This window comes from Polaribacter litoreus (assembly GCF_054584775.1).
In genome coordinates this window covers 115,344-173,014 of sequence record NZ_JBTLRD010000011.1, presented here as the reverse complement: position 1 = coordinate 173,014, position 57,671 = coordinate 115,344, and the positions used below count along the sequence as shown (strand labels likewise).

Annotated in this window: 40 protein-coding genes (2 of these 40 cut by a window edge); 23 read left to right on the top strand and 17 right to left on the bottom strand. The window is 29.8% G+C overall.

Annotation, left to right across the window (positions count from 1 at the left end; genetic code table 11):
• Positions 1-1,663 carry the 5' portion of a T9SS type A sorting domain-containing protein gene (locus ACW9UN_RS11535; protein ID WP_459486435.1) on the bottom strand. 818 nt of this gene lie to the left of the window's left edge, so only the first 1,663 of its 2,481 coding nucleotides appear in the window; the start codon lies at positions 1,661-1,663; the stop codon falls past the left edge of the window.
• Positions 1,664-2,271: 608 nt separating this feature from the next.
• Between ACW9UN_RS11535 and ACW9UN_RS11530 the strand changes: the two genes are divergently transcribed.
• Entirely contained in the window at positions 2,272-3,471 is a 1,200-nt protein-coding gene (locus tag ACW9UN_RS11530) for an IS256 family transposase (RefSeq protein ID WP_459486434.1), read from the top strand.
• A gap of 20 nt (positions 3,472-3,491) precedes the next feature.
• On the opposite strand, the gene ACW9UN_RS11525 is transcribed toward ACW9UN_RS11530, so the two are convergent.
• The gene (locus ACW9UN_RS11525) at positions 3,492-5,309 is read right to left on the bottom strand and encodes a sulfatase-like hydrolase/transferase (RefSeq protein ID WP_459486433.1); all 1,818 of its coding nucleotides are present in this window, start codon (positions 5,307-5,309) and stop codon (positions 3,492-3,494) included.
• Between the two features lie 199 nt (positions 5,310-5,508).
• Here ACW9UN_RS11525 and ACW9UN_RS11520 point away from each other — a divergent pair, with 199 nt between their 5' ends.
• Positions 5,509-5,850 (top strand): cupin domain-containing protein, encoded by a 342-nt coding sequence (locus ACW9UN_RS11520; RefSeq protein WP_459486432.1) that lies wholly within the window; start codon positions 5,509-5,511, stop codon positions 5,848-5,850.
• Positions 5,851-5,858: 8 nt separating this feature from the next.
• Here the strand turns inward: ACW9UN_RS11520 and ACW9UN_RS11515 are convergent, their stop codons facing one another.
• From ACW9UN_RS11515 to ACW9UN_RS11505, 3 genes are all read right to left on the bottom strand, one after another.
• Entirely contained in the window at positions 5,859-6,830 is a 972-nt protein-coding gene (locus tag ACW9UN_RS11515; RefSeq protein ID WP_459486431.1) for a Gfo/Idh/MocA family protein, read from the bottom strand.
• Positions 6,831-6,832: 2 nt separating this feature from the next.
• Entirely contained in the window at positions 6,833-8,545 is a 1,713-nt protein-coding gene (locus tag ACW9UN_RS11510) for a sodium:solute symporter family protein (RefSeq protein ID WP_459486430.1), read from the bottom strand.
• A 371-nt stretch (positions 8,546-8,916) separates the two neighbouring features.
• Entirely contained in the window at positions 8,917-11,409 is a 2,493-nt protein-coding gene (locus ACW9UN_RS11505; RefSeq protein WP_459486429.1) for a PIG-L family deacetylase, read from the bottom strand.
• A gap of 334 nt (positions 11,410-11,743) precedes the next feature.
• Here ACW9UN_RS11505 and dnaN point away from each other — a divergent pair, with 334 nt between their 5' ends.
• Both dnaN and ACW9UN_RS11495 read left to right on the top strand, forming a co-directional pair.
• On the top strand, positions 11,744-12,862 hold the full coding sequence (dnaN, locus tag ACW9UN_RS11500; RefSeq protein WP_459486428.1) for a DNA polymerase III subunit beta: 1,119 nt from the start codon (positions 11,744-11,746) through the stop codon (positions 12,860-12,862).
• A gap of 119 nt (positions 12,863-12,981) precedes the next feature.
• The gene (locus ACW9UN_RS11495) at positions 12,982-13,581 is read left to right on the top strand and encodes an acyl carrier protein phosphodiesterase (protein WP_459486427.1); all 600 of its coding nucleotides are present in this window, start codon (positions 12,982-12,984) and stop codon (positions 13,579-13,581) included.
• Positions 13,582-14,486: 905 nt separating this feature from the next.
• Here ACW9UN_RS11495 and ACW9UN_RS11490 read toward each other — a convergent pair.
• A complete protein-coding gene (locus ACW9UN_RS11490; RefSeq protein WP_459486426.1) occupies positions 14,487-14,660 on the bottom strand; it encodes a hypothetical protein in 174 nt (57 codons plus the stop codon).
• 7 nt (positions 14,661-14,667) lie between these two features.
• Positions 14,668-23,748, bottom strand: coding sequence for a BspA family leucine-rich repeat surface protein (locus tag ACW9UN_RS11485; RefSeq protein ID WP_459486425.1), 9,081 nt, complete (start codon positions 23,746-23,748; stop codon positions 14,668-14,670).
• 294 nt (positions 23,749-24,042) lie between these two features.
• Here ACW9UN_RS11485 and lipA point away from each other — a divergent pair, with 294 nt between their 5' ends.
• The gene (gene lipA, locus ACW9UN_RS11480; RefSeq protein WP_459486424.1) at positions 24,043-24,912 is read left to right on the top strand and encodes a lipoyl synthase; all 870 of its coding nucleotides are present in this window, start codon (positions 24,043-24,045) and stop codon (positions 24,910-24,912) included.
• Between the two features lie 406 nt (positions 24,913-25,318).
• Here lipA and ACW9UN_RS11475 read toward each other — a convergent pair whose 3' ends face one another.
• The gene (locus ACW9UN_RS11475; RefSeq protein ID WP_459486423.1) at positions 25,319-26,689 is read right to left on the bottom strand and encodes a pyridoxal-phosphate dependent enzyme; all 1,371 of its coding nucleotides are present in this window, start codon (positions 26,687-26,689) and stop codon (positions 25,319-25,321) included.
• Between the two features lie 256 nt (positions 26,690-26,945).
• Here ACW9UN_RS11475 and ACW9UN_RS11470 point away from each other — a divergent pair, with 256 nt between their 5' ends.
• On the top strand, positions 26,946-27,872 hold the full coding sequence (locus ACW9UN_RS11470) for a LysR family transcriptional regulator (RefSeq protein ID WP_459486422.1): 927 nt from the start codon (positions 26,946-26,948) through the stop codon (positions 27,870-27,872).
• A 30-nt stretch (positions 27,873-27,902) separates the two neighbouring features.
• A complete protein-coding gene (locus ACW9UN_RS11465) occupies positions 27,903-28,073 on the top strand; it encodes a glycine zipper domain-containing protein (protein WP_459486420.1) in 171 nt (56 codons plus the stop codon).
• A gap of 34 nt (positions 28,074-28,107) precedes the next feature.
• On the opposite strand, the gene ACW9UN_RS11460 is transcribed toward ACW9UN_RS11465, so the two are convergent.
• Positions 28,108-29,343, bottom strand: a complete 1,236-nt coding sequence (locus tag ACW9UN_RS11460; protein ID WP_459486419.1) for an ABC transporter permease — start codon at positions 29,341-29,343, stop codon at positions 28,108-28,110.
• Positions 29,344-29,347: 4 nt separating this feature from the next.
• Between ACW9UN_RS11460 and ACW9UN_RS11455 the strand changes: the two genes are divergently transcribed.
• Positions 29,348-30,586, top strand: a complete 1,239-nt coding sequence (locus ACW9UN_RS11455) for an exo-beta-N-acetylmuramidase NamZ family protein (RefSeq protein WP_459486418.1) — start codon at positions 29,348-29,350, stop codon at positions 30,584-30,586.
• 17 nt (positions 30,587-30,603) lie between these two features.
• On the opposite strand, the gene ACW9UN_RS11450 is transcribed toward ACW9UN_RS11455, so the two are convergent.
• The 3 genes from ACW9UN_RS11450 to ACW9UN_RS11440 form a co-directional block, all read right to left on the bottom strand.
• Positions 30,604-31,443: a thioredoxin family protein gene (locus tag ACW9UN_RS11450; protein ID WP_459486417.1), complete on the bottom strand. Its 840-nt coding sequence runs from the start codon at positions 31,441-31,443 to the stop codon at positions 30,604-30,606.
• Positions 31,444-31,565: 122 nt separating this feature from the next.
• On the bottom strand, positions 31,566-32,612 hold the full coding sequence (locus ACW9UN_RS11445; RefSeq protein WP_459486416.1) for a pentapeptide repeat-containing protein: 1,047 nt from the start codon (positions 32,610-32,612) through the stop codon (positions 31,566-31,568).
• A 24-nt stretch (positions 32,613-32,636) separates the two neighbouring features.
• On the bottom strand, positions 32,637-33,161 hold the full coding sequence (locus ACW9UN_RS11440; protein WP_459486415.1) for a YkgJ family cysteine cluster protein: 525 nt from the start codon (positions 33,159-33,161) through the stop codon (positions 32,637-32,639).
• Between the two features lie 76 nt (positions 33,162-33,237).
• On the opposite strand from ACW9UN_RS11440, the gene argS reads away from it, so the two are divergent.
• From argS to ACW9UN_RS11395, 9 genes are all read left to right on the top strand, one after another.
• Positions 33,238-35,013: an arginine--tRNA ligase gene (gene argS, locus ACW9UN_RS11435; protein ID WP_459486414.1), complete on the top strand. Its 1,776-nt coding sequence runs from the start codon at positions 33,238-33,240 to the stop codon at positions 35,011-35,013.
• Between the two features lie 155 nt (positions 35,014-35,168).
• Positions 35,169-36,557, top strand: a complete 1,389-nt coding sequence (gene lpdA / locus ACW9UN_RS11430) for a dihydrolipoyl dehydrogenase (RefSeq protein ID WP_459486413.1) — start codon at positions 35,169-35,171, stop codon at positions 36,555-36,557.
• A gap of 230 nt (positions 36,558-36,787) precedes the next feature.
• Positions 36,788-37,801 carry a HEAT repeat domain-containing protein gene (locus ACW9UN_RS11425; RefSeq protein ID WP_459486412.1) on the top strand — a complete coding sequence of 338 codons (1,014 nt, stop codon included), beginning with the start codon at positions 36,788-36,790 and terminating at the stop codon, positions 37,799-37,801.
• Positions 37,802-39,367: a glycosyltransferase family 2 protein gene (locus ACW9UN_RS11420; protein WP_459486411.1), complete on the top strand. Its 1,566-nt coding sequence runs from the start codon at positions 37,802-37,804 to the stop codon at positions 39,365-39,367. It begins immediately after the preceding gene.
• 10 nt (positions 39,368-39,377) lie between these two features.
• Entirely contained in the window at positions 39,378-42,266 is a 2,889-nt protein-coding gene (locus tag ACW9UN_RS11415) for a YaiO family outer membrane beta-barrel protein (protein WP_459486410.1), read from the top strand.
• 96 nt (positions 42,267-42,362) lie between these two features.
• Positions 42,363-44,462, top strand: a complete 2,100-nt coding sequence (locus ACW9UN_RS11410; protein WP_459486409.1) for a glycoside hydrolase family 20 protein — start codon at positions 42,363-42,365, stop codon at positions 44,460-44,462.
• A gap of 21 nt (positions 44,463-44,483) precedes the next feature.
• Positions 44,484-45,008: a DUF1573 domain-containing protein gene (locus tag ACW9UN_RS11405; RefSeq protein ID WP_459486408.1), complete on the top strand. Its 525-nt coding sequence runs from the start codon at positions 44,484-44,486 to the stop codon at positions 45,006-45,008.
• A gap of 39 nt (positions 45,009-45,047) precedes the next feature.
• Positions 45,048-45,422 (top strand): LysM peptidoglycan-binding domain-containing protein, encoded by a 375-nt coding sequence (locus tag ACW9UN_RS11400; protein ID WP_459486407.1) that lies wholly within the window; start codon positions 45,048-45,050, stop codon positions 45,420-45,422.
• A 75-nt stretch (positions 45,423-45,497) separates the two neighbouring features.
• On the top strand, positions 45,498-46,100 hold the full coding sequence (locus ACW9UN_RS11395; protein ID WP_459486406.1) for a hypothetical protein: 603 nt from the start codon (positions 45,498-45,500) through the stop codon (positions 46,098-46,100).
• Between the two features lie 67 nt (positions 46,101-46,167).
• On the opposite strand, the gene rlmF is transcribed toward ACW9UN_RS11395, so the two are convergent.
• Together rlmF and bshC are read right to left on the bottom strand one after the other, a co-directional pair.
• Positions 46,168-47,025: a 23S rRNA (adenine(1618)-N(6))-methyltransferase RlmF gene (gene rlmF, locus ACW9UN_RS11390; RefSeq protein WP_459486405.1), complete on the bottom strand. Its 858-nt coding sequence runs from the start codon at positions 47,023-47,025 to the stop codon at positions 46,168-46,170.
• Positions 47,025-48,617, bottom strand: coding sequence for a bacillithiol biosynthesis cysteine-adding enzyme BshC (bshC, locus tag ACW9UN_RS11385; protein WP_459486404.1), 1,593 nt, complete (start codon positions 48,615-48,617; stop codon positions 47,025-47,027). The genes rlmF and bshC overlap by 1 nt, the downstream gene beginning before the upstream one ends.
• Before the next feature lie 203 nt (positions 48,618-48,820).
• Here bshC and ACW9UN_RS11380 point away from each other — a divergent pair, with 203 nt between their 5' ends.
• From ACW9UN_RS11380 to ACW9UN_RS11365, 4 genes are read left to right on the top strand one after another with little or no spacing between them, the layout of a single operon-like run.
• Entirely contained in the window at positions 48,821-51,298 is a 2,478-nt protein-coding gene (locus ACW9UN_RS11380) for a M14 family metallopeptidase (RefSeq protein WP_459486403.1), read from the top strand.
• 28 nt (positions 51,299-51,326) lie between these two features.
• A complete protein-coding gene (murQ, locus tag ACW9UN_RS11375) occupies positions 51,327-52,136 on the top strand; it encodes an N-acetylmuramic acid 6-phosphate etherase (RefSeq protein WP_459486402.1) in 810 nt (269 codons plus the stop codon).
• Positions 52,136-52,381 carry a DUF6095 family protein gene (locus ACW9UN_RS11370; protein ID WP_459486401.1) on the top strand — a complete coding sequence of 82 codons (246 nt, stop codon included), beginning with the start codon at positions 52,136-52,138 and terminating at the stop codon, positions 52,379-52,381. Before murQ ends, ACW9UN_RS11370 begins: the two co-directional genes overlap by 1 nt.
• Positions 52,382-52,387: 6 nt before the next feature.
• The gene (locus ACW9UN_RS11365) at positions 52,388-53,392 is read left to right on the top strand and encodes a DUF6695 family protein (protein ID WP_459486400.1); all 1,005 of its coding nucleotides are present in this window, start codon (positions 52,388-52,390) and stop codon (positions 53,390-53,392) included.
• Between the two features lie 42 nt (positions 53,393-53,434).
• Here the strand turns inward: ACW9UN_RS11365 and ACW9UN_RS11360 are convergent, their stop codons facing one another.
• Positions 53,435-53,932 (bottom strand): DinB family protein, encoded by a 498-nt coding sequence (locus tag ACW9UN_RS11360; RefSeq protein ID WP_459486399.1) that lies wholly within the window; start codon positions 53,930-53,932, stop codon positions 53,435-53,437.
• 234 nt (positions 53,933-54,166) lie between these two features.
• On the opposite strand from ACW9UN_RS11360, the gene ACW9UN_RS11355 reads away from it, so the two are divergent.
• Positions 54,167-55,003, top strand: a complete 837-nt coding sequence (locus tag ACW9UN_RS11355) for a hypothetical protein (RefSeq protein WP_459486398.1) — start codon at positions 54,167-54,169, stop codon at positions 55,001-55,003.
• Positions 55,004-55,081: 78 nt separating this feature from the next.
• Here ACW9UN_RS11355 and ACW9UN_RS11350 read toward each other — a convergent pair whose 3' ends face one another.
• Positions 55,082-55,753: a DUF2461 domain-containing protein gene (locus tag ACW9UN_RS11350; protein WP_459486397.1), complete on the bottom strand. Its 672-nt coding sequence runs from the start codon at positions 55,751-55,753 to the stop codon at positions 55,082-55,084.
• 56 nt (positions 55,754-55,809) lie between these two features.
• On the opposite strand from ACW9UN_RS11350, the gene ACW9UN_RS11345 reads away from it, so the two are divergent.
• Entirely contained in the window at positions 55,810-56,625 is an 816-nt protein-coding gene (locus ACW9UN_RS11345; protein WP_459486396.1) for a DUF1853 family protein, read from the top strand.
• A 74-nt stretch (positions 56,626-56,699) separates the two neighbouring features.
• On the opposite strand, the gene ACW9UN_RS11340 is transcribed toward ACW9UN_RS11345, so the two are convergent.
• On the bottom strand, positions 56,700-57,671 hold the 3' portion of the coding sequence (locus ACW9UN_RS11340; RefSeq protein ID WP_459486395.1) for an efflux RND transporter periplasmic adaptor subunit. The gene runs 144 nt beyond the window's last position; the window shows 972 of its 1,116 coding nt (coding positions 145-1,116); its start codon lies beyond the right edge, outside the window; it ends in the stop codon at positions 56,700-56,702.

The window sequence follows — 57,671 nt, the reverse complement described above, 5'->3', positions numbered from 1 at the left end:
CGAAATCATTAGTAGTTTTACTAAACCAACTACCTGTATTTGCATAATTATTATAAATTTTATTATCCAATTGCGGCCCATTAATATCCCATGAATCCATAGCACCCCAAGCATTCCAAATCGTATTATGGTAAAAATTAAGGCGTTCATTGTTCCAATTTACTTGATAGCCAGTCCAAGAGACATTCCAAACTACATTATGGTGTACTACATACCCTTTACTATCATTATCTAAATAAATACCAGCTGCTTTACCAGGATCTGATGGATGATGAGAATAAGTAGGTGCAGTTGCATCGTGAAACCAATTATGATGTATTTCTGTATTTTTATCGCTGTTATTGCCAACCGTATAAAAAACACCAGAATCGCTATTGATTTTTTGCGATTGAGAAATATCATTATAAGCCACTTCACAATTATTACCAGCTACGTACATTCCATCTCTACCCGTATTAAAAATAGTATTTTTTAAAATCTTCATTCCATCACCACTTGTTCTAATTGGTGAAGCGTGTATACCAACATAATCCGTATTGCTAATTGTATTCTCTTCGATAGTACAATTATCTGCAGCCCAACCAGAAATAACTATTCCGTTTACAGCACTATGATTAATTGTACAACCCTTAATAAGTGTAAAATCTCCTAAAACTTCTATTGATGCCTCGCCAACCTGAGCACCAGTATTGGTAAGAGAATCGTGCCCTTCACTACCATGTATTACCTTACAATTAATTATTTGGTTATAATCGGCTCTATTTTCAATTTTTATAGCACCCCCAAAAAAAGTAATTCCTTCTACTTTAATGTAATCTCCCGTTAGTTGAGCAGCATATTTTCTTGTTGCATATTCCACACTATTATTAGCTGGCATATTACCATCTGCAGTTTGTAAATAAAGGGTTTTAGAGGTATCATCATAATACCATTCTCTGGCATAATCTAAGGCTTCTAATTTGTTGAAAAGAAATAGCTGCCCTCTATTGTTTCCAGGATAATTTCTCCAAATTGTTGGATTGTGAACACTAAAAGGCCAATCTGTAATATCAACAGGAGTAAAATTAATTCTATTGGATGTATTTGAAGTGATTGGTCTTGTCCAACTTGCCCCTGAATGAGCTCCTAAATAATAAACTAAGCCTCCTGACCAATTGATATTTGGAACATTATTTACTAAAAAATGTGTACCATCACCTCCTGTTACAGATGCACAATTTACGGTCCATCTATTATTATCGGTATTATTTGGCCATCTTGCCAAATCCATGTAAGCTCTATTATGGTAAATTGTTCGAAACCTACTTTGTATGCCCATATTTACAGAAGCTTTGTAAATATTATTTTTGTACAATTGCCACCCGTTAACGGTAGTTGTTGCTTTAATTTCTACATTTTCGCCATCAGCAGCTTTAAAAGTTATATAATTATTGGCATTACCACTTCTATTAATCATCAATTGTTGTTCGTATACCCCCTCTCTGATGATACAAATATCTCCTGCAACCATTACTGAAACTGCTTTATTAAAAGTTTTATAAGGGCTGTTTATTGAACCATTATTAGCGTCATTACCATTAATAGCTACGTAAATTGTTTTTGCTAAAGAACTTGAAGATGCCAATATAATTGAACCAAAAATTAAAAATTTGATAAACCTCATAAATTCTATTTTTTTACAAAGCTACAACTGGACCGTCTGTAATTAAAAAAAATAGAAGTAAGGTTTATCTTAAATGATACAACAAATGGTTTAAAACTATTTTTATACGTGTAAAAAAGAAAAATTGATTTATTTTTCAGAAGTCAATCTTCATAAATTTAAACAGAAGATGTAAACTCATTGCATGAAAAAATTGACAACGCTTTTTAATTGAAATGTGTAAGCAAACAACTCTCGGATGAAATTATAAATTGCAAACACTAAAACCTTGATTTTTTATTTAAATACTGATAGAAAGTAATTCTAAAAAAAATTATAATGATAAAGGCTATTTTTCAAACGTATCTCTATATATGACAAAAATTTAGAGAACAAATTGAAACAATAAACAAGTGAAAACAATACTTTAATAATTGCTAAGGAATAAGTTGTATAGGAATCTGTAGCTTACCATCATGTGCTCCTTAGCGGGTACTAAACCAGAAAGTGTGTAAGTAAAGTTATTCTGAAATTTTTCCAGAGCAATATTTGAATTGCTCCATGAGGAAGAATTTCGGAAATAACTTTACGATTCAATAATCATTAACTTTATAAACACACTTTTATTTATGAAACCAGAAGATTTATTAAACGACAAAGACTTTTTAAAACAATTTAAGACAGGTTCAGAACTGACCAGTTTTATAGAACAGCTTCACAAACGAGGAGTTGAGAAAATTTTAGAAGGCGAGTTAGATGCCCATTTAGATTATGATAAGCATCAAAAAAGCAATAATTCCAACTCACGAAATGGATATGGAAGTAAAACCATCAAGACTCATTTAGGAGAAACACAAATTCAAGTTCCTAGAGATAGAGATGCCTCTTTTAATCCAATGCTTATTAAGAAACGAGAAAGCACAGCTGATGGTGTTGAAAACTTGATTATTTCTTTGTATGCCAAAGGAATGAGCACCACAGATATAGAAGAACAAATACGAGAAATCTATGATTTTAATATCTCAAGTTCTGCTATTTCAAGAATTACAGATAAAATTACAGCAGACATTATCGCTTGGAAAAACAGACCTCTAGAAGCTCTATATTTGATAGTTTGGATGGATGGTATCGTTTTTAAGGTTCGAGAAAACTCCAAAGTGATTAACAAAACCATTTATATAGCTGTTGGATTACGAGTTGATGGAAAGAAAGAAGTCTTAGGACTTTGGTTAGGAAAAAATGAATCCTCTTCTTTTTGGATGACTGTTTTAACCGATATAAAAGCAAGAGGAACACAAGATATATTAATTACTGCAACTGATAATTTAAACGGATTTACAGACACCATTAAAACCGTATTTCCTAATTCAGTTACACAAATTTGTGTGGTACATCAAATTAGGAACTCCTGTAGATATGTGGTTTGGAAGGACAAAAAAGCTTTTACCAAAGATATGAAGCAAATCTATACTGCTCCTACTAAAGAAGCAGCTAAAGCTGCTTTAGAAGACTTTAAAACTAAATGGAACTCTAAGTATTCTTACGCAATTAAATCTTGGGAAAACAACTGGGATGAACTCACTGTTTTCTTTGATTTTCCTCTAGAAATTAGAACTATTATTTACACCACTAATTTAATTGAAAACTTAAATGGGAAAATTAGAAAATACACAAAAAACAAACTCTCTTACCCTACTGATGATGCTGTGATTAAATCTGTATTTTTAGCTTTAAGAGAATCCACAAAAAAATGGAAAATGCCAATTAGAAATTGGGGAATCATCCTAAACCAATTTTTGGCTATATTTGAAAACAGGATTAAACTATGAAAAATCTAATCCTGTAATTTTTAACTTACACACTTGATGGGAAAGTGTCCTTTAGCGAAAATACTGATATTGTATGAATTCTCTTTTGTCCAATCGCACTCCACTCTTCCATCACCTAAAACAATATTACCTAATTTTTTTCTAAACCATTCTGCTAGTTTTTTATAATTCTTGTTTCCTGCAACATTATTTCTTTCTAAAGGATCATTTCTTAAATCATATAAAGCCAATTCAGCTTCTTCTACAGGACAATTTAAAGCCCATTTCACATTTTTATTTGGTATTAATTTCTTCCAATTATTAGGGCGTGTTTTCATTGAAAAAGCAAAATCTTTTGATCTTAAATACGCTCTGTGGCCAACAATTACATTAGTTTCTCCAACAATATAATCGCGTTTTTGAACTTGTCCTTGAATCAATCTTTTTAAACTAATACCATCTAAATATTCGTATTTTTTGTCATCAATAGGGATATTTGCAGCTTCTAAAATTGTAGGTGCAGCATCTACATACTCAACAAAATTAGTATTTACAATGCCTTCTGGAATCTCTTTTTTATTAGAAGATACCATTATCATTGCACCTTGAGTAGATTGGCGCCAAGGACTAAATTTTGCCTCAATACCTTGTTCTCCTAAATGCAAACCATGATCTCCTACTACAAAAACTATTAGATATTCTTGTTTGTTTTTTTTACTATATTCTTTAAACGCAGCTACAGCATCTCCAATCAAAGCATCTCCATAAGCACAAAACGCATAATAATCTTGAATTGCCTGTTGCTTTTCTTTATCTGTCATATTTGTCATATTCAAATTTTTGAAAAGCTTGAGCAATTGAGGTGTAAATGTTGCTTTTTCTTTTTCATCAAAAGCTGGGAGTTTGTATTTCTTCTTTTTAAATTTATCTCTAAATGATTTTGGCGGCAATACAGGAGTGTGTGGTAAATGAAAACCTAAATGTGTCATTAAAGGTTTGCTAGGGTCTGCTCCTTTTTTTGTTTTACCATAAGTATTAATGAACGTTTTATTCTGATTTTCTAAATACAATTTAAATTCTTCAACAATTTTACCATCTATAGTTTGTCCTGCTGGCATTGGGTTTTCTCCACCAATAATTAAATCTTTATTTCCAGTACGTGTGTAAGATCGTAAGATTTCATATTTCTTTTCCATCTCTTTTCTTAACTTACGATCTTCTATACTAATCTCTCCTTGTCCTTTCTTCTTTTTAAACAAATATTTTACAATTTTTCCATCAGGAGTTTTTATTCGTTCTTCTTTACCTATTGTTTTCCATGTACCTTTGGCATATGCAGGTTGCCCCCAAAAATCTCCAACATTGTTCTTTTGTAAATCGTGCTTAAAACTTACTTTGTAGTTATAATGTCCAGGATCTTTAAAGGTTTGCTTGCCTTCCCATTTAAAAATATACGCTCCGTCTTTTCCAAAAGATGTTGTTATGTATCCATTTTTTCTTAGGGTTTGCGGAATTGAAGGTTTTACAAAATCTGGCTGTTGATGTGTTTGCTCAAACTGATAATGACCATTTCTAAATGGGTATCGCCCACTTAACATTGAACCTCTAGAGGGCCCACAAACAGGTGAATTTGTATATGCTTTTACAAATAAGGTACCTTCTTTAGCCAACTTATCTATATTTGGAGAAGAAACGTAACCTAAAGCACTTTCGTTTTTACCAGTTGTTGCTTTATTATAACATTCTAAGGCGTCTGCTCTTTGATCATCTGTAATAATCCAAAGAATATTTGGTTTTTCTTGAGCAGCACCGCTTATAGAATTAAAAAAAAACAAGAATAAGAAGGTAGCTTTTTTCATCATCAATTGGTTTAAAATATAAAAAACAAAATTAAAGTTATAGCTAAAAAAGAGCCTAGTTTAGTAGCGTTCAATTAGAATACAATAGAACAAATTTGTACCACAAATTAACATTAAGAACTAATACGTTTATTGATAATAAGGAATAATCGGCTATTCAATATTTTTTAGTTACTTTGTATTTCATTAAAAAAAAGCATTGAAAATTACTAACGTTAAAAAAATTGGTGCCATAAAGGCGAATCATCAAGGTGATGTTCTAAAAAAAGTCTTTATAAAAAAAGGTGAAATTCCGAATTTAATGATGTTTAGTACAGCTACTTTTAAGCCCAATCAAAAAGTAGAAACACACAAACACGATACCATGTTTGAAGTTTTTTATATACAATGTGGTAAAGCCGAGTTTATCATCAACAATACAAAACATATTGTTAAGGCTGGTGATTGTATTACTGTTGAACCAGGAGAATTACACTCGCAATCCAATCCTTTTAAAGAAGATGTTACTTGGTTGTATTTTGGTATTGCTGTTGATGAATAGACGTTATATTAATATTCTAAACCAATTATTTTACGAATTTCATCTAATGTTTCTATCAATTTTTTAGAAAAATCGAAAGTCATTACATTGCTTTCTTTTTTGTTTTCTCTTAACAATTGATTAAAATGTTCTGTCTCATAATTATAACCTATAGTTTTGTATCCAAAATCGACTACTTCTTCTTTATCATCTTTAAAAATAGTTATGGTTGATGGTTGATGAAACATCGTATTTAATTTTACAACTGCATCTTCAAAACTAAAAATAGCCTCTGTAGATGTGTCTTCGATAAGGGTACTCTTTAAAATTGCTTTGGCGTTACTGTAGTTAAAAATCACCTCACAAGTTGAATCTGCTCCTGTTTTAAAAAAAGTGGCATTTGCATTTATAGTATTTGGTATTCCTAGACTTGATAGGGCTACGAAAATAGGGTAAATTCCAATATCTAAAAGAGAACCTCCACCTACTTCTTTTTTTAATAACCTACTTTCTAAGTTGTAAGTGGCTTTAAAACCAAAATCAGCTTTAATTTCTTTAAGGTTTCCAAACTTTTTTGTTTTAAAAATATCTAAAGCATATTGATAATGAGGTAAAAAGTATGTCCATAAAGCTTCCATTAAGAGCACGTCATTTTCTTTGGCAACAGCAATCATTTCTGCCACTTCTGTAGCATTCATTGCAAACGGTTTCTCGCATAATACTGCCTTTTTTTGTTGCAAACACAATATGGAATGCGCTGCATGAAATGAGTGAGGTGTTGCAATATAAACTGCATCCACGTTTTTATCTTTTGCCAAATCTTCGTAAGAATTATAGGCTTTTTTTGCTCGGTACTTTGCTGCAAATGAATCTGCATTCTCTTGACTCCTTGATGCTACAGCTACCAATTCAGCATCTTGAATAGTAAGTAAATCTGTTGCAAATTTATTGGCTATTTTACCAAGACCTATAATTCCCCATTTAATTGTTTTCTTTTCCATAATTATACTTCACTTAATTTTAAATTCGGTTTTTGTGGTAATAAAGTCTGAATTATAATTGCAATTGCCATTACTAAAACACAGCCTAATAAATTGAGCCATAAATAAGGCAACCAATCTAAAAAGTAAACTCCGATAATAATCATTTGTGTGATTAAGGCTGCTACAAAAACAGCATTTCCTTTTACAAACTTTATAAAAAATGCTAATAAGAAAATCCCTAGAACGTTACCATAAAAAATAGAGCCAATAATATTTACCAACTGTATTAAGTTATCGAATAAATTGGCAATACAAGCTACTGAAATGGCTATAATTCCCCAAGCTAAAGTAAACCATTTAGAAGCTTTTACAAAATGTTCTTCGCTTTTGTTTCCTTTTACATTTCGTTTGTATAAATCCATTGCTGTTGTGCTAGCAAGGGCATTTAATTCTGATGCTGTAGAAGACATTGCTGCCGATAAAATTACAGCCAATAACAAACCAATTAATCCTCTTGGTAAATTGTTTAGAATAAAATGAATAAACACATAATCTTTATCATTAGACTCTATTTTATCTAAAGTATTTTCTTCATCAACTTTATCGATAATTGCTTTCGATTTTTCTTTTAACGCTAAATCAGCCTTGTTTAATTCTTGAATTTTTTCTTTTTCACTCACCTGAAAACCATCAGCAAAAATGGCTTTCTTGGTGTTTTCTATCTCAATATGTTTGGCTTCTAAAGCTTTGTATTCTTGTGCATATTTTGTTTTTACAACCTCTTCATTTGCTGTTGGATTAAAATTTAAAGGAGCAGGATTGAATTGGTAAAACACAAAAACCATCACACCAATTAACAAAATAAAAAATTGCATGGGCACTTTTAACAAACCATTAAAAATTAAACCCAGTTGACTTTCACGCACCGATTTTCCTGACAAATAACGTTGCACTTGACTTTGATCTGTGCCAAAATAAGATAGCATTAAAAATGTTCCTCCTAAAATACCTGTCCAAACTGTGTATCTATTGCTTAAATCAAAAGAAAAATCGAGCACTTCCATTTTATTACTAGCACCAGCAATTTCTAAAGCATTAGTAAACGAGATGTTTGCTGGCAGTTGACTCATTATCATAAAAAATGCAATTAACATTCCTATAAAAATGATAATCATTTGTTGTTTTTGTGTAACGTTAACCGCTTTTGTACCTCCAGAAACTGTATAAATAATTACTAAAAAACCGATGATAATATTAAGCGTTAGCAAATCCCAACCTAATACTGCACTTAAAATTATAGCAGGTGCAAAAATGGTAATTCCGGCTGCCAAACCTCTTTGTACTAAAAATAAAATTGCGGCTAAACTTCGAGTTTTTAAATCGAATCTACCTTCTAAAAATTCGTAAGCTGTATAGACTTTTAACTTATGATAAATAGGGATAAAAACCACACAAATAATAACCATTGCAATTGGCAAACCAAAGTAAAATTGCACAAAACCCATCCCACTATGAAACGCTTGACCTGGTGTAGATAAAAACGTAATAGCACTGGCTTGTGTAGCCATAACAGACAAACCAATGGTCCACCATTTGGTGTCATTTCCTCCTTTAATATAGTCAGTTACATTGGCATTTTTTCGAGTCACATACGTACCGTAAGCAACTATAAATATAAGTGTTATAGATAAAACTATCCAATCGATTGTATGTAATTTGCTAGCAATTTCCATAACTTAAACCGAAAAATGATTGGTAATAAAATAAAACGCAATCAAATACACCACGTTAGCTACTAAAACCAATGTGTATTCTTTTTTCCATGGATATTTTTGTTTGTTCATATTTGTTTATTTGAAGCTATTTCCTGCTTTCCACTATATCTTTTTTATTTGCATTCAGAGAGTCAATGCGAGTTTACGGGGCAATCTTATTACTTCAAACAGATTACTTCATTCGTTCCTCATTCGTAATCACGTCATTTTAAAACTATAAAAAAGGATGCCGTTCCAATCAGGGCTAAACTTGTTTGCCAACAAATTACAATATGCAATTTTAAGTAAAAACTTTAAAAAACTTATACCTTTTAAACTTTTACTATCAATTACTTCTCTCCTTTTCCAGCAGCCAGCAAGTTTGCAAACAACTTATAGGCACCAGAAACTCCAGCAGGTAATTCTCTAAAGAAACTCAATCCTGTATAAATATAATTTCCTTTACCATATTTTGCGATTAATAAACTACCTAATTTTGATGTTTCATTTTTATCGTTCATTGCCAATAAAGGCGTGTATTGCTCACTCCACATATTTGGAAAATACAAACCTCGTTCTTGCACCCAACCTTTAAAATCTTCTTGAGTAATTTTATTAGGATAATTCAACAACGGATGTTCTTCATCTAAAATAATTACCTCAGCTTGCTCATCTGTAACTCTATCTCTAGATAGCTTTAAAGTATATGGAGCCCCCACATTAACTCCTCTGTTTGTATTGTATTGTACTATTAAATTCCCACCTTTATCAACATAATCTAACAAGAATTTTTGTTTAAATTTTAATTCTTTAACCACATTATAAGCTCTAATTCCTAAAACAATAGCATCGTATTTATGCAGATTTTCCTCATTAATTTCTGCAGGATTAATTATGTTTACTGCATATCCTATTTGTCTTAGACTTTCAGGAATAGCATCTCCAGCACCTTTTATGTAACCAATTAAATTTCCTTCTTTTTTAATATCTAATCGCACCACTTTTGCTTTAGAGCTTTGCAATACAGTTTGTTTTGGAATATGATTGTAATCAATTTCAATCATTTCTTTGGTGTACTTTTGTCCGTCAACAGTGGCCATCACATTTAATACTCCTTCAGACTGTTTTTTTGGTGCTGTTACTGTAAACTCAACAATTTGTTTATCTCCTTTCTGTGCAATATTAAAAGGTACTTTATTTGGCGATACTAACCAATCTTCAGGAAGTTGAAGACTTAAAAACCCGTTGATAAAATTAGCACCTGCTTTAACTTCTACAGCTACCTTTTTAGCAGTACTATCAGAAAAAATAAGTACCTTATTTTTTAATTTCGTGGTTATTTTAGGTACTATTTCAAAAGGTTCGTAAATTTCGCCTTTATCGCGTTCTGCGTATCTTCGAATCACATTTTTGGTAAACGTTATTGGCATATAATTAATTAGCAAATTAAAATTTACAGTAACCTCTCTTGGTGTTTCTGGTTTTCCAATTAACTGTTGATTGTTTACAGCATACATTCCTAAGGTTGGTTCGTCGTTTAACCAATAAGGGGCAGAATAATTGGCAGATTTTAAAGAAATATTTTGCTTAAAGTTTATTTTTTTGTTGTTTACTAAATCAATTTTTTTAAAATAATCTTTGTTATCAATTGTAGAAGTTATTGAGGTTAACTCAACAGAAACGTTACTTCTATTTATCACTTCAAAATCAACCCCAATTTTGGTATTGGGAATGGCTGTTGCACTTTCTGCAGAAGCCTCTAAATACAAACCTAAGCAGGCTTCAATAATTTCTTTAATTTGTTTTTCTTTAATGTTTTTCCAATGTTTATCTTCTAATTTTTGAATTAAAGAATAGGCTTCCATTAATTGATTGATATGTTTAGACGGATTTACAAAATCGAAATTTTGTTCCACTTCATACAAAATATCTCCTATTTCACCACCATTTTTCAAACGATTCCAAGTTGTATTTATTCCAGAAAAAATATCATTTTTATCTTTTAAAGCCTCACCTTTTAAGAACTCTAAATATTCAGTCTGAGTCCCTCTTGTGGTTAACCTTCCAAAACCTTGACACAAATGCTGACTACTTGCCATTGACGCCAACTCGTTGTTAGACATGCCCTTTATTGGGTAATAGACACCAATATCAAATTTTGTAAAGTCTTTGGCTTCTTGCTCAAACTGTGTTTTATCCCTATAAAACCAAGACGATGTATTGAAAAATAAACGTTTGGGTTGCCAAACTTCAGTAAATTTTAATTGACTACTGAACGCTGTTGAATCTACAACTTTATCAAAAGCCTCAACACTTAACATTGCAGAACTGGTGTGATGTCCATGTGTTGATCCAGGTGTTCTATGGTTAAATCTGTTGATGATCACATCTGGCTTAAAGGTTCTTATTGCCCAAACTACATCACTCAACACCTTTTCTTTATCCCAAATTTTAAGCGTTTCTTCTGGGTGTTTAGAGTAGCCAAAATCATTGGCTCTTGTAAAAAGCTGTTCACCGCCATCAATTCTTCTTGCTGCCAATAACTCTTGCGTTCTTATAACCCCTAATAATTCTCTGATTTCTGGTCCAATTAAATTCTGACCTCCATCTCCTCTCGTTAAAGACAAATAACCCGTTCTTGCTTTTACCTTATTTGACAAATAGGCAATTAACCGTGTATTTTCATCATCTGGATGCGCAGCTATGTACAAAGCAGTTCCTAAAAAATTAAGTTTTTGTACTTTCTCAAAAATTTGATTAGAATTTAATTTTTGAGGTTTCTGGGCAAAATTTGATATAGAAAACAGTATAATTACTGATATTGAAAGTAAATTTTTTTTCATTTTTTATAGTTGACAACGAACAAATGTACTTTTTTAATCAGTAAAAAAGAACGTATTAACATTTTTATAACGTTTTCTAAAATTTGATTTTGGTTTTAAAAATTGATTTTTAGTATTGCTTTGCACCCATTGAAAAAAAATCTATTTTTAAGATAAATAACGAATACATTTCTAGTTCTATCTGACATATTTTTAGGTGAATTACTCATCTTTGGATGTAAAAAAAATTAAACTTTTCACCTCTTAGCATAATGCTCATAACCTGTTGATAAATTAATTTTCAAAACCACATTTTAAAGTTATATTTGTATGCATAATTTAGAAATAAAAATCAATGAAATTTATTGTATCGAGTTCGCAGTTATTAAAACAATTACAGGTTTTAGGCGGCGTTATAAATAGCAACAACACCTTACCAATTTTAGACAACTTTTTGTTTGAATTGTCCGAAAATCAATTGAAAGTTTCTGCATCAGATTTAGAAACTACAATGAGTGCTGTAGTTGATGTAGAAAGTGATAGCAATGCTGCTATTGCTGTTTCTGCACGTTTGTTGTTAGATACTTTAAAAACATTTCCTGATCAACCTTTAACCTTTAAAACAGAAGGAGAAAACACCATTGAAATTAGTTCTGATCAAGGAAAATATGACATGGCATATTTTAGTGGAGACGAGTTTCCAAAAGCAGTTTCTCTACCAAGCCCAAGCAAAACTGTTGTACCTGCACATGTTTTAGGTACAGCAATTTCTAAAACTATTTTTGCTGCTGGTAATGACGATTTACGACCTGTAATGAGTGGTGTGTTTTTTCAATTTAGCTCGCAAAGTTTAACTTTTGTTGCTACTGATGCTCATAAATTGGTTAAATATTCTAGAACAGATGTTACTGCAGATCAAACAGCTGAGTTTATTATGCCAAAAAAACCTTTAAACTTATTAAAAGGTATTTTAGGTGGTTCTGAAAGCGAAGTTACCATAGAATATAATGATGCAAATGCAAAATTTACGTTTGATAATGTGGTTTTAGTATGTCGTTTAATTGATGGAAAATATCCAAATTATGAAGCGGTTATACCTAAAGAAAATCCGAATAAATTAACAGTAGATAGAGCGTCTTTCTTAAATTCTGTAAGACGTGTTTCTATTTTCTCTAGTAAAACTACGCATCAAATTCGTTTAAAAATGGCAGGTACAGAATTGAATATTTCTGCAGAAGATTTGGATTTTGCCAACAAAGCAGATGAGCGTTTGAGTTGCGATTATCAAGGTGATGATATGCAAATTGGATTCAACTCTCGTTTTTTAAGTGAAATGCTTAATAACTTAAACTCTAATGATGTTTTAATTGAAATGAGCCTACCTAACAGAGCTGGGATTTTAACTCCTATTGATGGAACTGATGAAGGTGAAAAAGTAACAATGCTGGTAATGCCTGTAATGTTAAACAGCTAATAGCATAGATCAATAATCATTTCTTTTAGTAGAGTTTTCCATAGATAATTCTTAAAAACCACAATTTATTCTGAAACACCTTCAGAATTAATTGTGGTTTTTTGATTACATTTACGCTAATGAACTTTTTAGCTCACCTCTATTTATCTGAAAACAACACCAATATTATGATTGGCAATTTTATTGCAGATCATATTAGAGGCAATAACTACGAAGAATTTTCTGAAGAAATTCAACAAGGTATTTTCTTACATAGAGAAATTGACACTTTTACTGATGTACATCCTATTGTTAGAAAAAGTAAAAGACGCTTACACAAACGTTACAGACATTATGATGGTGTAATTATCGATATTTTTTACGATTATTTTTTGGCCAAAAATTGGGCTAATTATTCTGAGATTCCTTTAGATCTTTATACACAATCTGTTTATGATTTATTTGATAAAAAAGCAGCTGAGTTACCAAAAAAATCACAACAATTCATTTCTTATATGATTGAGTATAACATTTTATACAATTATCAATATAAAGAAGGCATTGCTAAAGTTTTAAACGGAATGAATCATAGAACCAAAGGAAAATCACAAATGCATTTGGCTATTAACGACTTAAATGAATTACAAACAGAACTCGAAGAGGATTTTATCATCTTTTTTAAAGATTTAGTGGCATTTACAAATCAAAGATTAAATAGAATTATAAAGGTAAGTAGTTAGTTGTATACACATAATTTTCTGCTGCTCTATTTTATCTTTTTCAACCATTTTTTGTTATTAAATTATTGAATATTGTTACTTTAATTTGTGATTATTGATTCTAAAATAAAATTCATAAAATATCGATTTAGGCAATGTCACTTACACAAGTATAAGTCATTTTTACCCAGCATTTTACTTTATAAATAACTGTAATGCAAAATTTTAAGACTAGTTCTTCTAGAACTTTCTTTTTCTTGATAAGCATGAGATTGTAATAAGCATCTCTAACTATAGGAACTTGAATTTGTGTTTATCCTAAATTGGTTTAAATGGTTTTAATTCCAAATCAATTGCGTAAATCTAGATTGTTGCTTTTTAATGCTTACTATCATCTAAATGGGCATCTAACTCGCCTTTTGTATTGAACTAGTTTTACTATCTATTTCTAAACTCTTCGTTTGTTTAGCTGTTTTATAGAACTCTGGTGAGTTTTGAACCTGTTTTAAATTGTTATAAAAAGTCTTTGTCGTTTTATAAATCGTGTGATTCCGTAATTTAATTGTTATTGAATTATAAAATTATTTTCTAAATTTTTCCTCAAGCAGCAATCTAAATATTGCTTTAGAAAAATTCCATAATAACATTACCTAAACACTTTTTGATTTAGTACCAACTTCTAAGAGTTTTATCAAAATAAACCTGTTTTGCAACCTATTACAAATTTAGATAATTTTGAGACTCTCTTTTGTGCTTTGCTCTTTATACAAGGTTAAATGAACTACAACAAAACTGATTTAAAATTTATTTGACCTTTTCTTTGTATTATATTGGCGTTTATGATAACATTAAAGCTCCTACAAATTTAGTTATAAAACAACCTTATAACAACGTTTTTGTGTTATAAGGTTGTTGCTATATTTTTATCAAAATCCTCTTCCATCTAGTGGTTCTGGCCCACTAGAAGCTTGTGCTTTTTTAGGAGACAAAATAATGTATGTACCAATAGCTGTCAACATTGCATATTTACTGCAATTTCCAATTTTTTTTATAGCTTCTTTACGTGTAATTTCTTTATTTTCGATATTTCGATTTTTCATATCAATATTATTTTATTATAATTTTTTTAGTCTTAAAACTGTTTTTAGATTTTAATCTTACCGCGTATACTCCAGTAGAACAAACTTTTAACAAATCGATTTTTTGATCTGATGATATTGTTTTACTATAAACTTCTTGCCCTAAAAGGTTTAGGATTTTTAGTGACGATTCTTCTTGTACACCGGTTAAAAATAAAGTTTTACTATTCGTATATATGTTAATCTGACTTAACAAATCATTTTCTAAACCAAGAGTTTTTAGATTTGTAATGTGTAAGAAAAATCTATCATTTGTATTTTCAGCATCTTCAAAAGCAATCTTAAAATCAGAATTTGTAATATTTATAAGGTTATTGTTTTTTTTATCCTCTAAAAACAACTGTGTATTATGCCCAATGTTTTGGTACTGGGTGGAAAAAATTACTTCCGATTTTCCTGTTTTTACACCAAGAGGCACAACTACATCTGTACCCGTTTCCATAGGTATTGACTGTATTGTATAATTATTGGTATTTGATTGATCTACTAGTTTTGTATAAATATCAAAAGCAGCATCGAAATTTCCAATATCTAAGCCCACATCAAAACCTAATGAAGCATTATTAAAGAACTTGATATCTGTGGCTACCTTATGAGTACCATTATCAGCAAAAAGTTGAATATATTTTTGTTCATTTTTTTGAAAAATCACTTCTCCAGAAATAGGTTTTAAACTTCGTTTTGCTTCTTTAAATTCAATTTTATTTTCGCCTGTTTTTACTTTTACAAAAAAGCCTTGACCAGGAGGAAAAGAACGATTTTGCAAATCTATTTCACTTACAATTACATATTTATTTTGAGTTGCATCCCAGATGTAAAGTCCTTTAAAATTATCATCTAAAATATCATAATTATCATTTAAAAAACTACTACTACCGTTTTTATTGGCAGGATAATACGTTGTGAAAGGATTACCTATTGCATTCCATTCGCCTGGTTTTATTGTTTTGTTAGTATTACTGGTTGTTAAAGTTCCTGTAAAGGTAACTGCGCCATCTGTTGCTCTTGATACCCCATAACTATTACCTGCAGTAAATGTTTCTTCTACATTTACACTTTCATTAAAATACTTCCATTTACTTCCTGATGCTTCTGTATCATCATAATAGGCAATTGCATAACGAATTGGGTTTACTGTTTCATTTTTTCGGATATCATTGGTTACTTCTGTAGCAAATTCTTTAATTTTTTGTCCTGAAACTGGTGGTGTAACTAAACTCCATTTATTAGCTTTTAAGCCACCTCTTTTGTAGACTACATTACCTGTTGAAGTACCTTCAATAAATAACACAGCACTATCATCATTATCAGAATCCATAACAATAGTACCGTTATTTACCATATTGCTGATGGATTTTAAAGAATAGGTTGGGTTTATAATTAAAGTACCTTCATTTTCTAATGATTTTATTTCTGAGATTTCATTACCTATTCGCAATATTGTTCCTGCTGGTATTGTAACATTATCGCTATTTGATGGTACTTCTCCACTTGCCCAATTGTTTGGATCGCTCCACATACCATCAACATTTGCTGGAGTGTCTATTTTTGAACAGTCTTTACCTGAGTCTGTAATAGTCCAACCAAAATCAAAAATTAGTTTATTTCTTTCGGTTTCTGAGGTACAGTAATTTATTCCAAACGCTTTTAAAATTACGCTTGATCTTAATGTGGATAATGCACTCCAACCTTTAAGTGTTTTATCATAACTAACTACAGATAAACCACAAAAACTAAACATACTATCCATGTTTGATACAGATTTTATATTCCAATTACTTAAATTTTGATTAAATTTTGTGGCCCCATAAAATGCCCCAAACATATCTGTTACATTACTTACATCCCAAGAACTAATGTCTTGATTAAAACTAATAGCCTTATTAAATGAATTACTCATTGCTGTTACTTTTGATACGTCCCAAGAACTAATATCTTGATTAAAACTACTTGCTCTTAAAAAAACGCCGGTCAAAGAGGTACTACTACTAACATCCCAAGAGTTTAAAGGTTGATTAAAAGCGGTTGCGCCAGTAAATAACTGCCACATATCTGTAACATTACTAACATCCCAAGAATTTAAAGGCTGATTAAAAGCAGTTGCGTTCATAAACATATTTGAAATATCCGTAACCTTGCTAACATCCCATGAACTAATATTTTGGTTGAAACTACTTGCGCCTTTAAACATATAAGACATATTAGTTACATTACTAACATCCCAAGAGCTAATATCTTGATTAAAACTACTTGCTCTTTCGAACATACTTGACATAGAAGTTACACTACTTAAATCGGGCGAATCTGTTGCTGTTATTATTAAGTTAGAAGCAGACCAAAAAGCGTACTCCATAGAAGTCCAACTATTTGAACCCCATTGAACAATTTCTATAATTTTATCTTTACTTATTTCACTATAATCTCTGGAAAAATCTATTCTAGGAAAATCTCCAATAATACTAACTTCATATTCCCCTGCATTTGAATATGTATGTAAAGCATTTCCTGTAATGTTATTTGTAGTACTGCCATCTCCCCAATCTACAGTGTAATTATAACCTGAACCGTTTGTAGGTATTGTAATAGATTCATTAACTGTTGTTGTTTTCCATTTGGTAATAAATGGTCTAGGTGTACAATCTGTTTTAAATCTTGCTGTTTCATCTTTAGTAAAATGTTCATTGGCATGAGTAATATCATCTACCTCAATACAGTTTAAATTTGGGTTGTTAGAAACATCAAACAAACGATTTACTTTTGTGCTACCAGACTCTTTAGTAATGGCTGTATTATTACCATTTTTGTAATTTAAATAGGTAAGTGCATTATTTTTTGCTTCAAAATGTAAAAGGTTTGCGTTTGCTGATACATTTAACGATTCTAAATTATTTTCTGATAACCAAAGTTCTTCTAACAAAACGTTATTTTCAGTATCTAAAGAAGTTAGGCTGTTTTGATATGCTTTTAAAATTCTTAAATTTGTTAAACCTGTAATATCTAATGCTGATACATCATTAGCATCAACATGTACCACTCTTAACATGGTATTTGTACCTAAATTGATGGTATTCAAATTATTCTCTGATGCATAAAGTGAGGTTAACTTTGTATTATTAGTCAAATCTAATTGAGTTAGATTATTTGATTGAATTGAGAGTTTTTCTAAATTACTATTAGCAGTTATATCAATCGCATTTAAACTATTGTCTGAGATTTTTACTTCTTTTAATTTGATATTATTACTAAAATCTACAGCTGTTAGTGAATTTCTATCAACATCTATCGTTTCTAAATCTACTGCATTGACTGAATTTAAGCTCGACAATTTGTTTTGTGTAGCACTTAAAGTTTTTAGTTTACTATTTAACGTTAATGAAGAAAGGTTACCAAAAGCACATTCTAAAGTTTGTAAATTAGTATTTGCAGAAACATCTAATGAGGTTAATAAATGTCCGTCAATATCCAAATGTCTTAATACTGTATTATCTCCTAAAATTAAGGTAGCTAGAGAACTTGTACTATTACAATCTAACCATTCTAACTTTAAATTGTTGGATACATCTAAAGTACTTAAAGAAGTATTAAGACCACAGTACAAAACATACAGATCAGATAAATCACTTACATCTAAAGATGTTAAATTGTTAACCTCTAAATCTAGACTATACATTTTAGAGTTTTCACTAAATGCGATGGTTTCTATATTATTTCTCTCTGCGTTTAATGCATCTAGTATTGGATTATTTGATACATCTAAAGAGGTTAAAGAATTGTTACTTACATTTAAAGTTATCAATGCAGTAAATGCCTCAATTCCTGTTAAATCTGCAATATTTTTATTAGACACATTCAGAGATTCTACTACTTCTGCTTCACTTTGTAAAATGTTTCCGTTTAAACCATTGGTATCTACACCTAAATCTATAAGTGCTTGCTCAAAATTGGCATCTGGAATAGCTATTATTTGAAAACCACAACCTCTACCAGCGTCAGTAATTGACCAGTTATAATCGTTTATCAATTCGTTTTTTATAGCTTCATTATCACAATAATAAACTCCTTCTGCGCCAAACTGCATATTTCTAGGCACAGTTGGCAATTGACTCCATCCTAATAATGTTTTATCGTAATTTTCTTCTGATAAACCTGTGTTATTCAGCATATCTGGCATACGAATTACGCTAGTAATTTTCCAAGTACCAAAATTGTAATCTAATGCAGTACACCCTTTAAACATATTGTTTAGATTTAGTGCTAAAGATAAATCTGGAGTGTCAGTAGCTGTAATTTGCATATTCTCACTATCTACAAAAGCAAATTGTAAATTTTTCCATCTATTTGTTCCCCATTGCACTACTTCTTTAAGGTTTGTTTTATTTCCCATTCTAATTTCGTAAACATTTCCTGAAAGTGAAATATTATATTCTCCTGGATTAGCATAAGCATGATTTGCTGTACCATTAGCACCTACTGTTGTTGTACCATCTCCCCAATCAATATCGAAATTATGGAATTCTGCATAGCCACTTTGTATGCTAATAACTTGATTTTCTGATGTAGTTTGCCACTTTGTAATGAAGTTTTTTGGTGTTTCTAAAGTACAACTATCACTAACAGTTACGTTATTGTCTACTCTAGACTCAAAAAACTGCACTCGTGAAGTTGTTGGATTATCTATTTGAACACATCTTAAATTAGGGTTTGATGTGGCGTTAAAATCAGCCACAAAATTTGAATTCCCAACTTTTATGTTAATCCACTCCATATAATTTCTATGGGCATACATTAATTGTAAACTAGAGTTATTGCTTAAGTCTAACGTTTTAATTCTATTATCATAACATGCAAAAGTTTCTAAGTCTGATAGATTTGTAACGTCTATTACTGTTAATTGATTATCACTAACATTTAGCCAAGTAAGTTTTGTATTTGTTGATACATCTATATAAGTGAATTCATTTCCTTGAGCTTCAATGATCTCTAAATTAACTGCACCTGTAACATTTATATATTTTAATTTATTATAATTACTACCTATACATCTAAAAGTTTTTAATTTAGTAAGCATGCTTACATCAATACTATCTAGTTTGGTACCACCTAAGGAAAGATCTTCTAGGTTGATATTTTTTGAAAAATCTGCCCTTTTCAATTGAAAGCTACTTGAGGTAAAACTTCTTAATTTTTTAAATGCTTCTATACCTTTTAAATCGACAGGTCTAATATCTTGTCCATTAAAATGCACATTTGTACTTATATCTGTTAGGTTTCTTGCATTTTTAGTAATTATTTTTCCATCAATCACATCGTCTATGTTATAATGTATTAATAATTTCTCAAAATCAGAGTCAGGAACAGTTGTATAATAGTTAGATATAGCATCATTTTGAGAACAATCTTCGCTAAAACCCATTTGTTCATCAATAAAAATCCAATTATCTACACTGTATTGTTGGTTATCTACTTGAATACAAGTTAAATTTGGATTATTTTCTATTCTAAATAATGTAAAATTTTCATTATTACCATTTGCAATATTTAAACTTTCTAAAACATTATTACTGGCATTTAAAGCACGTAAATTAGTATGTTTACTTACATCTAGATTTGTTATACTGTTAGAGTAACAATATAAATATTGTAAATTAATAAAAGTTTCAATTCCTGTAATATCGGTTATCTTATTGGTAACATTTGGTAAATTAGAATTGTCTGTAGGGTTTGAAATATTTAAGGTTGTAATAGCTTCAGCATCTTCTTTAGTAATGTATCCATTTAGTCCATTTGTATCATAACCCAAATCTATTAAAGCTTGTTCAAAATTAGTATCGTTTAGAACAATAAATCCATTACAATCTTTACCACTATCAGTAATTGACCAATTAAAATTGTTAATTAATTTATTTCTTGCTTCCTCACCAATACAAAATTTAGACGAATCTGCTCCGAAACTAACATTTTGTTTCAAATTAGGTAGACTTGCCCAACCTTGCAAAATCAAGTCATAGTTTTTTATTGATAAACCATCACTTAAAGTAAAAAACATGATCTGCATTGTTGTTACATTACTAACATTCCATACACCAACATTTTGATTAAAATTATTAGCAAAAGAAAACATAAAATCCATATTAGTAACATTGCTAACATTCCAAGAACTAATATCTTGATTAAAGCTGGATGCAGATTGAAACATTGATGACATATTTATAACATTACCAACATCCCAAGAACTTAAATCTTGGTTAAAAACACTATTAGCAAACATATGATGCATGTTGATAACTTTACTAACATCCCAAGAATCTATTTCTTTATTAAAGTTACTTGATCCAAACATGTTGCTCATATCAGTAACATTACTAACATTCCAAGCATTTAATTCTTGATTAAAGCTACTTGATCCAAACATAGCACTCATATTATTTACCTTACCAACATTCCAAGAACTGATATCTTGATTAAAACTAGTACCTCCAAACATACCACTCATATTGGTTACTTTAGCAACATTCCAAGAAGATATATTGCTATCAAAATTATCGGCTCCCGAAAACATCTCCTCCATTGTTTCAACATTACTAGTTAACCAACTATTTAAGTTTTGATTAAAATTGTCTGCTTCTTTAAACATCGTTTTCATGGTTTCTACACTGCTCACATCCCAAGTATTTATGTTGCTATTAAATATTTTAGAATTTTCGAAAGTTGATTCTAAGTTTGTAATATTGCTAATATCCCATTCGCTTAAAGATGAATTTCCTTCTAATTTCAAACAATTTTTAAACATTGATTTTAATGATGTTACATTAGATAAATCTGGCGAATCTGTTGCAGTAATGTTTAACTCTACACAATCTTCAAAGGCTCCTTCCATAGTAGTCCAAGGATTACTACCCCATTGTACTATTTCTACAAGTGTGGTGTTTAGTATATTACCTACTTTTTGAAATCGTATTCTTGGAAAATCTCCTGTTATCTTTACTATATATTCTCCAACATTACTATATGTATGAGTTGCGTTTCCTGTAAAATTACTTTCAATAGTTCCATCACCCCAATCTACAGTATAATTGTAACCAGAACCTTCAGTTGGTATTGTAATTGTATTTAATGCAGGGTTTAAAGTTTTCCATTTGGTAATAAAAGGGGTTGGGTTACAATTAAGACTAAAATTAGCTTGAGAATCTTTACTTGTAAAGTTATTAGTTGCATATTCTATATTATCTACATTTATACAATACAACTTCGGGTTTTTGTCTGCTAAAAATAACGTGAAATTTGTATTGTTCCCATTTTTTAAATTTAATGAAGTCATTTCAGGATTTTCAAAAGACGCAAAACTAGTTACTTTTTTGTTTTTAGAAATATCAAACGATTTTATGTTAGATTTATAACAATAAACTTTTTCCAATTCCTTGTTGTTAGAAACATCTAAATTTTCAAGAGGGTTATTACCACATTCTAATTCTGTCAATTTTAAATTTGTGCTTACGTCTAATTCTGTAAGTTGATTGTTATATATTTGAATTGTATTTAATTCAAAAAGATCTGTAAAGTTGACAGAGGTAAGTAAATTATCTCTAGCATATACATATTGAATATTATCATTAAGAAGAAGAGATGTTAATTGATTATGAGAACAAACTAAACTTCTTAAGTTTGTTAATTTTGATACATCTAGTGATGTTAAATTGTTTTTTTCAACATCTAAATTTTGAAGAGAAGTAAAGCTTTCAATTCCAGTTAAGTCAGATATTTCTAATTCACTAACAGTTAAGTTAACAAATGAATCTAAATTACTCGTCTCTACATAGTTATCCAAAATATCGTCATAACCTCTATCTACAAAGTATTTTTCAAAATTATCATCTGGCATATAGGTAATTCCTACACTAAATAATCTTGCAACATATTTATAGTTCTCTTGATTAAAACTTGTAAAACTTCCACCAATTAATATCTTACCATCAGGCTGAATGGAAACATCATAAATAAAATCATTAGCTCCTGTTCCAGGGTCAAATGAAGAATCTAAACTACCATCAGAATTTATCCTAGCTATTCTATTAATCGATTGTTCTGCAACATTTGTAAATCCGCCAACAATAATAATTTTTCCATCATTTTGAATAGCTATACTTCTTATATTGTTATTTATTAAGAGAGAAGCAAAACTTGTATCAATAGTTCCATTTGAATTTAACCTATAAAATTTAGTGTCTTGTATTAAAATTTTACCATCATCTTGAGGCATTATTGATCGTACAAATGTATCTGGTGCATTTGTATTAAAACTGTTATCAATAGAACCATCACTATTTAAACGCACTAGACCTCTAGTTTCTGTACTAGAATTTATATAAGTTCTACCACCTACTAAAACTTTTCCATTAGATTGAATTTTTACACTATTAACTGTAGAAAAGAAAATAGTCGAATTTGGATATTCAAAAGAAGTTAATAAAGCTCCACTTGAACTAAAAGAAGCTAAATTTGATTGATTTGTACCATTAATTTTAGCAAAACTACCTCCAATTATTATATTATTATTAGGTAAGGTTTCAATAAATTTAATATCACAAACATTAGTATAAGTTCCTCCTTTAAACGTTATGGTACTAAATGAGGCATCTATGGATCCATTAGTATTTAATCTATAAACATAACTTGTCGCTTCTATACTCGTTGAATTTGTTTGTACTTTAAAACCAATAAGTATTTTACCATTAGAAAGTATTTTTAAAGCACCTAAATACACTTGAACAATTCCTTCTCCTGTAATTTCTGTATCATATTGAAACGTGCTATCTAAACTACCATCAGTATTTAATCGTGTGATTTTATAATTAGAACTACCGTTGTAAGAACTAAAAGTTCCACCCACTAATATTTTACCATCAGTCTGAGTCGCCAAGGTTTTAACACCAGCACTGAAACCTGTACCTGATATATTGAATGATTCATCAACACTTCCTGCTGATATTGATTGCCCCAAAGACAATAAAACATAGAAAGTAAAAATGAGTGTAAGTAATCTCTTTTTCATAAGCGTTTAATTTTAAAGTTTATACTGTAAAGTTGAGCTATAATAGCTAGTCATACAATACCTATAAATAGGTATTTAAAAAACTGTTAAATTCAATTAAACGGAACTAAAATAAGTTAGTGTTTAAGCTATTGGTAAAGCCTATAAACTACTTATATCCTAATCACAAACAAATAAGCAAACAAAGCCCAACAAGTATTCTCCATAGAAAAACCTTATTACAAAAAATACTTCCTGTTTTAACAAATTAATTTTATCATTTTCTTCGTAAATTTGCATTATAAAGTTATAAAGATGGCAATAGAAGCAGCAGTATTACCAGAAAGACCAAAAAAACCAAAATGGCTACGTGTTAAATTACCTGTGGGTAAAAAATATACAGAACTAAGAGGTTTAGTAGATAAGTACAAATTAAACACAATTTGTACCAGCGGGAGCTGCCCAAATATGGGCGAATGCTGGGGAGAAGGTACAGCTACTTTTATGATTTTAGGAAACATTTGTACACGTTCTTGTGGTTTTTGTGGTGTAAAAACAGGAAGACCAGAAACCGTAGAATGGGATGAACCTGAAAAAGTAGCACGTTCTATAAAAATTATGGGTATAAAACACGCCGTAATTACCTCTGTTGATAGAGATGATTTAAAGGATGGAGGATCGATAATTTGGGCAGAAACCGTAGAAGCAATTCGTAGATCAAATCCAAAGACAACCTTAGAAACATTAATTCCAGATTTTCAAGGAAACACCAAGCAAATAGACAGAATAATTGAAGTACACCCTGAAGTGGTTTCTCATAATATGGAAACTGTAAGAAGGCTAACTAGAGAGGTTCGTATTCAAGCTAAATACGATAGAAGTTTAGGTGTTTTAAAATACTTAAAAGAAAATGGAATGCGTACCAAAACAGGTTTAATGTTAGGTTTAGGTGAAAAAGAAGACGAAGTTATACAAACTATGAAAGATTTACGTGCCGTAAATTGTGATATCATTACTATCGGCCAATACCTACAACCCACTAAAAAGCACCTTCCTGTAAAAGAATTTATTACTCCAGAACAATTTAAGAAATATGAAACGATTGGATTAGAAATGGGCTTTATGTATGTAGAAAGTGGCGCTTTAGTAAGATCTTCTTATAAAGCACACAAACACGCAATTTAAATGTTAAAATATTATAAAAACCAAAATTTAAATGATTTTATGGCACAGATATTGTTGCTATAATAAATGAGAGCAATTTAGTAAACTGTTTTCATTGTGTAAATTATTTGAATTATTTGAATTAAGACCATCTCTATACGAGATGGTTTTTTTATCCTAAAGATATTTATTGAATACTAGTTACTAGTATTTATTTAAAAATAATGGTTTAATAATAAGCACATAAAAAAATCGTTCAACAAGATTGCCAAACGATTTTTAAATCTTTAATTACATCTCTTAACTTGTAATTAACTAACTATTATTAAATCTACTTCAAAGAAATAAAATATTCTAATTCTAAAGATGTTTTTTCGTTCATCTAGAACAAATGTTCGCTTAAATGCACCCTTAACTCTTTAAAATTTTAGATAGCACTAATAATATCATATTTAGTTATAATATGATGATTTCCATTTTCTAAATCAACTAAAACAGCATCATTTTCTTTAGAAATTAGTTTTGAAACTTCATCTAATTTCGTTTGCATTTTTACAATTGGATATGGTTTTCCCATAATTTCTTTTATCGTTTTATTCGCTATATTTTTATCATTTATAAAATGATGCAATAAATCAGATTCATCTAAAGAACCAACAATTCCGTTTGCATCTTTTATGGGCATTTGTGAAATTTTATGGGTTTTCATACGTTCAATAGCATGAGAAACTAACTCTTCAGTTTGTGCTGTAATTAATGGTTTATGATCATAATTTTTAATTAAATCGGAAGCTTTGGTTATTTCTTCTTCTAAAAATCCACGATCTTTCATCCAATCATTATTAAACATTTTACCTACATACCTGCTTCCATGATCATGAAACAAAACAACTACAACATCATCCTTAGAAAAATGTTCTTTTAGTTGTAGTAATCCTTTTACAGCTGCACCAGCAGAATTTCCTAAAAACATACCTTCTTCTTTTGCCAAACGCTGTGTGTAAATGGCTGCATCTTTATCGGTTACTTTTGTAAAACCATCAATAACACTAAAATTCACATTTTTAGGTAAAATATCTTCACCAATTCCTTCTGTAATGTATGGATAAATTTCATTTTCATCAAAAATGCCAGTTTCATGATACTTTTTAAACACAGAACCATAGGTATCAATTCCCCAAACTTTTACTGTTTTTCCCTCCTGTTTTGCTTTCATTTTTAAGTAACTTCCTACTCCAGAAATAGTACCACCAGTGCCAACACCAACCACAAAATGAGTTACCTTACCTTCTGTTTGTTCCCAAATTTCAGGGCCAGTACTTAAAAAATGCGCTTTACAATTACTAGGGTTATCATATTGATTTACATACCAAGAGTTAGGTATTTCTTCTCCTAAACGCTTAGAAACTGAGTAATAAGAGCGTGGGTCATCTGGCTCTACATTTGTTGGGCAAACCACAACCTCTGCTCCTACCGCTCTTAAAATATCTATCTTTTCTTTAGATTGTTTATCAGCCATCACAAAAACACATTTATAGCCTTTTACAATACCTGCTAAAGCTAACCCCATTCCTGTATTTCCAGACGTACCTTCTATAATGGTTCCTCCTGGTTGTAAACGTCCATCTACCTCTGCATCTTCAATCATTTGTAAAGCCATTCTATCTTTTACAGAATTTCCTGGATTAAATGTTTCGTATTTAGAGAGTACCAAACAAGGTAACTCTTTAGTTAAAACATTAAGTTTTACAAGAGGAGTATTACCTATAGTTTCTAATATATTCTTTGCGTAGTTCATAAGTAAAGGTATCAAACACAAAAATACTTCTTTTTCTTAGTGGTGCCCAAATTATATTGTTTATTGTATTGTTAATTTTTGATGAAAATAGGTATATAAAAATATTTTTTTGATTAAAAATGGACTTTAATTTAGATAATATTGTATTTTTTTGATAATACAAAAAGTGAATTATAATGTAATATTTCTAACGTATCATCTACATTTTTTTATATAATTTTATTTATATTTATTCTTATTTTTATAAAGTGATTTTATGAACTATACCTTACATCAGTTAGAAATTTTTAAAAAAATTGTTGAAGTAAAAAGCGTTACTAAAGCATCTGAACAATTATTTTTAACACAACCAGCAGTATCTATTCAACTTAAAAATTTTCAAGATCAATTTAAGTTACCACTTTTTGAAGTCGTTGGAAGAAAATTATACATCACTGAATTTGGTGAAGAGATTGGCAAAGCTGCCATAAAAATACTCGAAGAAGTTGAAGCTATAAATTACAAATCTTCTTTATTTGAAGGAAAATTAGCAGGTAAACTAAATTTATCTGTAGTATCTACAGCCAAATATGCCATGCCTTATTTTTTAACTAACTTTATAAAAAATAATGATAAAGTAGATATTACTATGGATGTAACCAATAAAATGTCTGTAATTCGTGCTTTAGAAAACAATGAGTGCGATTTTGCCATGGTGTCTACCATCCCAAAAAAATTAAACATTGATCGTATTGAGTTGATGAAAAATCAAATGTTTTTTGTTGCTGGAAAAAATTATAAGCTTTCGGAAAAAAAGTTGCTTCTAAAAAATTTAAATCACTCTTTATTTCTTTTTAGAGAAAGCGGTTCTGCAACACGTTTGGCTATGGAAAAATATTTAGTGAAACACAAAATAGCAATTCTTAAAAAAATGGAACTCACTTCTAATGAAGCTATTAAACAGGCTGTAATTGCAGGTTTAGGGATTTCAATTATGCCTATTATTGGTATTCAGGAATCATTAAAAAATGGAGATTTGAAAATTTTGAAGATTAAAGATTTACCCTTAGAAACCAACTGGAACTTAATTTGGCTAAAATCAAAAAATTTATCCAATGTGGCCAAAGCTTTTAAAAATTATATTATTGAAAATAAAGACGAAATTATTGCTAATAACTTTCAATTACAATACAATTACGAATAATAGACCACAATATAGTATACATCTAAGAATATGAAACAAAAAAACAACTTAGGTTTTGGAATAGGTCTTGGAATTGCTTTTGGATCTTGTATAGGAATAATCACCAATAATCACACTTTATGGGTTGCTTTAGGAATGGTTTTTGGAGCAATTTTTGGCAAAATATCTACCAAAAAACAAAATGATAATCAATCAAAATGATTTTTAAACATTTATTGCAACATAAACAGCTACATTAAGCAAATTTAATAGATTTTGATGGGGCTATTTTTGTGATGATATACGAAGGTAAAATCAACATTAAAAAACATAATAAAAGCGTTCCTAAATTCAGTAAAATAATAGCTGTTATAGAAATATATACAGGCATTGTGGTAACATAATAGGTCTCTGGATTTAAACTTATCACTTTAAAAAAATATTGAATTCCGATAATCGACAAACCAACAACATTACCCCAAAAAAGTCCTTTTAAAATTAAATAGGATGCATTGTATAGAAATATTTTTCTGATGCTTGTATTGTAGCTACCTAAAGCTTTTAAAATTCCAATCATTTGTACCCGTTCTAAGATTAAAACTAGTAAAGCTGTTATCATATTAATACCTGCAATTACAATCATAATAACAATGATAAACCAAACGTTATTATCAAATAACTTAATCCATTCAAAAACATTTGGATATGCATCAACAATAGTTTTTCTATTTAAAGTAGCCCCTATTTGAGTATAAATTTCATCTCCTTTTAATTGAATTTCATCAAAATTATCTAATAAAACCTCAAAACCACCTACTTCATTTTCAGACCATTTATTGAGTTTTTGCACCTCTCTAATATCACCAATCATTACACTTTTATCAAACTGAGCAAAACCAGAATTGTAAATACCAGAAATAATATACTTTTTGTTTGATGGTAATTTACTCATCGACGTTTTTAAAAAAGTTGCCAAAATGGTATCGTTTAATTGCAATTCTAACCGATTTACAATAGTTTCTGACAATAAAACCTCTCTGGTTCTAGGCTTATTAAAATCTGGTACTTTGCCTGCTACTAAATATTCTTTAAAAAATGTCCAATCGTAATCTGAAGAAACCCCTTTAAAAATAATGCCTTCAAAATCGGTTTTGGTTCTTAATATTCCTGCTTTATTTGCAAAAACTTGAATGTTTTTTATACCAGAAATATTCTCGAATTTTGGATAAAAATCTTGATTCTTCTGAACTGGTGTTGTAGAAACCTCGGAATTATTATTATCATAATTCACAATTTGAATATGACCTTTAAAGCCAGCCATTTTATCGCGTATTTTGTACTGTAAACCAGCACCTGTGGCCACTGCAATCAACATAATCATAACCCCTAATGCAATTGCAGTAATTGCAATTTTTATTATTGGCGATGAAATGCTATTTTTATACTTTTTGCTAGCAATAATGCGTTTTGCAATAAATAACTCGTAATTCAAATTGATGACTCTTTTTAATCCACGTAAAAGTACCTATTTATTTTTGTTTTTGTTGATGAATTTTCAGCTGATTTCTTGTGCGAATCAAGTTCAAAATTCAGAGTTTAAAGTTCAGAGTTCTAAAAAAGAACCAAAAATTATTAAAACTGGTGCTGAACGAGTCAACTTATATATTGATTTATTAAAAGGTAAAAATATTGCTATTGTTGGCAATCAAACCTCGGTAATTCAAAATTCAACATCTAAAAACCAAAGATTTACACACTTGGTTGATAGCTTGTTAGCCTTAAACATCAACCTAAGAAAAGTATTTGCTCCAGAACATGGTTTTAGAGGAAAAGCGGATGCAGCAGAAATTGTTAAAGATGGAAAAGACGCTAAAACTGGTTTACCCATTGTTTCTTTGTATGGAAAAAACAAAAAACCAAAGCCAGAACAGCTAAAAAATATTGATGTTGTTGTTTTTGATATTCAAGATGTGGGCGTTCGTTTTTATACCTATATTTCTACATTACATTTTGTGATGGAAGCTTGTGCAGAAGCCGGAATTCCTGTCCTAATTTTAGACAGACCCAACCCAAATGGACATTATATTGATGGCCCTATTTTAGAACCAAAACACGCTAGTTTTGTGGGTAAACATCCTGTACCTGTGGTTTACGGAATGACCATTGGCGAATATGGACAAATGATAAATGGAGAAAAATGGCTAGAAAACGGAATTCAGTGCGATTTAAAAGTGATTCCTTTAAAGAATTACACACACACTTCTGAATATAGCTTAGCCATTAGACCTTCTCCTAATTTACCAAATGATAAATCTATAAACCTTTACCCAAGTTTAGGTTTTTTTGAGGGAACAACTATTAATGCTGGTAGAGGAACCGAATTTCAGTTTCAAAGATATGGAGCTCCATTTTTCCCAAAGCGTGATTTTAGTTATACACCAATTTCGAATTTTGGTGCAAAATATCCAAAGCATAAAGAAAAACTTTGCTATGGCGTAGATCTAAGCAATCAAAAAAAATTAAACGCTATCCATTTAGAATGGTTGATTGACGCTTACAATAAAACTCCAAAAACAGAAAAATTCTTTGGAGAAACATTTACCATACATGCAGGTACAGAAAAGTTACAAAAACAAATTGAACAAGGTTTGTCTGCTAAAGAAATTCAAAAAACTTGGAAAAAAAGTCTAATCGATTTTAAAGCAATTAGGCAAAAATATTTAATTTATAAATAATCTTTCGTGTTATTATTTTAAACCTTTCTAGATTTCAATAGCAATACTTTTGCATCTTTATGCTTTTTTAATTTTTGATACCAAATCTTAGCTTGATCTTTATTTTCAAGCTTATTATATAAAGTAAAATTTAAAAAATTGTATAAAGATTTATTTTTTTCTAAAACTTCATCTTCATTAATTTTATTAGTTAAAAGTTTTAACGATTTTTTATAATGTCCTTTAATCAGCTCACTATAAACATCACCGATTAAAAATATCTTTTGAGAATTTGCATTTTTGTTACCTTCCTTTCTGTATAATTTGTGTGCATTTTTTAAATAAACATCTCCTAGCTTAAGAAAAGCGTATTTTAATTCATCATCTAAGTAAATAGAATAATCAAAATATTTACTTGCTATATCTAATGCAGTATCGCCTGTTTCATTTTCATGATATTCCAAATAATCTGGCTGCAATAAAGAAGTATTTACGGTATATTTTTGTAAAACTTTTTTAACTTCAGTCAACCCCATGTAACTCATTTTTTTGAACACAATCTCTCCATTAGGATCAACTATAAACACATAAGGTATTGCTCTTACTGAATATCTTTTAGATAAATTTTGCTCAACATCTATATCAATTTTTAGAGGTACAAAATTTTTCATCAAATCTTGAACCTCGCTGTTACTCCAAGACTCCATATCCATTTTTTTACAAGGTCCACACCAATCTGCCCAAAAATCAACTAAAATTAGTTTGTTAGTAGCTAGTGCCAATTTTTTTGCATCTTCATAAGATGTCATCCAGGTGTTGGCGTTTACAGTGTTAAAAAATAAACTAAAAATAAGGTAAAGGAATACATTTTTTTTCATCTTTCTTTTTTTTACAATTTTAAAAAATATTTATTCTAATTCAAAATTTTAGCAGTGAATTGTGCTAAAACATTTTAGATCTCAAATTAGCAACAGACTAAAACAGATTAATAGTAAAACATTTACCTCCTCAAAACCGTTAAAACTTTAGCATCAAAAACTCTAGAATACACACTATCTACCTCATAATTTTCAAGCAGCTCTTCAGATCCTTTTAGCTTTAATTCTTTTTTTATGTAGTTTAACCAATCTGGCCTATCAACAATTGCGTTATCTAAAATAACTCCTGTAAAATTAGCTTTATTACATTTAGTCTTTAACAAAATTGCACCAGAAAGATTTGCGTTTGTTAATACTGCATTACTTAAATCTGCATATCCTAAATCTGCATTTTTTAAATTAGCGTTTTCAAAAATCGCTCTTCTTGCATCTAAATTCACCAAACTTGCATTTGATAAATCTGCATCTTTTAAATTGATATCTCTTAATCTTACTCTGTCTAAGTTTACGCCTTTCAATTCTGATTTTGTAAAATTACTTTCTTGTCGAATACTACTAAAAATAGTAGCGTTTAAATCACTTTTACACAAAGTAATTAACAATTGCCCTCTTTCTGGACTAATGGGCTTTTCTATTAATTTATCATTTAATAAATATCTATAAGGTTTCATTGCTCTACTTAACCCCACAATTCTACCAATTAAAGTTTTTGAAAGTTTACCGTTTTTTTTAGTTTCTAGCTCTGTATTGATATCGCTTAAAACATCTCCCATAATAAACATTTGCGCTGATCTTCTGGAAGCTTCTGCCAAATAGGTTTGCTCTTGAATTTTTCTGTTTTGTTTTTTTAACAAGTGGTTTTGATACCACATTAAAGTAGTTGGTAACAGAGCAAAAAGGATTGCAACTACACCTATTCTTGTCAATCTTTTTATAATACTTGCAATTAAGTCTGATGTAGTTTGTAAAGAAATTCTTTTCTGCTGATTAAATTCTTGAATGGAATTGTAAATACTTGTTTTTAGATTTTTGCCAGCAATAAAGGTGGCTGTAAAGTTCATAAAAAACTTCCATTTTTTTTTATTGAGTGGCTTCGGACTTTCTAGTTTAGCCAACCGTTCTTTTAAAATTAAATTCTCTTTTTCTAATTCTTGAATTCTATCAGACATTTTTATTTTTTAAAATAGATGCAATTATTTTCTCTTTTTTTTCTCTTTATATTCATAAGGCAAACGCTCTTTTAAAGCCTCAACAATATTATAGGTGGCAGGACAAATAAATGTATTTGCAATGGTTAAATCTGTAATTTGAATAAATTTACGTCTATCTGTATGCGGGTATTCTGCACAAGCTTTTGGCCTAACATCATAAATAAAACAAGTATTATCAGACTCATCTAAAAAAGAACAAGGTGCCGTTTTTAATACCATAAAATCATCAGTATCTCTTTCTAAATAAGTACTTATAAAATCGGCAACTTTCATTTTTAAATGTTTAGAAATTCGCTCAATATCTTTACCTGTAAAAATAGGACTTGTTGTTTTACAGCAATTTCCACAATCTAAACAATCTGTTTTTTCGAATTCTTTATCATGCAAATCTTGCATAACAACATCTAAATTTTTAGGTGTTCTTTTTCTTAAATTTCTAAAATATTTTTTGTTTTCTTGTAAGGCTTGTTCTGCCAAATTTGGTAATTGTTCTAAACGTTTTTGCATACTCGAAAAATACAATTATTTCTATAAAAGTATATGCTAAAATTATGTAAATTTGCATTTCAATTTTTTAGCCAAAATGAACATACAAAACACTATAGAAACCAAAGTAAAAGAAGGTTTTTTAGCATTATATCAAATAGAAATACCAACAGTAGAATTCCAAGCAACTCGTAAAGAGTTCGAAGGCGATATTACAGTTGTTGTTTTCCCTTTATTGCGTTACAAAAAAGGAAATCCTGTTCAAATTGGCGAAGATTTAGGTAAATATATTGTAGAAAATGTAACTGAAATTACAAACTACAATGTTGTAAAAGGTTTTTTAAATTTGGTGATAGACGACAGCTATTACACCAATTATTTTAATAGCATTTACGATAATTCAACTTATGGTTTTGTATCGCCAAAGGCGGATGAAAAAGCAGTAATGGTAGAATATTCATCGCCAAACACCAACAAACCTTTACATTTAGGTCACGTTCGTAATAATTTATTAGGATATTCTGTTGCAGAAATTATAAAAGCTGCAGGTAAAAAAGTATATAAAACTCAGATTATAAACGATAGAGGAATACACATTTGTAAATCGATGTTGGCTTGGCAAAAATTCGGAGAAGGAGAAACTCCAGAATCTACAGGTTTAAAAGGCGATAAATTGGTTGGTAATTATTACGTAAAATTCGACCAAGAATACAAAAAAGAAATTGCTGATTTAATGGCAACTGGTGTATCTGAAGAAGAAGCTAAAAAACAAGCCCCACTTTTATTAGAAGCACAACAAATGCTTTTAAAATGGGAAGCTGGAGATGAAGATGTAGTAAAACTTTGGCAAACTATGAATGCATGGGTTTACAGTGGTTTTGATACTACTTACAAAAACTTAGGCGTAGATTTTGACAATCTTTACTACGAAAGCAATACGTATTTATTAGGTAAAGATGTTGTTGCAGAAGGTTTAGAAAAAGGTGTTTTTTACAGAAAAGAAGATGGTTCTGTTTGGTGCGATTTAACTGAGGATGGTTTAGATGAAAAAATCGTTTTAAGATCTGATGGAACTGCTGTTTATATGACTCAAGATATTGGTACTGCCATACAACGTGTAAAAGATTACACAGATGTTGGTGGTATGGTTTATACAGTTGGTAATGAACAAGATTATCATTTTCAGGTTTTGTTTTTAATCCTTAAAAAACTAGGTTTTGATTGGGCTAAACAATTGCATCATTTGAGTTATGGAATGGTCGATTTACCATCAGGAAAAATGAAATCTAGAGAAGGAACAGTTGTAGATGCAGATGATTTAATGGTAGAAATGACAACAACTGCCAAAGATATTTCTGAAGAATTAGGCAAATTAGATGGGTATTCTGATGATGAAAAAAATGAATTGTATAAAACCATTGGTTTAGGTGCATTAAAATATTTTATTTTAAAAGTAGACCCTAAAAAAAGAATTTTATTCGACCCAAAATCTTCTGTAGATTTTCAAGGAAACACAGGCCCTTTTATACAATATACTTACGCTAGAATTCAATCAATAATTAGAAAAGCAAACTTTGATTATTCAAAACCAGTTACTATTAACTTGCACGAAAAAGAGAAAGAATTATTAAAACAATTAGAGTTATTTCCTGAAACTGTACAGCAAGCTGCTGCAAATTATTCACCAGCAGTTATTGCAAACTACACGTATGATTTGGTTAAGGAATTTAACTCTTTTTATCAAAATGTTTCTATCCTTGGAGAAGAGCATCAAGATAAAAAAATATTCAGAGTTCAGTTGGCAAAAAAAGTAGCAGACACTATACAACAATCATTTTCATTATTAGGAATTAAAGTACCTAATAGAATGTAAATTGTTAAAAAAATACTTCAAATAAATTAAATTCATTATTTTTAAAATATATGAACTAATAATTTGAACAGATTTCGAATTATAATTAAATTTGGGCTGATTTTTTAATTTATATTAGCGTAAAATTTGATTTTTATATAAAAATAGAATATTTCATGAAATACGACATCATTATTATCGGAAGTGGACCTGGAGGTTATGTAACAGGAATTAGAGCATCTCAATTAGGCTTTAAAGTTGCAATTGTAGAAAAAGAATCTTTAGGTGGTATATGTTTAAACTGGGGATGTATCCCTACAAAAGCATTATTAAAATCTGCTCAAGTTTATGATTATTTAAAACATGTAGATCAATATGGATTAAAAGTAGAAGCTTTTGATAAAGATTTTGATGCCGTAATTAAACGTAGTAGAGGTGTTGCAGAAGGAATGAGCAAAGGTGTTCAGTTCTTAATGAAAAAAAATAAAATTGATGTAATTAACGGTTTTGGTAAAATTAAAAACGGTAAAAAAGTAGATGTTACTGCAGAAGATGGTACTGTTACAGAATATGCAGCAGATCATATTATAATTGCTACTGGTGCTCGCTCTAGAGAATTACCAAGCTTACCACAAGATGGTAAAAAAGTTATTGGTTATAGAAAAGCTATGACCTTACCTGAACAACCAAAATCTATGATTGTTGTAGGTTCTGGAGCTATTGGTGTAGAGTTTGCACATTTTTACAATGCAATGGGTACAGAAGTTACTATTGTAGAATATATGCCAAACATTGTGCCTGTAGAAGATATCGATATTTCTAAACAATTCGAACGCTCTATTAAAAAAGCGGGTATAAAAGTAATGACAAATTCTTCTGTAGAATCTGTAGATACTTCTGGTGATGGAGTTGTTGCTACTGTAAAAACTAAAAAAGGAGAAGAAACTTTAGAAGCTGATATTTTATTATCTGCTGTGGGTATTAAATCGAACATCGAAAATATTGGTTTAGAAGATGTAGGTATTATTGTTGATAGAGATAAAATTTTAGTTAACGATTATTACCAAACAAACATACCTGGTTATTATGCTATTGGCGATGTTGTTCCTGGCCAAGCTTTAGCACACGTTGCTTCTGCAGAAGGAATAACTTGTGTAGAAAAAATAGCGGGTTTACATACAGAACCAATCGATTATGGTAATGTACCTGGTTGTACTTACGCTACCCCAGAAATTGCATCTGTAGGTTTAACTGAAGCCAAAGCAAAAGAAGCTGGTTACGAATTAAAAGTTGGTAAATTTCCATTCTCAGCTTCTGGTAAAGCAAAAGCAGCTGGTACACCAGATGGTTTTGTAAAGGTAATTTTTGACGCCAAGTATGGTGAGTGGTTAGGTTGCCATATGATAGGTGCTGGAGTTACAGATATGATTGCTGAAGCAGTTCTAGGACGTAAGTTAGAAACTACAGGTCATGAAGTATTAAAAACAATTCATCCACACCCAACAATGAGCGAAGCTGTTATGGAGGCTGTTGCTGATGCTTACGATGAAGTAATTCACCTATAAATACTGCTATTTGAAAGAAAAAAAAGATGTAAAAATGTAATTTTCATTACTTTTGTTAACGTTACAATTATTAAAATCCCTCACTTTAACGATTAATTAAAATTTAAATTAAATAAATGGGTTTCGTTGAGTGGTTTCTTTCCTTTATCTATAAGATAAAGACGTTTCCTCTTATTATTCAAATAACTATTGTATTAACAATGGTGTTTATCATAGCTACAATAGCACTAATGATAACAATTTACACAATAAGAAGAAGACATAATAGATTGCAGAAAACACTAAAAAATAGTGTTCCTGAAATCATTAAGTTATTTGATAATATTCTATTTACTGAAAAAAACTACACTGAACAAGAAATTTTTACCCAGTTTGAGGATATTGTAGACGAGGTAAATAGAGAGTCTTTAGACATCGCTGTTAGTATTTTAGTTGATTTTAAAAATGATGACAGAGAATCAGAAAAATATCCATTAATCATTAGCGCCCTAGGAATAGTTGAGCACTTAGAACGCAAATTTGATTCTCGTTCTAATAGTGAAAAAATTGATGCTTTCCAAGAGGCGTTTGTATTGGATTTAAATAAATTTGATTCCAAAATTTTAAGATATGCCTACAGTAAAAATAAAATGATTCGTAGTGAAGCAAGAAACTCTCACCTTGCATTAAGCTCTAACGACCCTTATCGATTTTTTGATGAATTTGATAGAAATCTAAGTAAATGGGATGAAATTGAATTGATGCAATACCTGCAACTACAAAAAGAAAGAGGTAATCTAGAAGGTTTAGGAAAATGGATCAACTATTCTAAAAATGATTCTCTTGTAGTATTTCTGATTAAAATGGTTGGTTATTTTCAACAAAAAGGTATTGACGAAATTTTAATCGAAAAATTAGAAGACGATAATGAGCTGGTAAGAGCCGAAGCAATTTTAACCTTAGGAGAATTAAATATTACAGAAACAGAACAAGAATTAATTGACAGATATTATACAGAGCCAGAAATATGCCAAGTGGCTATCATAAAAACAATTAAAAAGTTTAATACAGGGAAATCATTAAACTTTTTAGAGAGTGTTTTTCAAGATTCTAATAATATTGATACTAAAAAAATTATTGCAGAAGCTATCCTAAATTACAGCTACGAAGGTAAAATAGCTTTTCAAAATTTAAAAGATACATTAAAAGGTTTTGATCAAATCATTTTAAAACACATAGAAACCCCTTTAATTAAATACAAATAGATGTTTGAAATTTTTGTAACTATTTATGAGTATTTTATATTTTTTTATGCAACTTCTCTAATTTTAAGTTACATAATTTTAGCTATATTTTCTTTCATAGCAATCAATAGATATAAAAGTTATAATACAGATATAGATGATGAAGAGTTACTAAGCTCTGAACTAGCACCAGGAATATCTGTAATTGCACCCGCTTACAACGAAGAAAAAACTATTATTGTTAATGTAAAATCACTATTAACACTAAACTATCCACTCTTTGAGGTGATTATTGTAAATGATGGTAGTAAAGACAAAACATTAGATTTATTAATTGAAGAATTCGATCTAGTTGAGGCTCCTTTTGCTTATGTTGAAAAAATAAAAACCAAACCTTATAAAAGAACATTTAAATCTCAAAACCCAAAGTACGATATCTTAACTGTTATCGATAAAGAAAATGGAGGTACAAAAGCAGATGCCTTTAATGCAGGTTTAAATGCTTCAGTATTTCCTTACTACCTTAACACAGATGTAGATTGTATTTTGGCAAGAAATACGCTTACAAAAATGATTAAGCCAATTCTAAGTTCTAAAACTACAGTAATTGCTGTAGGTGCAACACTTAGAATGTCTAACAATTGTGAAATTGAAGAAGGGATTATTACCAGAGTAAGACCTCCAAAAGCATTAATACCGCGTTTTCAAGAATTAGAATACATCAGGTCTTATTTACTAGGAAAAATGGGATGGGAGTTAATTAATTCAGTACCAAACGTTTCTGGTGGTTTAGGTATGTTTGATAAAGATATCGCTATTAAAGCAGGTGGGTATGGAGCAGATTCTCATGCAGAAGATATGGATATGTTAACAAGAATGGCTGCCCACATGATGAATAACAAATTGGATTATAAAATTGGTTACATTCCATTATCTTGTTGTTGGACAGAAGGCCCACCAAACATTCAAATATTAAGTAGACAGCGTACAAGATGGGCCAGTGGATTATTTCAAATGTTTAGTGATCATAGAAAAATATTATTCAACCCAAGTTATAAAAGACTGGGGTTAATTACTTTCCCATATATTTTTATATTTGAATTTCTAGCTCCTATTATAGAAGCATTCGGAATTTTATTTTCTATATTTTTACTTTTTTATGGTTACGTAAACTGGAACTTTGCACCATTAATACTGCTGTATTCCTACACATTTGCCATAATGATTTCATCAATTGTAATTATTTGGGATCAAATGACATTTAAGTACTACAATACCACAAGAGAGGTACTTTCTCTATTTATTACCGCATTTATAGAACCCATTATTTATCATCCAATGATAATGTTTTTTTCTTTAAAAGGCTATTTTAGTTATATTACCTCTCGAGAATTGGCTTGGGGAACAATGACTAGACAAGGATTTGATAATGAAGATGAGAAAAAGAAAAAATCTGATGGTAATAACAACGATAATAATAATGGTGGTAATTCATCAAACAATTCTGGCGAAAAAAAAACAAATATTTTCGAAAAACTGAAAAAGAATAAAAATTCAGGCACAGATTTTGAGCCTATAAAAACATAAGTTACTTTTTATGAAAATAAATAAGTCCATTTTAATACTTATTGCGATTTTTTTATCACAATATACATTTTATGCTCAAGACGAGTACGAATCTTCCGATCTATATTTTGAAGAAGCAAAAAAAGATATTGCAGAACAAAACTTTACACGTGCAGCAAAAATGAGTTGGAGAGGGCTGCAACTGGCACCTAATGATTTAGATTTAAAGACACTTTTAGGAAAATCTAACTTAGAACTAGGTAGATACGATACTGCTAGATATGTTTTAAAACAAGTATACGAAAGACGTAGAAAAGATATTGATGTTCTTAAATATTTAGTTACAATAGAACAAACCACAAAAAGATATTCTGATGCAATTTGTTTTTTAAATGAATTGTTAGAAATAACACCATACAGTCGAGGTTTTTGGAAAAGAAAAATTCTTATTTATCAAGAAATGGGAAATTTTGAAGAAGCTGAAAGAGCTTTAATGAGGCTATATCAAATTTATCCTGATGATACTGAAATTAAAAATCAATACAACTACATCATGCTAAATGATGGAAATAATGCCATTGCTGAAAAAAACTACGATGATGCCAATAAAATTTATAAAACTGTAATTGACAATGACCCTACCAACAAAGATGCATATATAGGTGTTATTAGAAATGAAATGCTTAAAGGAAACCCTGAATACGCATTACAGTTTACAAATAGAGCCTTGTTAGAATTAAAGTACGACCAAGAGTTAATTGAAAAGAAAATCGGTTTATTAGAAGATTTAGGAAGACATGAAGAAGCCATTGCATTCATAAAAAACGAAAATAATGTTCCTAAAGACAAATTTCCTCAAATTCACGCTAAAAACTTACCTTATTTAATGCAGCAATCTGCAAGTTTTAACGAATATAATGATCCTTACGAAATCAATAAAAAATTATTAGAACAAAACGGAAATTCAGAGTCACAAAATTATGTAGTTTCTAAAGCAATGGGAAAAGGTTATGATGGTGATGCTGAATATTTTCTTAAAAAAGGTATTAAAAGAAGTCCGAATAATAAAAAACTTCAAGTTCAACTCAAAGAATTATACAGACCTATAAAAGACAAAGAAAGATTTGAAAAAGAGGTAATTAAATTACATGAAAAATACCCTAATGATGCAGATATTAGTTATGATTATAATTTAATTATGTACGATAGAGCTAAAACCTATATACAAAATAGACAGTTTGATTTAGCTCTAGAAATATTTCAAGATTTAGTGTCTTCTCCAGATTTTACAAAAGAAGCTGAACAACAAATTTTTGGGATTTACTTAGAATTAGGGCAATATGATGAGGCCACAGACCAAGTAGATAAACTTATTGGTTTAGAACCTGATAACCCAGATCATTTATTAAGAAAATCTTCTTTATATGCAAAAATGGAGTTGTATGAAGATGCTTTAAATATTACAAGAGGTTTAGAACAAAGCTATCCTTTGAGTGAAAAATATCCAAGAATATATGTTGGCCAAACCGTAGAATATGCAAGGTATTTAATGAAAATACAACGTTATGAAAAAGCATTAGAGGTTATTGAAGATGGTTTAACAAGAGAAAACAACAACAAAGAATTATTAGATTTAGCCATAAATGCCTCTTCTGCTATTCCTGATTATCCTAAAGGAATCAATTACAACAAAAGTGCATTAAGTTTTTATCCCAATAATAAAAATTTTAAAATTAAACTTTCTAGTTTATTGGCTCAAAACAAACAATATGATGAAGCTATTGCTGTATTAGATTCTTTAGAAACTGTCTATAAATACGATAGAAAAATTAAGAATTCCCTAGCTGAAGTTTTATGGTACAGAGCAAGAAATAATGAAGACGAAGGCAATATTGAAGAAGCTATAGCAGATTATCACCTTTCAGACTCTTTAAATCCATCAGAAAATTACGCATTACAAAGAATGGTTAATTTATACATCATTCAAAAACCAAATGATGAAGCTCTAGAAATCATCAACCAAAAAATTGAAAAATATCCTAATGATAATTTTTTAAAATATAAAAAAGGTTTGGTATTTGAATTGATGAAACAATACGACTCTGCTTATTATTATCAACAATTTAGAGAAATTGATGATCCTTTTGAAAAACAAAAATGGAACGAAGCTTTAGAAACCCTCAAAGCTGCCAAACTTAAAAATAAATTAGCTGCTACTTACACTCAAGCCAATTCAGACTCTTTGGCTTTTAGCACTTCTTTAGCCAGTATAGCGTATAATTATAGATATGATGAAAAAAATACTTTTGGTGCCGCAGTTAATTACGCTGCAAGAAGATCTGGTGTTGGTGTACAAGCAGGTGTTAATTATTCAAGAATATTTAACCCCACTCTTTATGCTGATGTTGGTGTATTGTTTGGTAGTCAATTTTTTCCAAAATTTATTTTGTATGGTAACGCATACAAAGGACTTGATAATGGTTACCAAGCGCAAGCAGGAATTCGGTATTCGTACTTACAAAATGATATCAGTTTCATTGCGTTAAATCTTGGCGCTTCTAAAACATGGGAAGATGTCTGGTTAAATGCAAAAGTATCTTTGATGAGAGATGATGCTTTTACTTATTTTAACTTTGCCACACAAACACGAATAAATGTAAATACTAAAGGAGATTATGTAAGTTTTATAGCTTCATTTGGTAGCGCTCCTTTTAATGACCAATTACCAGAAGGTGCTGCAGCCTTTCTTGATTTTTCTAACGTTCTTGTTGGTGCTGGATATGGCCATAACATTTCGCCAAGAACTATGTTGTTGGTTAATGGATCTTGGATAAACTTTAAAAGCCCAATTACAGATAGTAACGCATTACTTTTTATCAACCAATACAATTTAGCGGTTTCTATTATTACAAAATTTTAAAGTTTTTAATTCGTTAACTTTATGATGTTTAAAAAATGCATATTTATCACTATATTTTTTTTAAGCCTAACCACTTGTGCTCAAACCAAAGTAATATTGTTTTCTAAAACAGAAAAAATAGTACCTAAAATAAATATTCCGCTAGCTGCTGATAAGTTGGTTACTGCAGCAGCCACAGATTTTAATAGTAAGTTTAAAGCTGCAACTGGCGAAACTTTAAAAATTGAAAGAAGTAATGGTTTAAATAAAAACTATACTTATATTTTGTTAAGGATAAACCCAACACAAAAAGAAAATTTTTGTATTTATCGAAAATCGGGTAACATAACCATCCAAGGCTCATCAACACAAAATTTATTTTACGGAATAAGTGATTTCTTTAAACACTACACAAACCTTCATTACCCAAATGGCAATGAGCAATTACCACAATTTGACTCAGAAATTATAGTTCCAGAACGTTTTAGTAGATGCGAATCTCCTAATTTTGAATATAGAGAACCTTATTACACTCCTAATTTTAATCCAGAATTTAGAGCCTGGAATAAAACCAATTATTTAGAATTAGAATGGGGTATTTGGGGACATAATCTCCCTAAAATTCTAAAAGAGTATACATTGCCAGAAACTGTGTATGCAAAAGTGGGTAATAAAAGAGTAAAAAATCAATTTTGTTTTACCAGTAATGATTTGTTTAATTATGTAAATAAAAGCGTAAATAAAATATACGATAGTGATCATGCGCTTAACAAATACATGATTTTACCAAATGATAACAATATCGTTTGTACCTGCAGTACTTGTAAAGCTGTTGGTAATACCACTAAAGATGCTGCTCCTGCTGTGTTTAGCTTTTTAAACAAATTGGCTCAAAATAATAAAAAGTCAACGTTTTTTACTACTGCTTATGTAACCGTAAAAAATATACCAAGGTTTGATGCAGAAAATAACACAGGTATTTTTTACAGTACAATAAACATTCAAAAAGGAATTCCTATAGAAGATACCAAATATTTCAAACAATTTAATAGCGATATAAAAAAGTGGAAAACATATGTTAATAACGTTTATATATGGGATTATACTGTAAATTTTGACAATTATTTTGATATTTACCCCACTTTAAAAACCACACAGAAAAATTTAAAATTATATAAAAAACTTGGTGTAAATGGTGTTTTTTTACATGGTAGCGAATACAATTATAGCACTTTCCAGAATTGTAAAGCTACTATTTTTGCCAAACTTTTGTGGGATGTTGATATAAATGTAGATGATGAAATAGCATTGTATTTTTCCAAAAAATATTCTAAAAAATTGGCAAATCTGCTAAGCAATTATTTCACTTTTATTGATGAAGCTTTTTTAGTAAGCAACAAAGAACTGAGTATTTATAGTGGTATTGATGAAACTGTAAAAAAATATTTAGATCCTAAAGTTTTTTTTGATTTCTATAATGAGTTTGATACGCATACAGAAAATAACAAATTCGATCAAGAATATTTAAAATTAGCTACAGCTCTTACATTTCTAAAATTAGAAATTATGAGAGATTATGGTTTGGGAAGTTATGGATATGGAATTTTAAACAGTGAGCGACAAATTATTGTAAAAAACGAAATCAGTACATTGTTAGATAATTTATCCAATTATAGCAGATCAGCAGGACTTAAAACTTACAACGAAAGAAAATATAAAATTGAAGATTATATAGATAGTTGGAGAAAATCGATTTACAAACATCATAAAAGAAAACACTATTTTTATAAAAAAAAGTTCGAAGTCCTATCTCAATTAGATGAAGATTATACAGATACACAATCTTTAAATGATGGCGCTTTTGGTTTGCAAGATTACAATACCAATTGGCACATCAGTTCTATAGATGATTTGGTCTTAAAAATTGATAAAAAAGGAATTGCAAAAGCAGAAAAAATAACATTTTCTTTTTTACAAGATGTAAAACACAACATTTATTATCCTAGTGCTATAGAAATTTTAGATACAGATTATAATCTAATAAAAGCATTAAAGTTGCCATCTAGCTCAATACCATTAAGTACAAAAGAAACATCAATTGAGCTCCCTAAAAAACTGGATGATATGCAGTTACCAGATAGTTTTATCATCAAAATAACAAAACATATTACAACAGGTAAAAATGCAATGGCTTGTGATGAAATTATATTTAATTAAAAAATGATTAAATTTACAACAATGAAAAATATAATATTACTTATTTTACTAGCACTTTCTTTTAGTGCTTGTGACATTAGAAAGCCAGATATAAATACGGTTAGAAAAACGAAAATGGAAATTGAAAATCCAGAACGTCACTACTACCCTATTTTACGAGGTTCAGAGCTAACTGCTGAATATAAATTGTACAATCGTGGTAATGAACCCTTAATTATTTATGATGTACAAGCTTCTTGCGGTTGTATCGAAATCGATTATCCAACAGGTTCAATTGGTAAAGATGATTTTGGTTTCATCACTTTAGATTATGATAGCGCCAAAAATATTGGCTACGTTGAGTTTTATATAACCATTGTTGCCAATACAGAAAAGGATGTATTTACAACTATTAAATTCGATTTAAATGTGGTTACCTCTCCACATTATACTCAAGATTATGAAGAAATTTATCTAAGAAGACGAAAAGAAAAATTAGCTGGTGAAGTTGATGGAGATCTTACTCAACAAGGTTACTATGTAGATGATGAAAAAACGGTAAGATAATTACTAGAATATGTTAACAAATAAAAAATCAAAAATAAAATGAAAGCAAAATATCAAAGCGTTCTAGATTTAGGACAACAATTAGAAATTAAAGAAGGTGATGTAAAAGAAGAAAATGGGGTATTACATGTTTCTGGTGTTGCTAAAAATCAATACGAAAAAAATCTTCTTTGGGATGAAATAAAAAAAATAGGAGGAGAAAATCCTTCTGATATTATGGCAGATATAAAAGTTGCAGATACTTCAATATACGCAACACATACTGTTGAAAAAGGAGAAACCTTAGGAAAAATTGCAAAACATTACTATGGTGATGCAATGAAATACACTGCTATTTTTGAAGCAAACACAAACATTTTAAAAAATCCAGATGTAATACATCCTGGTCAAGAATTAACTATTCCTAACCTATAATTTTACGAAATACATTTATAAAACCGAAGCAATTTGTTTCGGTTTTTTTTATTTTTGATATTTTAAATTTAAAAATTGATTTCAGACATTAAAGAGTTTTCTAAAGAGATTGTAAAAGCACTATTAAAACTTGTAGTAGCAGGCGTTTTTATTGGTTTTTTAAAAGAATATGATATTGTAATTGCGGGTATTTTAATTCTAAAAATTATTCATAACGTTTATAAAGAAATTATAAAACCTAAAACGAATAAAAATTGGTTATTGTTGGTAGGAATGCTATTAACTGGTTTCGGAGGTGTTGTAGGTGAAACTTGGGGTGTTGCAAATGGCTATTGGGAGTATCACAAAGTAACTAGAGCAATACCAATGTGGGTGCCTTTTGCTTGGATGTTGGCTTTTCATTACCTCTACAAATTAGAACGAAATTTAATTCCTCTTTTAAAGTATAAAAGTCAAAAAAACAAAATTGTTTTAGCTGTTATACTCGCATTAATTTTACCCGCTTTTGGAGAAATTATCACAATAGAACTTGGTGTGTGGACGTATTATTGGCCGTACCAAATTTTTGGCGTTCCTTTGTATGCCTTCTTATGTTTACTTTTTGTGCACATGTTGGTATACTGCATTTTACATTTTGTTTGTAAAAAATTTAAGATTGATGATATTGTTTATCATTAAGGTACACAAAACTTATAGCCAAACCAAAAGAGTATTTTTCCACTTTGGGGAAATTAAAAAGGGCTTATTAATATTGCCAACAAACTATACGAGTAACTTTATTGCCTTGTTGCATAGGAATCACTTTAAACTGCTTAACACCTAATTTTTCAGAAGATTTTTGCAAACTTTCTACATTTTCTTTTTTAGAAACCAAACTGGTAAACCATTTGCTCTTTGTTGGGTAAAGCGAACTTTCATATAAATAATTGTGTAAAAACGCTTTTTCGCCACCTACATACCACAATTCATTGTTATTTCCTGAAAAATTTCTAACAGCATTATTGCCTAAATTTTTTGTTTTTCTTCTGTTTGCGCCTCTAGCTTCTTCTGCAGATTTGTAAAAAGGTGGATTACACATCGTAGCCGAAAAAGCATCTTCATCTTCTAAAACGCCTTTTAAAATATGCTGTTCATCAAATTGTTGGCGTAGTTCTATTTTATCATCAAAATGATTATCGTCAATAATATCTTGTGCAGTATCTAAAGAGTCTAAATCAATATCTGTAGCAACAAAACTCCAATTGTATGCTGCAACCCCTAAAAGTGGGTAAATACAAGTTGCACCTGTACCAATATCTAAAATGGTAATCTGTTTTTCTTCGGATGAAATTAAATCGCTTAAATGATGAATATAATCTAAACGTCCTGGAATTGGCGGACACAAATTGTCATTTGGAAAATCCCAAATAGAAATTTGATCAAAAGAAAATAATAAAGCTTTATTGAGTTCTTTTACCGCTTTTGGATTCGAAAAATCAATAGTTACATTATTGTGTTTATTTGTAATTATAAAATCTTTTAAAGAAGGATTATTTTGAGTTAATTCCTCAAAATTATAACCTTTATTAAACTTGTTTTTAGGATGTAGTCCTTTGTCTTTCATTATAGTTCAAGTATTGTAAATTGCAAATCCAAAGGTTTTAAGGATTCCTTTAATACATCAATAAAAGTAGCACCATATTCTAAATAATATTCAGAAAAATTACGTTGGCGTTCTTCTAAACTTTGATAAGGTAATAACTCGTTTTGTAATTTAGTTATTCTTTCTACCAAATCTGCTTGCCTTTTCTTTTCTGCTTTTAACAAGCGTTTTTCTAATTTTTCTAAACCTTTTATTTGTTTACGTTCTTGCGCATTTACTGCATTTAGAAACGTAATATCAGTTTTTGAAGCAACTTCTTTTAAATCTGAAAATTGATTTTTTAAAAATTCTATTTTCTCAGAAAAATTGGTTTCAATGGCTGTATTTTCAGTTACTTTTTTACTGATTAAATCAAACTGATTTAAAAATATTTCTTCTAAAGAAATATCTAATTTAGATAGTTTCTTAGCTTGTTTTTCTGATACTACTTGCACAGAATTACGCAACAATAAAATGGGGAAAGGAACATTTACTTTATTAAAATAATCTTGTAATTCTAACCAATACGCCTGTTCTCCTCCTCCACCAATATAACATAAATTAGGTAAAATTACCTCTTGATACAAAGGCCTCATAACTACATTTGGCGAAAATGCTTTTGGATTATTATCCAATTCCTTAAAAATTTCATCCTTAGAAAAAGCTATTTTAGTGTTGTTGACCTTATACAGATTGTTTTCAAAAATAATACGTTCTCTAAAATCATCACCCAAATAAAAAAGGTTTATTTCTCTTGGGTTTACCTGAATTTTATAAGTTTCTTCTAAGCGTTCTATAGTTTTAGAAACTGTTTTAAAAGAAGTACCATGGTCTAATTCATCTTTTACAAAAGGAATAAATAATTCTTTTAGTTTTGCATCATCACCATCAACAATTACCAAACCATATTTTGCAAATAATTCATTAGCAATAAAACGAGTAGCATCTGCCAAATTATGATGTTTCAAATATCCATCTACAAATAGTTTTTTTAAATATTGCGCATTTTTAGAGTTACCTAAATGTTCTGAAAACACCTCAAAAACAGCATCTAAACCTTCTGTTGAAAAACGACCTACTGCTCCACCATCTTTTCTGTTCCAAGTTACTTTTTTTCCATCAAAATTAAAATAATTGATTTCATCAAAATCATGATCTTCTGTAGCCATCCAATACACAGGTACAAAATTCTGATTGGGAAATTTCACAGATAATTCTTCTGCTAAGTTGATGGCAGAAATTATTTTATATAGAAAATATAATGGCCCAGTAAATAAATTTAACTGATGGCCAGTAGTTATGGTAAAAGTATTCTCTTTTTTTAATAAAGAAATATTTGTTGCTGTTTTCTCTGATACTTTAAAAGAATCATATTGATTTTTTATAGCATCAGCTAAAACCAATCTAGACATTTCAGAAAATGATGTTTGTTTTTCTGCAATCTGCTTTTGAAAACCTTCGAAATCTGGAAAATTATTATAAAATGGATTTATCTTTGGGTTTTTCTCTAGATAATCTAACATTGTTTTAGAAAAAAAACCTGTTTTTTGAAAAGGGATTTGTGTTACTTTCATAAAACAATAACACATTTTTTACAACAATCAGCTGCTGATGTAGAATTCATAAAAACTTGTTTAATTTTTGATAAAAATACAACTATTTTAAATTCTGTTGATAATTGAAAATCAAACTAACATTTTTTTAACGATGTTCACTTTTATCTACTTTAAATAATGACTTTTATTACTTACTTTTGATGAAATTCAAATTCTTTTCAATGAAAATCAAATCGCTTTTAATCATCGCATTTTTTACTTTTAGTACTCTAATTGCTCAAGAAATTCAATCTCCCTCTTCGTTTTTAGGTTATGAAATTGGTACTCGTTTTACAAGACATCATAAAGTTGTGGACTATTTTAAATATATAAGCAACCAATTAGCCAATGTTCAATTAGAAAAATATGGTGAAACGAACGAACATAGACCTTTGTATGTAACTTATATTTCATCACAAGAAAATATAGCTAATTTAGAAAAGATTAGAAAAGCAAATCTTTCTCAAACAGGAATTTTATCAGAAAATTTAGAAAATAAAAAAGCCATTGTTTGGTTAAGTTATAATGTACATGGTAATGAAGCATCGAGTACAGAAGCAGCCATGTTAACTTTATACGAGTTGGTTACCAGCAAAAAAGCTTGGTTAGAAAATACAGTGGTAATTTTAGACCCTTGTATAAATCCTGATGGACGAGACAGATATGTCAACTGGTACAATCAAGTAAAAAGTACACCTCATGATATTGGCCAAGATGCCAAAGAACATAACGAACCTTGGCCTGGAGGAAGACCAAACCATTATTTATTTGATTTGAATAGAGATTGGGCTTGGGCAACTCAAATAGAAAGCCAACAAAGAATTAAAATTTACAACAAATGGATGCCACACGTTCATGTAGATTTTCATGAACAAGGCATTAATAGTCCTTATTATTTTGCGCCTGCTGCTGCACCTTTTCACGAAATTATTACAGATTGGCAACGCGATTTTCAAACCGAAATTGGCAAAAACCACGCAAAATATTTTGATAAAGAGGGATGGTTGTATTTTACAAAAGAAAGTTTTGATTTATTGTACCCAAGTTATGGAGACACTTACCCAACTTTTATGGGCGCCATTGGTATGACGTACGAACAAGCTGGCCATGGAAGAGCTGGTTTAGCAATAGAAACTGATGAAGGTGAAATTTTAACACTTAGAGATAGAGCAATTCATCATAAAACAACAGGGCTTTCTACTGTAGAAATGTCTAGCAAAAATGCTGAAAAATTAAATAGCGAGTTTAAAAAATATTTTGATAATACTGATTTAAAATACAAAAGCTTTGTTGTAAAGAACGACAATCATGATAAAATAAATCGTTTAAAAGATTTACTAGACAAGCATGAAATTAGTTATGAAAATGCTGAAAACGGAACCGTAAAAGGCTATATCTACGAAACACAAAAAGAAGGTAAATTGAACGTAAACACTTCAGATTTAGTAGTGCACACCAATCAACCAAAAGGAAAAATGGTAAACGTATTGTTTGAACCTAAAGTAAAAATACTAGATTCTTTAACCTATGATATTACTGCATGGTCTATACCTTATGCGCATGGTTTTAAGGCAATTGCTTCAACATCAAAAGTTTCTTCAACTTCTAAAAACGAAAAAATAAATATTGAAAATACTATTGATAAAACTGCCTATGCTTACATTGCAAAATGGAATAGTTTAAATGATGCTACTTTTTTAGCGGATTTATTAAAAAACAATATTGTACCTCGTTTCTCAGAAAAACCTTTTACAACCAATGGAGTTTCTTTTGAAAGGGGTTCATTAATCATTTTAAGAAATGACAATAGAAGTACAAATTTTGATGAAAAACTGAAACAAATTGCGGATAAAAATATGCGTCAACTTACTACAACTTCTACAGGTTTTTCTGATGCTGGTGTAGATTTTGGTTCGTATTCTGTAAAACCAATCCATAAACAAAAAGTAGCTTTACTTTCTGGTGAAGGTACATCGTCTTTAAGTTTTGGTGAAATTTGGCATTTCTTTGAAACCGAGTTACAATACCCAATAACTATTATCGATTCTGATTATTTTAGTAGGGTTAATTTTTCGAATTATGATGTAATTATTTTACCAAATGGATATTACAGTAGCATTTTAAATAAAAGCACTTTAGAAAAGTTAAGCAGTTGGACGCGTTCTGGAGGAACACTAATTGCTATTGGTGGCGCTTTAAACTCTTTTGCTGGCAAAAAAGGTTTTTCATTAAAAAGAAAAGATACTAAAGATAAAAGTGATGATGAACCAAATATGACTCCTTATGCAGCACAAGAAAGAGAAAATGCCAATAATTTAATTGCTGGCGCTATTTTTAAAAGTAAGGTAGATAATACACATCCATTAGCTTTTGGTTATACTGATGCATATTTTACTTTAAAAAGAAGCAGTAGTGCATATAGTTATTTACCAAATGGAAACGTGGCTTATTTAACAGATACTGCCCCAAGTATTTCTGGTTTTGCAGGAAAAAATGTTCTTGAAAAATTACCAGAAACCTTATTATTTGGTGAAGAAAGAAAAGGAAGAGGAAGCATTGTTTATATGGTAGACAATCCTTTATTCCGTTCTTTTTGGGAAAACGGAAAATTATTTATGGCCAATGCCGTATTTTTATTGAATTCGGATAAACTCAAATAATAAATATTTAAAATTAAGTTGTTAATCTATGAGTTTTACCAAAACTACTGAACAAGATTCCAAGTACAATCATTTAGAGAAAATGACAGTTTCTGAATTATTAATTAATATTAATACTGAGGATAAAACAGTTCCTTTAGCCGTAGAAAAAGCATTGCCACAAATTGAAATTTTAACAACTAAAATTGTTGAAAGACTAAAAAATGGTGGACGCCTTTTTTATATTGGTGCAGGAACTTCTGGTAGATTAGGTATTGTGGATGCTTCTGAATGTCCGCCAACTTTTGGTGTGCCTCATGAATTGGTTGTTGGTTTAATTGCTGGTGGAGATATTGCAATTCGAAAAGCAGTTGAGTTTGCTGAAGATTCTAAAAACCAAGGTTGGTTAGATTTACAAGATCATCAAATTTCTGATAAAGATGTTGTTGTAGGCATTGCAGCTTCTGGCACAACACCATATGTAATTTCGGCCTTAGAAAAATGCAATCAAAATAACATTAGTACAGGTAGTATTTCTTGCAATACAAACAGTCCGCTTTCTAAAACCGCACAATATCCTATTGAGGTAATTGTTGGGCCTGAGTTTGTAACAGGAAGCTCTAGAATGAAAGCGGGTACAGCTCAAAAATTAGTACTAAATATGCTATCAACTGCAACTATGATTCAATTAGGTAAAATTAAAGGAAATAAAATGGTAGATATGCAACTATCTAACAATAAATTGGTAGAAAGAGGCCAAAAAATGTTAGCTAAAGAATTACATATCGACTTAAAAAAAGCGGGTGAGTTATTGAACGAATTCGGAAATGTTAGAAATGCTATTGAAAACTATAAATAATGAGTACAGACACTAATTTACTGGGTAAGGCTTTAATTCGTTTAGGGATTCTAATTCTTTTATTTATTGCCTCTCCTATTGTCATCACCATGAGTTTTAAAGCCATAGATAACTTTACTGAGGCTCCGAAAATATACTTTGCTTATATACTTTTTGCTTTAGGTTGTTTGCTTGTACTTTTTACAGTGTATTTTGCGTTCAAAACATTTGGTATACTTCAAAAAGCAATTTTTAATAAAGATTAAAATTCATTGAGCACAATTACCTCGAAAAATGATGGCATAATCATTATTTTATCTTATCCAGATACAGTGGTAAGACCTGCATATAGAGAATTTTCTAGTAAGTTTTGGCCAAAAATTGGTATTGGTAGCAAACATGCCATACAAGCTGGGCACTCAGCTTTGTTACTCATCAAAAAAAATTGTTCTGAAATTAAATATTTTGATTTTGGCAGATACATCACCTCTAATGGATTTGGAAGAACAAGATCTGCAACAACAGACCCTGAGTTACAGGTTAAAGTAAATGCTGATTTTAAGCACAACGAACTTCTAAATCTCGAAGAAATTTTACTGTGGATTGAAAACCATCCAGAAAAAACACACGGTTCTGGAAGACTAATTGCAGGTACAAATAATCAAATTAACTATTCTGAAGCTTTACATTTTATAGAAAATTTAATTGATCTAAAAGAGCTGCCTTATGGCGCTTTTATAAAAAAAGGTACAAATTGTGCTCGTTTTGTTGCAGATACTATCATTGCATCTACCAATCATAAAAAAATAAAATGGCGTTTAAAAAACTCTAATCTTTTTACACCAAGTCCAATTGGCAATGTGATTAAGGGTTCAACTTCAAAAAATATATACAAAGTACAGCATCAAAAAGTAACACTTTATAAAAATAGATCGATTCTTAAAGAATACAAGGCATCATTTTTTAATACGTTTGATACAGCATTAAATTTAATTGGCACTGAACTACCCAATACCCAAAAATTTGAAACAAAAAAAGGTTCTTGGCTAGGTGGAATTGGAAGTGGTGCATGGTTTGTGATTGAAAAGCAAATGAACAACCTTACCTATTTGATTGCTAGATATGATGCAGATGGAAACAAAGAATTCGAGGATTATTTTGTCATAAATGATATTAACTTTAATATGAAAATTGCATTTAAATTTATACATCCTTCTAATAGTAAAGAAATGTATGTGATTCAACATAAAAAAAAATATTGTTTTAAACGTAAATAATTTGAGTAAACAATTTTTTTATAGAGACTTGATCTTAGTAACTTATGAAGCTTTTAAGTTTTTATTCGGTGTTGTAGGATTGTACCCAAAATCAGATTCAGGCAGCTCAATCCCTAATTGATAAATAATATAACCAATACTTGCAAAATGATGAATGGCATGACTTTGTGCCTGCATTAAAATTGCACCAAGCGTATAAGTAGCTTGTTCTTTTCCTAAGCCTAAATCGTCAATAACATTAACTTGAATATTTAAATCTTGTATAGAAATTTTATCTATTTGATGAATTATAGCTTCATAATAAGCAATACCATTTGCTGTATTTAATTCCACACTCTCATTTCTTTTACGTTTGGTAAGATCGATATTGCGCTCTGAAAACCCATCTAAAATACAAGAAAACACATCTAAAATATGACGCGTATGGCAACCTATACTTGAAGAATAAGGCAGTATTGTTGTATTAGAGTATTGCTCATCAGTAATTGTATTTAATAGTTTGATTCCTTTTTCTAAGTTTTTTACAATGGCATTGATCATTTAACGTTATTTTATTCATCAGTCGTAATTTATAAAAAATATTAACGAAGAAACTCCCTTATTTATAAAAAAACAAAAATAAAACTTAAACACTTAATTACAAGTACATTACACCTTATTAAATTAAACCTATTTATTATTAAGGTAATTTTTGGCACGTTCTTTGAAATTAGTATAACAAATGCGAAAGCCGAAAAGCAATTAGAGTAGGCCAAACCCTTTAAACCAAATATTATGAAAAAAGGTGTACTAATAGTATTAGCAATGTTTTTGATGGTTTCTACTGTTGAAGCTAAAAAAAGCGAAAATGTATCGAACAGATTTGGGGTAAATTATTATGCTTATAATAACGCTGTTAACTTCTTTGAACGAGGAATTGAATTTTTTGTTTTTACCAATGGTGATTTTGATTTTGATATAAATACCAACAATAGAAGAGTAAGAATAGTTAGAGATTTTAGAGGTAGAATTCAGAGAATTGGCAACGTACGTTTACGATATGATTTTAGAGGTAATGTTACTAGAATTGGAAACATTCGCTTAAACTACTTTAGAAATAGATTAACCAATGTAGGCGATTTAAGAGTGCGATATGACAGATGGGGATATCCTATTTTTCAAGGAAATGTAAGAAATTTCTATTATGATAATGGCATTAGATTTAATATAAATTTTGGTGATGTATTTGGTTATAATGATGTTTTTTTTAGAGATAACGCTTTTAGAAGAAATTATGTACAAATAAGAGAAGACCGTAATTTCTTTTATTACAGGGCCAAACCTAATGCTAGAATTGGAAATAGAAGTAAAATTATAAAAAGAAGAAAATCTGCAACTCTAAGAGGAAACAACAGCTCAGTTTCTAGAAGACAAAGTAACCACGTATATCGAAAAAACGATGCAAATAAGAGGTTATCTTCAGATAGAAATGTTAGAAGTTCTCAAAGAAAATCAATTAAGAAAAATGAAGTTAGAAAAAGAACTACCTCTACAGAGAGAAAGCAAGATTTACGCAAGCCATCTGTAAAAAGGACTGTAAAAGACATAAAAACTAGCAGAAGGTCTAATTAAATTAAATTGGATAACTAAAAAAAGTAAAAAGCTTATTGAAATCAATTTCAATAAGCTTTTTAAGTATTATGTATTTTTTTAAATCCGTTCTCCATTTAAATTTGTGGTTAAAATATCGCTAAACAAATCAAAAAAAGGTCTTAACGCTTTAAAACTATCATCAACCAGATCTACAAAATTTGACGACAACACTTCTTTATCAGTAAAATTTTTTGTGGCAATAAAACCTTTTTTACGCAATAAATCTACGTCTGGATGTTCCTTATCAAAGCCTCTTGGCGCAGTTTTTAATTCGCCAAAACTTTCAAATTTATTTCCAAAATGTTTTTTATAGTTTGGATCTTTTAAAATTCCTCTAATTTCGGATGCATCCATCTCAATTTCTTTACGAATCCTAAATAAATCCTCTTTATTTGGTTCCCAAAATCCGCCAGCTAAAAAAGATTCTCCAGGTCTAATTCTTAAAAAATAGCCTCCTCGTAATTCTTTGCCTAATCTAGAATATGAATTTGCAAAATGCGCTTTATAAGGTGTTTTATCTTTAGAAAACCGAACATCTCTATAAATACGCATCATTTTAGATTTTTCAATTTCGTCATGCATTTCTAAGTTATGATGTACAGCAGCAAAAACCGCTTTGGCATTTTGCTGTGCCTCTGCATAAATGGATTTATGATCTGTAAACCAATCTCTATTATTATTTTTTTGTAAATCTTTTAAAAATTGAAACGTCGATTTTTCTATCTGCATTAATAAGGATTTTAAAAGTTCAAGTTACAAAATAGATTTGTAACTTCGAATTTGAAATGCATCAAAAAACAAAAGACATTAAACGCAGGTATGAAGGATTTTTGCAAACACCAAGTTTGTGGAAAAAGGATGTTGTTTTTGATTTATATCAATTTGAGATTAAAAATGTAGCAAAAAAAATAAATATTGAAATTGATGAAAAGTTAAGATTGGGTAAATATATAGAGCGTTTTGTCTCTTATCAATTAACCCAAGAAAAAGATATTTCTATTTTATGCGAAAATATTCAGATTCAGCAACAAAAAAGAACTTTAGGAGAATTGGATTGTATTTTAAAAAAAGACAAATCTATAATTCATTTAGAGATTATCTACAAATTTTACTTAATTGATAAAAACGTTGGTAAAACTGAAATTGACCATTGTATTGGCCCTAACAGAAAAGATGCTTTAATTGAAAAACTAAAAAAGTTAAAAGACAAACAACTGCCTCTACTCTATACAGATGAATGCAAAATGTATTTAAAAAGTATCAATTTAAATGCTAAAGAAATAGCACAACAAGTGTTTTTTAAAGCCCAAATATTTGTACCATTTACAGATAGAAACATGCCCTTAAAAATTTTAAATACCAATTGTATTGCTGGATTTTTCATCAACAAAAAACAATTATCTTTTTTTTCTGATGCCAAGTTTTATATCCCCAATAAAAAAGACTGGTTGGTTATACCTCATCAAAATGTAAACTGGTTAAACTATGAGCGTTTTAAAGAACTTTCTTCTGATTATTTGGCGCGACAATTTTCTCCTTTGTGTTGGTTAAAATTACCAAGTGGTGTCATAGAAAAGATATTTTTAGTTTGGTGGAGTTGAGTTTACGTTTTTTAAACAAAAAAAAAGAACTCAAATTTGAGTTCCTTTTTTTTAATTATGTGATAATAATAAGCTTACTTATTCTCAATTTTCTTATCATCTTTAGAAGCCTTATTCCAAATTTTAATTTCATCTTCTTCTTTTACCCCTTCTAAAACTTCAACATTTACACCATCTGAAGTCCCTAGTTTTAAGGTTACCTTTTTAAAAGTTCCATCTTCTTGTTTTACCTCTACATAAGGCTCTTCTGAATCTTTATCGAATCTTAAAACGGCTTCTTTTACAGATAAAACACTGTCTTTTTTTTCTAAAACAATATCTGCATTTGCACTGTAACCAGCTCTAATAAAATACTTATCATCTAAAGAAACATCAGCTTTTATTTTAAATTGCACTGCACCACCTTCTTCGGTTCCTTTTGGTGCAATAAAATTTAATTTTGCAGGAAACTTTACGCCTTCAATAGCACCAATAGAAACTTCAATATCTGAACCACTTACTAGTTTACCAACTTCAGATTCATCTACTTTTCCTTCAAAAATCATCTTACTCATATCTGCAATTGAAGCAATTGTTGTACCTGCATTAAAATTGTTTGCCTGTATTACTTGATCTCCTTCTTTTACAGGAATCTCTAAAATTGTTCCAGACATTTGTGCCATAATATTAGTGTTGGCAGCGCCTCCAGATGCTGCAGAACCTCTTTTAATTATAACATAATCGTTTTGAGCATTTCGTAAATCTTGCTTTGCCTGATTATATGTTAATTCAAAACGTTCAAATTCTTGCTTAGAAATAACCCCTTTATCAAATAAATTTTTGTTTCTTTTAAAAGCAATTTCTGCGTTGTCTACATTTAATTTAATATTATCAACCCTACCTTTAGCACTAATTAACGATTGTTCGTTTGGTACAACTCTTACCATAGCAATTAAATCTCCTTTGGTAACCTTTGCACCTTCTGTTAACAAAATTTTATCAATAATACCTGTTATTTGCGGCTTAATTTCAATTTCTTCCAAAGGTGTTACAATACCAGTTGCCAC

Coding starts and splice junctions, on each gene's coding strand:
- murQ (WP_459486402.1), top strand. CDS start 51,327: ATGAGTTTTACCAAAACTACTGAACAAGATTCCAAGTACAATCATTTA.
- ACW9UN_RS11485 (WP_459486425.1), bottom strand. CDS start 23,748: ATGAAAAAGAGATTACTTACACTCATTTTTACTTTCTATGTTTTATTG.
- ACW9UN_RS11425 (WP_459486412.1), top strand. CDS start 36,788: ATGATAACAATTTACACAATAAGAAGAAGACATAATAGATTGCAGAAA.
- lipA (WP_459486424.1), top strand. CDS start 24,043: ATGGCAATAGAAGCAGCAGTATTACCAGAAAGACCAAAAAAACCAAAA.
- ACW9UN_RS11495 (WP_459486427.1), top strand. CDS start 12,982: ATGAACTTTTTAGCTCACCTCTATTTATCTGAAAACAACACCAATATT.
- ACW9UN_RS11490 (WP_459486426.1), bottom strand. CDS start 14,660: ATGAAAAATCGAAATATCGAAAATAAAGAAATTACACGTAAAGAAGCT.
- rlmF (WP_459486405.1), bottom strand. CDS start 47,025: ATGAAAGACAAAGGACTACATCCTAAAAACAAGTTTAATAAAGGTTAT.
- bshC (WP_459486404.1), bottom strand. CDS start 48,617: ATGAAAGTAACACAAATCCCTTTTCAAAAAACAGGTTTTTTTTCTAAA.
- ACW9UN_RS11455 (WP_459486418.1), top strand. CDS start 29,348: ATGACTCTTTTTAATCCACGTAAAAGTACCTATTTATTTTTGTTTTTG.
- ACW9UN_RS11505 (WP_459486429.1), bottom strand. CDS start 11,409: ATGAAAAAAAATTTACTTTCAATATCAGTAATTATACTGTTTTCTATA.
- ACW9UN_RS11415 (WP_459486410.1), top strand. CDS start 39,378: ATGAAAATAAATAAGTCCATTTTAATACTTATTGCGATTTTTTTATCA.
- ACW9UN_RS11405 (WP_459486408.1), top strand. CDS start 44,484: ATGAAAAATATAATATTACTTATTTTACTAGCACTTTCTTTTAGTGCT.
- dnaN (WP_459486428.1), top strand. CDS start 11,744: ATGAAATTTATTGTATCGAGTTCGCAGTTATTAAAACAATTACAGGTT.
- ACW9UN_RS11465 (WP_459486420.1), top strand. CDS start 27,903: ATGAAACAAAAAAACAACTTAGGTTTTGGAATAGGTCTTGGAATTGCT.
- ACW9UN_RS11400 (WP_459486407.1), top strand. CDS start 45,048: ATGAAAGCAAAATATCAAAGCGTTCTAGATTTAGGACAACAATTAGAA.
- ACW9UN_RS11355 (WP_459486398.1), top strand. CDS start 54,167: ATGAAAAAAGGTGTACTAATAGTATTAGCAATGTTTTTGATGGTTTCT.
- ACW9UN_RS11370 (WP_459486401.1), top strand. CDS start 52,136: ATGAGTACAGACACTAATTTACTGGGTAAGGCTTTAATTCGTTTAGGG.
- ACW9UN_RS11360 (WP_459486399.1), bottom strand. CDS start 53,932: ATGATCAATGCCATTGTAAAAAACTTAGAAAAAGGAATCAAACTATTA.
- ACW9UN_RS11515 (WP_459486431.1), bottom strand. CDS start 6,830: ATGGAAAAGAAAACAATTAAATGGGGAATTATAGGTCTTGGTAAAATA.
- ACW9UN_RS11450 (WP_459486417.1), bottom strand. CDS start 31,443: ATGAAAAAAAATGTATTCCTTTACCTTATTTTTAGTTTATTTTTTAAC.
- ACW9UN_RS11525 (WP_459486433.1), bottom strand. CDS start 5,309: ATGAAAAAAGCTACCTTCTTATTCTTGTTTTTTTTTAATTCTATAAGC.
- ACW9UN_RS11475 (WP_459486423.1), bottom strand. CDS start 26,689: ATGAACTACGCAAAGAATATATTAGAAACTATAGGTAATACTCCTCTT.
- ACW9UN_RS11445 (WP_459486416.1), bottom strand. CDS start 32,612: ATGTCTGATAGAATTCAAGAATTAGAAAAAGAGAATTTAATTTTAAAA.
- ACW9UN_RS11350 (WP_459486397.1), bottom strand. CDS start 55,753: ATGCAGATAGAAAAATCGACGTTTCAATTTTTAAAAGATTTACAAAAA.
- ACW9UN_RS11380 (WP_459486403.1), top strand. CDS start 48,821: ATGAAAATCAAATCGCTTTTAATCATCGCATTTTTTACTTTTAGTACT.
- ACW9UN_RS11530 (WP_459486434.1), top strand. CDS start 2,272: ATGAAACCAGAAGATTTATTAAACGACAAAGACTTTTTAAAACAATTT.
- lpdA (WP_459486413.1), top strand. CDS start 35,169: ATGAAATACGACATCATTATTATCGGAAGTGGACCTGGAGGTTATGTA.
- argS (WP_459486414.1), top strand. CDS start 33,238: ATGAACATACAAAACACTATAGAAACCAAAGTAAAAGAAGGTTTTTTA.
- ACW9UN_RS11510 (WP_459486430.1), bottom strand. CDS start 8,545: ATGGAAATTGCTAGCAAATTACATACAATCGATTGGATAGTTTTATCT.
- ACW9UN_RS11470 (WP_459486422.1), top strand. CDS start 26,946: ATGAACTATACCTTACATCAGTTAGAAATTTTTAAAAAAATTGTTGAA.
- ACW9UN_RS11440 (WP_459486415.1), bottom strand. CDS start 33,161: ATGCAAAAACGTTTAGAACAATTACCAAATTTGGCAGAACAAGCCTTA.
- ACW9UN_RS11420 (WP_459486411.1), top strand. CDS start 37,802: ATGTTTGAAATTTTTGTAACTATTTATGAGTATTTTATATTTTTTTAT.
- ACW9UN_RS11345 (WP_459486396.1), top strand. CDS start 55,810: ATGCATCAAAAAACAAAAGACATTAAACGCAGGTATGAAGGATTTTTG.